49 protein-coding genes (2 of these 49 running past the window's edge) are annotated in these 57,171 nt (G+C 67.0%); 11 read left to right on the top strand and 38 right to left on the bottom strand.

Going from position 1 to position 57,171, the window contains the following annotated elements:
- The 5 genes from GLS40_RS11745 to GLS40_RS11765 all read right to left on the bottom strand — a co-directional run.
- Window positions 1-402 carry the 5' end (the start) of a tartrate dehydrogenase gene (locus GLS40_RS11745; protein WP_160382920.1) on the bottom strand. It extends 642 nt beyond the left edge of the window, so 402 of the gene's 1,044 nt are visible here — the first part of the coding sequence; it begins with the start codon at window positions 400-402; its stop codon lies off the left edge, out of view.
- 14 nt (window positions 403-416) lie between these two features.
- Window positions 417-965 (bottom strand): aldehyde dehydrogenase family protein, encoded by a 549-nt coding sequence (locus GLS40_RS11750; protein WP_160382921.1) that lies wholly within the window; start codon window positions 963-965, stop codon window positions 417-419.
- A gap of 360 nt (window positions 966-1,325) precedes the next feature.
- Window positions 1,326-3,314, bottom strand: coding sequence for a hydantoinase B/oxoprolinase family protein (locus tag GLS40_RS11755; RefSeq protein WP_160382922.1), 1,989 nt, complete (start codon window positions 3,312-3,314; stop codon window positions 1,326-1,328).
- Between the two features lie 3 nt (window positions 3,315-3,317).
- Window positions 3,318-5,360 carry a hydantoinase/oxoprolinase family protein gene (locus tag GLS40_RS11760; RefSeq protein WP_160382923.1) on the bottom strand — a complete coding sequence of 681 codons (2,043 nt, stop codon included), beginning with the start codon at window positions 5,358-5,360 and terminating at the stop codon, window positions 3,318-3,320.
- A 395-nt stretch (window positions 5,361-5,755) separates the two neighbouring features.
- On the bottom strand, window positions 5,756-7,081 hold the full coding sequence (locus tag GLS40_RS11765) for an NAD(P)/FAD-dependent oxidoreductase (RefSeq protein ID WP_160382924.1): 1,326 nt from the start codon (window positions 7,079-7,081) through the stop codon (window positions 5,756-5,758).
- Window positions 7,082-7,243: 162 nt separating this feature from the next.
- Here GLS40_RS11765 and GLS40_RS11770 point away from each other — a divergent pair, with 162 nt between their 5' ends.
- Complete coding sequence (locus tag GLS40_RS11770) at window positions 7,244-7,738, top strand: Lrp/AsnC family transcriptional regulator (RefSeq protein ID WP_160382925.1); 495 nt, start codon at window positions 7,244-7,246, stop codon at window positions 7,736-7,738.
- Window positions 7,739-7,796: 58 nt separating this feature from the next.
- Here GLS40_RS11770 and GLS40_RS11775 read toward each other — a convergent pair whose 3' ends face one another.
- From GLS40_RS11775 to GLS40_RS11820, 10 genes are all read right to left on the bottom strand, one after another.
- On the bottom strand, window positions 7,797-9,461 hold the full coding sequence (locus GLS40_RS11775) for an ABC transporter ATP-binding protein (RefSeq protein ID WP_160382926.1): 1,665 nt from the start codon (window positions 9,459-9,461) through the stop codon (window positions 7,797-7,799).
- Window positions 9,461-10,330: an ABC transporter permease gene (locus tag GLS40_RS11780; protein WP_160382927.1), complete on the bottom strand. Its 870-nt coding sequence runs from the start codon at window positions 10,328-10,330 to the stop codon at window positions 9,461-9,463. The genes GLS40_RS11775 and GLS40_RS11780 overlap by 1 nt, the downstream gene beginning before the upstream one ends.
- Entirely contained in the window at window positions 10,327-11,286 is a 960-nt protein-coding gene (locus GLS40_RS11785; RefSeq protein ID WP_160382928.1) for an ABC transporter permease, read from the bottom strand. Before GLS40_RS11785 ends, GLS40_RS11780 begins: the two co-directional genes overlap by 4 nt.
- Window positions 11,287-11,380: 94 nt before the next feature.
- A complete protein-coding gene (locus GLS40_RS11790; protein ID WP_160382929.1) occupies window positions 11,381-12,991 on the bottom strand; it encodes an ABC transporter substrate-binding protein in 1,611 nt (536 codons plus the stop codon).
- An 81-nt stretch (window positions 12,992-13,072) separates the two neighbouring features.
- Window positions 13,073-13,804 (bottom strand): HAD-IA family hydrolase, encoded by a 732-nt coding sequence (locus GLS40_RS11795; RefSeq protein WP_160382930.1) that lies wholly within the window; start codon window positions 13,802-13,804, stop codon window positions 13,073-13,075.
- Between the two features lie 244 nt (window positions 13,805-14,048).
- Window positions 14,049-14,960 carry a 2-hydroxyacid dehydrogenase gene (locus tag GLS40_RS11800; protein ID WP_160382931.1) on the bottom strand — a complete coding sequence of 304 codons (912 nt, stop codon included), beginning with the start codon at window positions 14,958-14,960 and terminating at the stop codon, window positions 14,049-14,051.
- On the bottom strand, window positions 14,960-16,330 hold the full coding sequence (locus tag GLS40_RS11805) for an aspartate aminotransferase family protein (protein WP_160382932.1): 1,371 nt from the start codon (window positions 16,328-16,330) through the stop codon (window positions 14,960-14,962). Before GLS40_RS11805 ends, GLS40_RS11800 begins: the two co-directional genes overlap by 1 nt.
- A gap of 17 nt (window positions 16,331-16,347) precedes the next feature.
- Window positions 16,348-17,184, bottom strand: a complete 837-nt coding sequence (locus tag GLS40_RS11810; protein ID WP_160382933.1) for a GNAT family N-acetyltransferase — start codon at window positions 17,182-17,184, stop codon at window positions 16,348-16,350.
- Window positions 17,185-17,314: 130 nt separating this feature from the next.
- A complete protein-coding gene (gene argE / locus GLS40_RS11815) occupies window positions 17,315-18,412 on the bottom strand; it encodes an acetylornithine deacetylase (protein ID WP_160382934.1) in 1,098 nt (365 codons plus the stop codon).
- The gene (locus GLS40_RS11820) at window positions 18,412-18,780 is read right to left on the bottom strand and encodes a cupin domain-containing protein (protein ID WP_160382935.1); all 369 of its coding nucleotides are present in this window, start codon (window positions 18,778-18,780) and stop codon (window positions 18,412-18,414) included. Before GLS40_RS11820 ends, argE begins: the two co-directional genes overlap by 1 nt.
- A gap of 207 nt (window positions 18,781-18,987) precedes the next feature.
- Between GLS40_RS11820 and GLS40_RS11825 the strand changes: the two genes are divergently transcribed.
- Together GLS40_RS11825 and GLS40_RS11830 are read left to right on the top strand one after the other, a co-directional pair.
- A complete protein-coding gene (locus GLS40_RS11825) occupies window positions 18,988-19,653 on the top strand; it encodes a haloacid dehalogenase type II (RefSeq protein ID WP_160382936.1) in 666 nt (221 codons plus the stop codon).
- Between the two features lie 25 nt (window positions 19,654-19,678).
- On the top strand, window positions 19,679-20,968 hold the full coding sequence (locus GLS40_RS11830) for an NAD(P)/FAD-dependent oxidoreductase (protein WP_160382937.1): 1,290 nt from the start codon (window positions 19,679-19,681) through the stop codon (window positions 20,966-20,968).
- 38 nt (window positions 20,969-21,006) lie between these two features.
- Here GLS40_RS11830 and GLS40_RS11835 read toward each other — a convergent pair whose 3' ends face one another.
- From GLS40_RS11835 to GLS40_RS11865, 7 genes are all read right to left on the bottom strand, one after another.
- On the bottom strand, window positions 21,007-21,996 hold the full coding sequence (locus tag GLS40_RS11835; RefSeq protein WP_160382938.1) for a GNAT family N-acetyltransferase: 990 nt from the start codon (window positions 21,994-21,996) through the stop codon (window positions 21,007-21,009).
- A gap of 463 nt (window positions 21,997-22,459) precedes the next feature.
- Window positions 22,460-23,578, bottom strand: coding sequence for a Hint domain-containing protein (locus GLS40_RS11840; RefSeq protein WP_328598897.1), 1,119 nt, complete (start codon window positions 23,576-23,578; stop codon window positions 22,460-22,462).
- 411 nt (window positions 23,579-23,989) lie between these two features.
- Window positions 23,990-25,165: an acyl-CoA dehydrogenase family protein gene (locus tag GLS40_RS11845; protein ID WP_160382939.1), complete on the bottom strand. Its 1,176-nt coding sequence runs from the start codon at window positions 25,163-25,165 to the stop codon at window positions 23,990-23,992.
- Window positions 25,166-25,178: 13 nt separating this feature from the next.
- Complete coding sequence (locus GLS40_RS11850; RefSeq protein WP_160382940.1) at window positions 25,179-25,349, bottom strand: Rossmann-fold NAD(P)-binding domain-containing protein; 171 nt, start codon at window positions 25,347-25,349, stop codon at window positions 25,179-25,181.
- Between the two features lie 167 nt (window positions 25,350-25,516).
- Window positions 25,517-26,104, bottom strand: a complete 588-nt coding sequence (gene scpB, locus GLS40_RS11855) for an SMC-Scp complex subunit ScpB (RefSeq protein WP_160382941.1) — start codon at window positions 26,102-26,104, stop codon at window positions 25,517-25,519.
- 3 nt (window positions 26,105-26,107) lie between these two features.
- Window positions 26,108-26,992: a DUF1403 family protein gene (locus GLS40_RS11860; RefSeq protein ID WP_160382942.1), complete on the bottom strand. Its 885-nt coding sequence runs from the start codon at window positions 26,990-26,992 to the stop codon at window positions 26,108-26,110.
- Window positions 26,993-27,327: 335 nt separating this feature from the next.
- The gene (locus tag GLS40_RS11865; RefSeq protein ID WP_160382943.1) at window positions 27,328-27,900 is read right to left on the bottom strand and encodes a TetR/AcrR family transcriptional regulator; all 573 of its coding nucleotides are present in this window, start codon (window positions 27,898-27,900) and stop codon (window positions 27,328-27,330) included.
- A 146-nt stretch (window positions 27,901-28,046) separates the two neighbouring features.
- Here GLS40_RS11865 and GLS40_RS11870 point away from each other — a divergent pair, with 146 nt between their 5' ends.
- The 3 genes from GLS40_RS11870 to GLS40_RS11880 are packed head-to-tail and all read left to right on the top strand — an operon-like array spanning window position 28,047 to window position 31,832.
- Window positions 28,047-28,544, top strand: coding sequence for a (2Fe-2S)-binding protein (locus tag GLS40_RS11870; protein ID WP_160382944.1), 498 nt, complete (start codon window positions 28,047-28,049; stop codon window positions 28,542-28,544).
- Window positions 28,541-29,593, top strand: coding sequence for an FAD binding domain-containing protein (locus tag GLS40_RS11875; protein ID WP_160382945.1), 1,053 nt, complete (start codon window positions 28,541-28,543; stop codon window positions 29,591-29,593). Before GLS40_RS11870 ends, GLS40_RS11875 begins: the two co-directional genes overlap by 4 nt.
- Window positions 29,586-31,832 carry a xanthine dehydrogenase family protein molybdopterin-binding subunit gene (locus GLS40_RS11880; protein ID WP_160382946.1) on the top strand — a complete coding sequence of 749 codons (2,247 nt, stop codon included), beginning with the start codon at window positions 29,586-29,588 and terminating at the stop codon, window positions 31,830-31,832. The genes GLS40_RS11875 and GLS40_RS11880 overlap by 8 nt, the downstream gene beginning before the upstream one ends.
- A gap of 70 nt (window positions 31,833-31,902) precedes the next feature.
- Here GLS40_RS11880 and GLS40_RS11885 read toward each other — a convergent pair whose 3' ends face one another.
- The 3 genes from GLS40_RS11885 to repA all read right to left on the bottom strand — a co-directional run bounded on the left by GLS40_RS11885 (window position 31,903) and on the right by repA (window position 35,396).
- Window positions 31,903-33,027 carry a helix-turn-helix domain-containing protein gene (locus GLS40_RS11885; RefSeq protein WP_160382947.1) on the bottom strand — a complete coding sequence of 375 codons (1,125 nt, stop codon included), beginning with the start codon at window positions 33,025-33,027 and terminating at the stop codon, window positions 31,903-31,905.
- Window positions 33,028-33,262: 235 nt separating this feature from the next.
- The gene (gene repB, locus GLS40_RS11890) at window positions 33,263-34,204 is read right to left on the bottom strand and encodes a plasmid partitioning protein RepB (RefSeq protein WP_160382948.1); all 942 of its coding nucleotides are present in this window, start codon (window positions 34,202-34,204) and stop codon (window positions 33,263-33,265) included.
- A complete protein-coding gene (gene repA / locus GLS40_RS11895) occupies window positions 34,194-35,396 on the bottom strand; it encodes a plasmid partitioning protein RepA (RefSeq protein WP_160382949.1) in 1,203 nt (400 codons plus the stop codon). Before repA ends, repB begins: the two co-directional genes overlap by 11 nt.
- Window positions 35,397-35,948: 552 nt before the next feature.
- Between repA and GLS40_RS11900 the strand changes: the two genes are divergently transcribed.
- Window positions 35,949-38,078: a N,N-dimethylformamidase beta subunit family domain-containing protein gene (locus GLS40_RS11900; RefSeq protein WP_202076102.1), complete on the top strand. Its 2,130-nt coding sequence runs from the start codon at window positions 35,949-35,951 to the stop codon at window positions 38,076-38,078.
- Between the two features lie 33 nt (window positions 38,079-38,111).
- On the opposite strand, the gene GLS40_RS11905 is transcribed toward GLS40_RS11900, so the two are convergent.
- Both GLS40_RS11905 and GLS40_RS11910 read right to left on the bottom strand, forming a co-directional pair.
- Window positions 38,112-39,446, bottom strand: a complete 1,335-nt coding sequence (locus GLS40_RS11905) for an aspartate aminotransferase family protein (RefSeq protein WP_160382950.1) — start codon at window positions 39,444-39,446, stop codon at window positions 38,112-38,114.
- Between the two features lie 112 nt (window positions 39,447-39,558).
- The gene (locus tag GLS40_RS11910) at window positions 39,559-40,362 is read right to left on the bottom strand and encodes an N-acyl homoserine lactonase family protein (protein WP_202076104.1); all 804 of its coding nucleotides are present in this window, start codon (window positions 40,360-40,362) and stop codon (window positions 39,559-39,561) included.
- A gap of 217 nt (window positions 40,363-40,579) precedes the next feature.
- Between GLS40_RS11910 and GLS40_RS11915 the strand changes: the two genes are divergently transcribed.
- Together GLS40_RS11915 and GLS40_RS11920 are read left to right on the top strand one after the other, a co-directional pair.
- The gene (locus GLS40_RS11915) at window positions 40,580-41,344 is read left to right on the top strand and encodes an IclR family transcriptional regulator (protein ID WP_160382952.1); all 765 of its coding nucleotides are present in this window, start codon (window positions 40,580-40,582) and stop codon (window positions 41,342-41,344) included.
- Between the two features lie 43 nt (window positions 41,345-41,387).
- A complete protein-coding gene (locus GLS40_RS11920) occupies window positions 41,388-43,100 on the top strand; it encodes an acyl-CoA dehydrogenase family protein (RefSeq protein WP_160382953.1) in 1,713 nt (570 codons plus the stop codon).
- 12 nt (window positions 43,101-43,112) lie between these two features.
- Here the strand turns inward: GLS40_RS11920 and GLS40_RS11925 are convergent, their stop codons facing one another.
- The 11 genes from GLS40_RS11925 to GLS40_RS11975 form a co-directional block, all read right to left on the bottom strand.
- Window positions 43,113-43,568, bottom strand: a complete 456-nt coding sequence (locus tag GLS40_RS11925; protein ID WP_160382954.1) for a MaoC/PaaZ C-terminal domain-containing protein — start codon at window positions 43,566-43,568, stop codon at window positions 43,113-43,115.
- Entirely contained in the window at window positions 43,565-45,163 is a 1,599-nt protein-coding gene (locus tag GLS40_RS11930) for an AMP-binding protein (RefSeq protein WP_160382955.1), read from the bottom strand. Before GLS40_RS11930 ends, GLS40_RS11925 begins: the two co-directional genes overlap by 4 nt.
- On the bottom strand, window positions 45,163-45,873 hold the full coding sequence (locus tag GLS40_RS11935) for an ABC transporter ATP-binding protein (protein ID WP_160382956.1): 711 nt from the start codon (window positions 45,871-45,873) through the stop codon (window positions 45,163-45,165). The genes GLS40_RS11930 and GLS40_RS11935 overlap by 1 nt, the downstream gene beginning before the upstream one ends.
- Entirely contained in the window at window positions 45,870-46,634 is a 765-nt protein-coding gene (locus GLS40_RS11940; protein ID WP_160382957.1) for an ABC transporter ATP-binding protein, read from the bottom strand. Before GLS40_RS11940 ends, GLS40_RS11935 begins: the two co-directional genes overlap by 4 nt.
- Window positions 46,631-47,506 carry a branched-chain amino acid ABC transporter permease gene (locus tag GLS40_RS11945; RefSeq protein ID WP_160382958.1) on the bottom strand — a complete coding sequence of 292 codons (876 nt, stop codon included), beginning with the start codon at window positions 47,504-47,506 and terminating at the stop codon, window positions 46,631-46,633. The genes GLS40_RS11940 and GLS40_RS11945 overlap by 4 nt, the downstream gene beginning before the upstream one ends.
- A gap of 13 nt (window positions 47,507-47,519) precedes the next feature.
- Window positions 47,520-48,389: a branched-chain amino acid ABC transporter permease gene (locus tag GLS40_RS11950; protein ID WP_160382959.1), complete on the bottom strand. Its 870-nt coding sequence runs from the start codon at window positions 48,387-48,389 to the stop codon at window positions 47,520-47,522.
- A gap of 10 nt (window positions 48,390-48,399) precedes the next feature.
- Window positions 48,400-49,530 carry an ABC transporter substrate-binding protein gene (locus GLS40_RS11955; protein ID WP_160382960.1) on the bottom strand — a complete coding sequence of 377 codons (1,131 nt, stop codon included), beginning with the start codon at window positions 49,528-49,530 and terminating at the stop codon, window positions 48,400-48,402.
- An 80-nt stretch (window positions 49,531-49,610) separates the two neighbouring features.
- The gene (locus tag GLS40_RS11960) at window positions 49,611-50,777 is read right to left on the bottom strand and encodes an acyl-CoA dehydrogenase family protein (protein ID WP_160382961.1); all 1,167 of its coding nucleotides are present in this window, start codon (window positions 50,775-50,777) and stop codon (window positions 49,611-49,613) included.
- Between the two features lie 11 nt (window positions 50,778-50,788).
- Window positions 50,789-52,693, bottom strand: a complete 1,905-nt coding sequence (locus GLS40_RS11965; protein ID WP_202076106.1) for a TRAP transporter permease — start codon at window positions 52,691-52,693, stop codon at window positions 50,789-50,791.
- 78 nt (window positions 52,694-52,771) lie between these two features.
- The gene (locus GLS40_RS11970) at window positions 52,772-53,923 is read right to left on the bottom strand and encodes a TAXI family TRAP transporter solute-binding subunit (RefSeq protein ID WP_160382962.1); all 1,152 of its coding nucleotides are present in this window, start codon (window positions 53,921-53,923) and stop codon (window positions 52,772-52,774) included.
- A 50-nt stretch (window positions 53,924-53,973) separates the two neighbouring features.
- Window positions 53,974-54,747, bottom strand: a complete 774-nt coding sequence (locus tag GLS40_RS11975; protein WP_160382963.1) for an enoyl-CoA hydratase/isomerase family protein — start codon at window positions 54,745-54,747, stop codon at window positions 53,974-53,976.
- Between the two features lie 175 nt (window positions 54,748-54,922).
- Between GLS40_RS11975 and GLS40_RS11980 the strand changes: the two genes are divergently transcribed.
- On the top strand, window positions 54,923-55,693 hold the full coding sequence (locus GLS40_RS11980) for an IclR family transcriptional regulator (RefSeq protein WP_160382964.1): 771 nt from the start codon (window positions 54,923-54,925) through the stop codon (window positions 55,691-55,693).
- Between the two features lie 22 nt (window positions 55,694-55,715).
- On the top strand, window positions 55,716-57,171 hold the 5' portion of the coding sequence (locus tag GLS40_RS11985) for an acetate--CoA ligase family protein (RefSeq protein ID WP_160382965.1). Its footprint extends 656 nt past the window's final position; only the first 1,456 of its 2,112 coding nucleotides appear in the window; it begins with the start codon at window positions 55,716-55,718; its stop codon lies beyond the right edge, outside the window.

Here is a 57,171-nt window from a genome sequence, read left to right on the forward strand (position 1 = left end):
ATATTCGCCTTCGGTGTTCTCGCGGATGCAGAGGATGTCGAAACCCTGCGCCTTCAACGGCCCCTCGACCCCGGCCAGCAGCCGGTGCGGGCGGATGTTGGCATATTGGTCGAACGCCTGGCGGATCGGCAGCAGCAGCCCGTGCAGCGACACCGAGTCAGGCACCGTCGCAGGCCAGCCCACGGCACCAAGGAAGATCGCATCGAAACCGCGCAGCGTCTCGATCCCGTCCGCGGGCATCATCACGCCGTGTTCGAGGTAATAGGCGCAGGACCAGGGAAAGGCGGTCGTCTCGACGGCAAAGCGGCCCCTGGCGGCGGCGCTCAGAACCTCCATCGCGGCACTGGTGACGTCAACGCCGATCCCGTCACCGGGGATGAGGGCAAGGTTATAGGTCTTCATGACAGGTTCCCATTTCACAGATCGATCAATACGAATGTGCTGCGCCGGTTCGCCGGATAGGCCGCGCGACCAAGGTCCTTGCCCGGCCCCGAGGCTTTACGGCCTCCGGTCGGCAGGATGTGATCGCGCGAGCGGCCTTGGCGGCTGACCCGGACGGTGCCGGCCTCAAGCCGCCGCGACTGGCGCAGCGCGCGGCTGGCGTCGCGGGGGCAGAACCCGGCGGCCGGACCATAGGTCGGGTGCGCGGCAGACGCCATGGCCTCCGCCTCGCCGGTGAAGGTGAGCAAGGTGGCGACGGGGCCAAAAATGTCCTCGGTCATCGCCGGATTGTCCCGGATGACACCGGCAACCAGCGCCGGCTGGCCCAAGCCGCCCGCGCGTGCGAAGGGCGCACCGCCGCAAGGAGTCCCTGCCCCCTGCCCGGCGGCGGCCTGCATGGCGGCATCGGCACGGGGGATTGCCCCGATGCGCTGACCGGCGGAGGGCACGATCGCCGCTTTGCCCGCCACATGGCGACCGGCGGGCAAATGGCCCTGGGGCAGCGGGATGTCGGCGCCGGGCATCGGGCTCTCCTGTTGGTTCCTGCCGGCAATCTGCCCGCCCGCGCCCGGCCAAAGCTGCCGAATGCCGGGCTGCGGCAGAATTCTCTGCGGGATGCGACGTGCTGGCAGATTATTCTGCCTCGCACTCCGCAGCCGCGTTCAGCCCTGCGCCGATCGGCGCGGGCCGCCTTGTCCACCGCCAGAAGATGCCCGCCGGGCAGGCTCCGACGATCAGCACACGGGTCATGCGGCCTCTCCGGCTGCACCGGGCCAGAGCCCCGCATCAGGCGCGCTGCGCAGCCGCATCCCCGCGCCGGGCGGCGTTGAACAGGCCCGCAGACCTGCGGGCGGTCTCGGCCAGCCGGACGAGCCGTCCTTCCGTCATTCGGCCGCTTCGGCGTGGCGCGCCGGGCGCGGCAGATCCGGGAAACGCGCGCAGGTCGCCTCGAAGGCCGCCTCCACCGCCGCGGCACCGCTGCCTTCGATCCGGCGAAAGATCTCGGTCTTGGTAAAGAAGCGCCAATGGATCGGCAGCGCGGCGAGGATTTCGGTCAGCCGGTCATAGGCTTCTGCGGTCCAGCGGGCCTCGTAGCCCTCACGCTCGGGTCCGTAGTGGAAGAAGGCCGTTCCCGGGGCTGGCATCGCGGCACGCGCCCTGGCGGTGGCGTCTTCGTCGACCTCGCCATCCGTCAGGATCACGCCATAGTCACGCGCCGCGGCCTCTTTCGAGACATAGCCCCGCGCCACGTCGCGGGCGACGCGCCAGGGCTCGCGCTCCAGCGGGTTGCCGCGCCCGCCGCCGCCTGCCGAGCGGACTTCGAGCACGTCGCCGGGTTGCAGGATCGCGGTGTCCTTGGATCCCATGCGGCGCTCCTCCGGGGTGCCGGGATTCACCACCATGTCGGCGAGCCCCGCGGCCCTGCCCCCGCCCGTGCCCCAGGGGCGAAAGAACGACCGGTCCCGGTTGCGCGCGGTGATGCGGCTGTCGGGGGTGAAGACGCGAAAGGCCATTTCGGTCGCCAGGCCGCCGCGCCAGCGCCCGGCGCCGCCAGTGTCCCGCGCCAGCCCGTATTTGACGAATTCCACCGGCACCTCGGTTTCCGTGATCTCGATCGGCGTGTTCTTGAGATAGGCCGCATCCGCACCCGAGCCGTTGGTGCCGTCGCGATGCGGCATGCCGCCGCCGCCGCCAACCACCGGGTTCACCGCCGCGATCACCGTCTTCTGGGACCGTTCGTCGCGGGTCATCACGTTGACGATGCAGTTGTTGCCAGCCGGCGCGGCGGGCATCCGGTCGGGGATCGCCTGCACGAAGGCACCGAAGATCACCGAACGCAGACGCGCGCAGGTGAGCGAGCGCATGCCGACCGCGGCGGGCGAGACCGGGTTCAGCACCGTGCCTTCGGGCGTGATGCAGGTGAAGGGCCGGGTAAGGCCGGTGTTCAGCAGGATGCGCGGGTTCAGCGTGTAGAGCACGTAATAGACCCCGACGAGCAGGATCGTGTGGCGCGGATCGCCGCCCGAGGGCACGTTGAGCGAGGAGGCCAGCTGCGGGTCGGAGCCGGTGAAATCGAGCACCGCCTCGTCGCCGTGAATACGCAGCGTGAGCTTCAGGCGGCAGGGGTTGGCCTCGTCGCTGTCCTCGTCGGCGTAGTCGGCAAAGACATAGGTCCCGTCGGGGATCTCCGACAGGATCGCGCGGGCCTGCGCCTCGGCCTGCTCCTTCAGCGCGGCGACGCCCGAGAGGAAACCCTGGTGGCCGAAACGCTCGATCATCGCATGCACCTTGCGCTCTCCGGTGCCGAGGGCGCCGACCAGCGCCTTGATGTCGCCCACGTTCAGCGCGGGCTTGCGCACGTTGGTCGACATGATCCGCATGATCTGTTCGTCAAACACCCCTTCGCGGACCAGCTTCATCGGCGGAAAACGGATGCCCTCCTGATGGATTTCGGTCAGCGAGCGCGAGAGCGAGGCAGGCACCGCGCCGCCCATGTCGGTGTTGTGGATATGCCCGCCGGTCCAGGCGACGATCTCGCCTTGCGAAAACACCGGCTTCCAGAGGTGGGTGTCGGGCGCATGGGTGGCGACATGGCCGGAATAGGGATCGTTGGTAAAGGCGACGTCGCCGGGGCGGTACTCTTCCTCGACCAAATTGATCGCGCGCCCGTAGGTGAGGCCCGGATACCAGGTCGCGCCCAGCTCCATCGGCACGGCAAAGGTGTCGCCGCCCCGGTCCATCAGCATGACGGTGAAATCCTGCGTCTCCTTGACGAAGGCGGAATGGGCGGTGCGGTGCAGCGTGTGGGCCATGTTCTCGGCCGCCGCGCGGGCGTGGTTGGCAAGCACCTGAAGGGTCATCTTGTCGAACATGGATCAGGCCTCGAACTGCAGGTGGATGTTGAGATTGCCGTCGACCCGGGCGCGGGCGCCTGCGGGAATGGCAAATGTGGTGTCTTCCTGCGCCACGATGGCGGGACCGTCGAAGGTGGTGCCGGCGGCCAGCGCCACGCGGCTGTGCAGCGGCACCGGGCGCCAGGTGCCGATATGCACCTGCACCTCACGCGTCTCGCCCGCCTCGACATGGGCCAGCTCGGTGAGGTCGGGCTTGGGCCCCGCACCGATGGCCGAGAGACGCAGGTTCACCAACTCGATCCGGCCCTCAGGGTCGTTGAAATCGTAGATGCGGCGGTGCGCGGCGTGAAAGGCTTCGGTCAGCTTGGCAAGATCGGACAGCCAGTCGGGCTCCAGCGCCACCTCGATCTCGTAGCTCTGCCCGGCGTAGCGCATGTCGGCGGACAGCTTCAGCTCGACGGCGCCCGCATGGCCCTGCGCCGCGAGCCAGGCCTTGCCCTCGGCGGCGAGCGCTTGGAAGTGCGCGCGCAACAGCGGCAGGCGCGCCGCGTCCAGATCGGCAAAAACCGTGCGGATGAAGTCGCCCTTGAGGTCGGCCACCAGCCCGCCGAGCGCCGAGACGACGCCGGGACGGCGCGGCGCGATGACACGCGGCATGCCCAGTTCCTTGGCGAGGAAGGCGCCCAGCATCGGGCCGCCGCCGCCAAAGGGCATCAGCGCGAAATCCCGCAGGTCGATCCCGGCGCGGGACGACAGCTTTTCGACCTCCACGAACAGTTCCGAGATCGCGATGTCGAGGATCGCCTGGGCGGTCGCCTCAACCTCGCGGCCAAGCTGCGCGGCCAGGCCCCCCACGGCCTCGCGCGCCAGATCCAGCCGCATGTCGAGCTGGCCATAGGCCATTTCCGAATGGCCCAGCCAGCCGCAGACGACCATCGCGTCGGTGATCGTGGCCCGGGTGCCGCCACGCCCGTAACAGGCCGGTCCGGGGATCGACCCGGCGCTTTCCGGGCCGACGCGCAGCATTCCATGTTCGTCGACCGAGGCGATGGAGCCGCCGCCGATGCCGATCGAACTGACCGAGACCGAGGGGATGTGCAGCGGGAACTCTCCCACCAGCTCATCCGAACCGAACTGGACCTCGCCGTCGATGATCAGCGCGAAATCCGCCGAGGTGCCGCCGATGTCAAGCGTCAGGATACGGCTTTCGCCCGCCTGCCGCGCTAGCCAGGCCGCGCCGATCACACCCGAGGCGGTGCCCGACAGCAGCATCGACACACAGTCGCGGCGGCCCTCGCCGGCGGTCATCACGCCGCCGTTGGACTTGGTCAGCATGGCGCGGGCCGGGACGCCCTGCGCGGTCAGCCGGGCCTCCAGCGCCCCCAGGTAGCCCGAGACGCGCGGATGGACATAACCGTTCAGGATCGCGGTCGAAGTGCGTTCGTACTCGCGGATCACCGGCCAGACCTCGGAGGAGGTAAAGACGAAGAGTTCAGGCGCGATAGTCTCGATTTCCTGCCGGATCGCGGCCTCTTGCGCGCTGTCGCGCCAGGCGTGCAGAAGCGCGACGATGATGCCCTGCGCCCCCGCCGCCCTGGCCTGTGCGACCGCCTCGGCCACTGCGCCCTCGGGCGCATCGGTCCGCCGTCCGTCGGCGCGCATCCGCACCGGCAGGCCAAAGATCATGTCGCGCGGCACCAGCGGATCGGGGCGGTTGCAGAACAGCGAATACATGTCGGGCATGCGCAGGCGGGCCAGTTCGATCACGTCCTCGAACCCGGCGTTGGTGAACATCGCCAGCCTCGCGCCATTGCGCTGGATGACGGTGTTGATACCCACCGTGGTGCCATGCACGAAGCGGCTCACCGCCGCCGGATCCAGCCCCTCGCGCGCGGCCAGCAGGTCCAGCCCGGTGCCAAGCTCGGCCCCCGGATCGTCCGGCGTGGTCAGAACCTTGAGCGAGGCGATTCGCCCCGAACGGGTTTCGAGCGCGCAGAAATCCATGAAGGTGCCGCCGATATCGACACCGATCTTCCAGTCCTCAGCACTCAGTTGGCCATCCATGGGTCATCGCCTTTCGTTCCGCCTGCCCCAGTCGAGCAGAGCAGAGCGCGGCGGTCCAAGTCGAATGACGCCTCATCCTATAAGTCGATCCTATAGTCTGACCAGAATCCGGGGCAAGAGCAGCCCGATCAGCCTGCGCATCAGCCTAGAGGCCCGCGTCACTGCGATGAAGCCACCGGACAGACCGGCCCGCATGCGGCGCTCCATAGGCTATGCTTATGCCATAACCCATTTCCCGTCTTTGACCTTGGGGCCTGTGCCGGATCTCCTTGGCACGACGGAAAGGACCTTTGGTGCAGGGGATCGGGCACGGCGCCGGGTTGATGGGCAGTGCGACGGCGTTCTTTCCTGCGCGTCTGGTCGAGCGCGGCAATGTCACCGTTCGCGGCGTGCGCTCAAAACTTTGCCACCTTGCCCCATTGCGCCATGTCGAACCGGCTGAGGCGATAATGCGCTGTTTCCGTGATCGGCGGGCGGCCGGTCAGCATGTCGGCCACCAGGTGCCCGACCCCCGGACCGATGCCGAAGCCATGCCCCGAAAGCCCCGCCGCCAGGGTCAGGCCAGGCAGGCCGATGGCGCTGTCAATCACCGGCACGCCGTCGGGCGTGCTGTCGATATAGCCCGCCCATTTGGCCTGGACCGGCAGATCGCGCAGCGCCGGCAGCAGCTTGCGGGCGCGGGACAGGGTCTCGCCCACCAGGCGCGGAGAGGGCCTGGGGTCGAGGATGCGCATACGCTCCATCGGGGTTTCGCGGTCCAGCGCCCAGATTTTGCGGGTTTCGAAACCCGCCCGCCAGCCCTGCAGCCCACCCGGAGAAAGCGCGCGCCAGCGTTTGGCGAACATCGGCAGGAAGTGCTTTGCCCCCCGTATCGCCCCCGGCGTGGGGTCGAGATGGCTGCGCCCCGAGATCGCCAGCGTATGGGCCCCGTCGCCGCGCCGGGTGATCGACACGGCCGCAGTGTGCAGCGCCGGTGGCAGCCCCTCGGCGCCGGGCGCCACCGACAGGATCGAACTGCGCACCGCGGCCTGCGGGAAGACGATGCCCGACTGATGCAGGAAGCTCGCCGCCCAGGCCCCGCCGGCCAGCACGACCTGGGTCGTCCGCACGGTGCCCTGTTCGGTGATCACGGCGGACACCGCGCCGCCCGAGGTCTCGATACCCCGGGCCGCGCAATTCTGAATGACCGTTCCGCCGTGCTTGACGACGCCCCTGGCGATGATCGGCGCGGCGCGCATCGGATCGGCGATGCCGTCGCTGGGCGACCAGACGCCGCCCGCCCAGTGCTGCGCCGTGGCTGCGCCGCGCTCGGTGGCCTCTGCCGCGCTCAGCATCCGGGTGTCGACCCCCTCGCCGCGGGCGAAACGGCCCCAGTTGGCCCAGCCTTCGATCTCGGCGGCGTCATTGGACAGGTACAGCAACCCGCAGCGGCGGAATCCCAGATCCTCGCCGATGTCCTCGGCCATCTCTTCCCACAGGTCCAGACTGCGGGTTGCCAGCGGCAGTTCGCGCGCGTCCCGGTTCTGCTGGCGGCACCAGCCCCAGTTGCGGCTCGACTGTTCGGCGCCGATGCGCCCCTTTTCCAGCAGCAGCACCGTCAACCCGGCCCGCGCCAGCCAATAGGCCGCGCTGGTGCCGACGATGCCCGCGCCGATCACAACGCAATCGGCGGTCTGGGGCAGCGCGCTCTGGGTCTCGATATGCAGCAAGGGGGCGGTCATGGTCTTCTCCTGTGGTCCCGCCATCTTTTACGATGTCGCCGCCAGAGGCATCTGCCGGAACACGGACCCGTCACGGCATTTCCTGTCGAATGCCGTTGACTTTGGGATGGCTGCGTCCTTCACAGGATCCACGCGGCACGCGGATTCCGAAGGAAAGGCCCCATGACCAGCAGGTACAAGCTCGACCGGATCGACCTGAAAATTCTTGCCGAGTTGCAGCGCAATGGCCGGATCACCAATGTCGAGCTGGCCGATCTGGTGCATCTGTCGCCCTCGCCCTGCCTGATGCGGGTCAAGAAACTGCAAAAGGCCGGCTATATCAGCGGCTATGCGGCGCAGATCGACATGGCCAAGCTGGGCGAGACGCTGACCGTCTTTACGGAATTCACGCTCAGCAACCACCGCCAGATCGATTTCGCCCGCTTCCAGGAGGCGCTGGAAAAGGTCGAATGCTGCGTCGAATGCCACCTGGTGTCCGGCGGCTACGACTATCTTGCGAAATTTGTGACCGCTTCGATTTCCGATTACCAGACGATCATCGAGGGGCTGATCGACCGCAACGTCGGGATCGACAAGTATTTCAGCTTCGTCGTGATGAAGACGCCGTTTTCCAAGACCCAGATGCCGCTGACCCACCTCTTCGCCGACAAGATCTGAGCCGCTCGCGCAGCGTCTCTATCCGGCGCCTTCGGGTCGATTTCCGCGGGCTGTCGCGTCAGCGGTTGGCGAACTGGGCAACCAGTTCAGGATCCTGTTCCAGCCCCGCCAGCCAGCCGGTGTCGAGCTTGGGAACCGAGGACACCAGCAGCCGCGAATAGGGATGTTCGGCTTCGGTGGACATGCGCGCCGCCGGCAGCGCCTCGACCACCTCGCCCTTGTACATCACCAGCACGTCGTCGCAGATCGCCTCGACCGTGGACAGGTCATGGCTGATGAACATGTAGCTCAGCCCCAGCTCGCGCTGCAGCTCCTTGAGCAGTTCGAGGATCGCGGCGGCCACCACGGTGTCGAGCGCCGAGGTGATCTCGTCGCACAGGATCAGCTCGGGGCTGGCGGCCAGGGCCCGGGCCAGGTTGACCCGCTGCTTCTGCCCGCCGGAGAGCTCTCCCGGCAGCCTGTGGCGCAGGGCGGCGGGAAGCTTGACCATGTCCAGCAGTTCGATGACCCGCGCCTCGCGCGCCGCACCGCGCAGCCCGTCGTAAAAGGTCAGGGGCCGGGCAAGAATGGTGCTGATGGAATGCGCCGGGTTCAGCGCGGTATCGGCCAGCTGGAACACGATCTGGGCGCGGCGCAGTTCCTCTTTCGAGCGGTTGCGCAGGTCAGGGGTCAGCTGGATACCGTCGAGCATGACGGAGCCGCTATAGGCCGGCAGGATTCCGGCGATGGCCCGCGCCAGGGTCGACTTGCCCGAGCCGGACTCGCCGATCACGCCAAGATTGCGGCCCCGCTCCAGCTTGAAACTCACGTCCTTGAGGATCTTGGCATGGGGCACGCCGCCCCTCACCGGCCCGTAGCCCGCGCAGAGATCAGCCACTTCGAGCACCACCTTGGGCTTGGCCGCCTGAAGCGGCAGCCCCTGGGGCTGGTGCGGCACCGGCTCGAAGGCGGCGATAAGCTGCTTGGTATAGGCATGCCTGGGCGCGCTCAGGATCTGATCGGCGCTGCCCACCTCCAGGATTTCCCCGCCCTTGAGCACGATGATCCGGTCGGCGATCTGCGCCACAACGGCAAGGTCGTGACTGACATAGACACCGGCCATGCCACCCTGTTTCATCACCGACTTGAAGACCCGCAGCACCTCGATCTGGGTGGTCACGTCCAGCGCCGTGGTCGGTTCGTCAAAGATCACCAGCTTGGGATCGCCAACCAGCGCCATGGCCGCCGAGAGGCGCTGCAGCTGCCCGCCCGACACCTCGTGCGGATAGCGCTGGCCGATGGTCTCGGCCTCCGGCAGGGCCAGGGCGCGGAACAGGTCCACCGCCTTCTTCTCGGCCTCGGCGCGCGGCATCAGGTCGTGGATGGCCGAGATCTCGGTCACCTGGTCCATGATCCGCTTGGAAGGGTTGAAGGCCGCCGCCGCCGATTGCGGCACATAGGACACCTCGGTCCCGCGCACCCTGGCGCGGGCCCACTCGCTCATGGCGGTGATATCGGATGTGTCCAGGCGGATCGTCCCGCCCTCGATGCTGCAACCGGTGCGGGTGTGCCCCATCAGCGACAGCGCGATGGTGGTCTTGCCCGACCCGGATTCGCCGATCAGCGCGACAATCTCGCCCGGCGCGATGTCAAAACTGACGCCCTTGATGATCTCGACCTTGCGGCCGGCATCGGTGACGGCGCCGATGCGCAGGTCTTTGACAGAGACGAGGGGCATGGTCATCATTCGCTCCTGTCGCGGATCTTGGTGGGCAGGTTGTCGATGAACATGTTCACCGAGATCGTCAGCGAGGCGATGGCGATGGAGGGGAAAATCACCGCCGGCGCGCCAAAGCTCAGCCCCTCGATATTCTCGCGCACCAGCGCGCCCCAGTCGGCATTGGGCGGCTGCACGCCAAGCCCGAGGAAGGACAGGCCCGACAGCACCAGCACGATGAAGACGAAGCGCAGGCCGAGGTCGGCCAGCACCGGGCCAAGGATGTTGGGAAAGATCTCGCGCAGGATCAGGTAGGGCGTGCTTTCGCCCCTGGCACGGGCGACGGTGACAAAATCCATCGTGTTGACGTTCACCGCCAACGCCCGGGCGAACCGGTAAGAGCCGGGCATGTAGATCGCCGTCAGCGTCAGGATCAGCACCGGGATGGACGAGCCGACGGCAGCCACCACGACAAGGCCGAAGAGCAGCGAGGGGATGCCGTTGAACGCATCCAGCAGCCGCGACAGGACCATGTCGAACCAGCCCCCCGCCACGGCGGCCACCATGCCGAGGATCACCCCCAGCGTGCAGGCCAGCGTCACCGCCGCAAGCGCGATGCCCACCGTGTAGCGCGAGCCCATCAGGATGCGCGAGAAGATGTCGCGCCCCAGATAGTCGGTCCCCATCCAGTAGTTGGCGGACATCGGGGTAAAGAAGTCATAGTCGACAATCTGGCCCGGCGGGTAGGGCGCCAGCCAGGGGCCGACCAGCGCGACCAGCGCCCAGAACAGGATGACGACAAGGCCGATGCGGCCGACCCAGTTGAAGCTCCAGCCCGGGCCCCTGGGGGGTGGCGTGGTCAGGGCGGCGGTGGTGTCGGTGTCTTCAGCCATCATCGACGCAGCCTTGGATTGGAGAGCAGGGCGATCACATCCGCCAGCGTGATCAGCGACAGGTAGCTGACGCAGAAGATCATCGCGCAGGACTGGATCAGCGGCAGATCACGGGTGCTTACGGCATCGACCATCAGCTTGGCGACGCCGGGGTAGTTGAAAATCGTCTCGACGATGATCGCCCCGCCGACCAGGTAGCTGAGCGACAGCGCCACGGCATTGGCAATCGGGCCGAGCGCATTCGGCAGGGCGTGGACCAGCACCATGCGCTTGCGCGACGCGCCTTTCAGCAGCGCCATCTCGACATAGGGGGTGTTGATCGTTTCGATCACCGCGGCACGGGTCATCCGGATCATCTGCGCCGAGATCACGCAGGACAGGGTGATCACCGGCATGGCATAGGCCTTGAGTATGGCCGAAAGAGAGCTGACATCGACACCGTAGCTGAGCGCCGGCAGCCAGCCGAGCCAGACGGCGAAGATCAGCACCGCCAGCGTCGCCACCATGAATTCGGGCACCGAGATCACCGAAATGGTCAGCATCGACACGATCCGGTCGAAGACCGAGCCGCGCCACATCGCGGCCCCGATGCCAAGGCTCAGCGCGATCGGAACCGAAACGACGGTGGTGACCCCGGCAAGCTTCAGCGAATTCACCAGCCGTCCCGAGATCAGCTCCACCACTTCGATATTGTTCACGTAGGAGGTGCCCAGATCGCCGCGCGCCAGCCCGATGAGCCAGCCGATGAAGCGGCTGAGCGCCGGTTCGTTCAGCCCCATCGCCTCGCGCAGACCGGCCACCGCTTCGGGCGTGGCGGCCTGGCCCAGCAGGATCTCGGCCACGTCGCCGGGCAGCATCTCGGTCGCGAAGAAGACGGCGAAGGAGACGATGACCAGCGTCAGCAGGGCGATGCCGAGCCGCTGTATCACGAGAAACCATGGCTGAAGCGACTGGGGCAACGGGGCACCTCTTTCCGCTGTTGGCGTGGATCTGCTGTGTGAAGTCTAGAAGACCGGGCCCGCATCTGTCACGCGGGCCCGGCATCCTTTCGGATCAGGCGTCGAGCCAGACGTATTCGGCGAAGGCATAGCCCATCATGCCGCCCAGCGGGTTGGGTTTGAGGCCGCCCAGCTTGGCCGTGAAGGCATCCATGTTGGAGATGTAGACCGGGATCGCGGTGCCGGCTTCGTTGGCCACCATCTCCTGCATCTCCCAATAGATCGCCTTGCGGCGCTCTTCGTCGAGCGCGCCGCGCGCCTCGACCAGCATCGAGTCGAACTTGTCGGACTTGTACTGGCTCTCGTTCCACGGCGCGTCCGAGGTATAGAGCAGCGAGAACAGGATGTCCGGCGTCGGGCGCGGGTTGATGTTGCCGAAATGGACCGGCGCCTTGAGCCAGTAGTTCGACCAGTAGCCGTCGGACGGCACGCGGTCCACCTTGAGGTTCATGCCGATCTCGCTGCCGGCCTGCTGCAGGATGGTGGCCATGTCCACCGAAGCCGTGGCGGCGTCGGAGGCGACAACCGGAATTTCCACGCCCAGAAGCCCGGCCTTGTCAAACAGCGACTTGGCGCGCTCGGGATCGAACTCGCGCGGCTTGATGTTGGGGTTGTGATAGCGGTTCGCGGGCGACACGGGCTGGTCGTTGGCGATTTCGGCAAAGCCGCGGAAGGCGGATTTCTGGATCGCTTCGCGGTTCAGCAGGTATTTCATGCCCTCGACAAAGCCGGCCTTGTCGCCGGGGTTCAGGTCAAGGCGCATGTTCAGGTTGGTGTAGTTGCCCGAGGTGCTGACCAGGGTCGCGACGGAGTCGTTGCCGTCAAGCTGGCGCGAAGAGCGCGGATTGACCGCGGCCGCGTAGTGGATGTCCCCCGAGAGCAGCGCGTTGACCCGGGCATTGTTGTCCGGGATCGCAAAGAATTCGAAGCTGTCGAGATAGGGGCCCTCGGCCTTGAAGTAGTTCGGGTTCTTGGTCGCGACAGAGCGCACGCCCGGCTCGAAGACCTCGCAGATGAAGGCGCCGGTGCCGTTGGCCTTGGAAAAATCCGTGGTGCCGTCGGCGATGATCATGAAGTGGTGCAGCGCCAGGATCGTCGGCAGGTCGGCATTGGGTGCCTGCAGCACGATCTTGGTGGTCAGGTCGTCCACCTTGGAAATCTCGGTCATCTGCTTGGCGATGGAGTTCACCTTGGAGCCGACGGACTCGTCGAGGTGACGTTTCAGCGAGAAGACCACATCGTCCGAGGACAGCGTCTTGCCGTCGTGGAACAGCACGCCGGGCTTCAGCTTCACTTCCCAGGTCTGCGCGTCGTCCGACGAAATGGTGTCGGCCAGTTCCATCTGCACCTGCCCGGCTTCGTCCAGGAAGGTCAGGCGGTTGTAGAAGGCACAGCAGCGCACGTAATCGGTGGAGAGCGACGCCTTGGCCGGATCCAGCGTGTCGGCGGTCGAGGACGACCAGCCGGCCGCCTTGAAGTTCCCGCCCATGACCGGGGTCGCGGCGACGGCGGCCGAAGCGCGCATCAGCAGCGAGCCGCCGGCAGCGGCGGCGATGCCCGAGGACATCAGCATTTTCAGCAGATCCCGGCGCGATGCACCGCGGCGGATCATGTGTTCGACCATCGCGTCGTCGCGTCCGGTCCAGTTGGTGGGGGTCTTTGTCATGTCAGTCTTCCCTGTTGTTATGAGTTGAGTGGTGGGCCCTGGCGGTCTTGCAGCCGCCTCGGGTGGTCTGGTGGGCGGGGCTCACGCGCCAAAGGCGTCGTCGGCCGCTCGGGCCAGGTCGATCAGCGCGTGATAGTGAAAATCGGGGGTGGTGAAGTCTTTCGGCTCGATGGTGCCGCCATAGCCCTGCTGCGCATGGCGGCGCTGGATCCAGGCGTTGGTCATGCCCAGCTGGCGAGAGATACCGATGTCGTGGTGCTGGCTTTGCGCGGTGTGCAGGATGTCGTGCTTGCTGCCGCCGTCGGCGGCGACAAAATCGAAGACCTGCCGGAAATACGCCGGGTCCGGCTTTTCGCAGCCCGTGTCATCGGTGGTGAAGCTCGCCCAGAAGGGGTTGCCCAGCTTGTCGGCATATTTGTCGAAGGCCCAGCGACGGGCATTGGTCATCGCGATCAGCTTGTAGCGCGCCCTGAGCCGGGCCAGCGCCTCGACGCTGTCGGCAAAGGGCCTGGCCTCGCCCACGCTGTCGATCATCAGTTGGCGGTACGCCTCGGTGTCGGGCAGGCCGAAGACCGCGGCAATCATGCTGTAGCAGCGGCCCAGATCGTCGGGGAACAGGCCCGCACCCGGCATGTAGCGGGCTTCGCGATAGATCGAAAGCGCCGACTCGCCGTCGATATCCACGCCCTCTTTCGCGGCGATTGCCGCCAGGCCGTCCTTGATCGCGCCCTCGAAGTCGATCAGCGTGCCGACCACGTCGAAGGTAACGTAGCTGAACGCAGTCAGCGGCTTCACGGCGGCGGTGGTCGACATCCAGGCAGTCCTTTCAGCGGTGCGGCGCGGCAGGGGCGCTCTTCCTGTTGCAGGTACGCAGTCACTGCGTGGCATCGTCTGCTGTACCCGTGGGGCCCTGGCCCCTGTTCGGTTTCGCGGTCCTGATGCCGCAATCTTCCCGCAGAACCCGGCGGTGGAATCTCCGAAAGCGGGTCGGAGAGCGGCATATTCTTCTGTATTCCCCCGCCATCCGGCATTTTCGCGCCGTGACACGGGACCGGTTTCAATAGCCCCGCGACACATCCACGAGGCCGGGCAGCTCTGCCCCCTCGCGGCTGGCGCGCAGCACGTTCAGCGCATGGCGGGCGCCTTCGACAGCGTCGGTCTGGGCCGCCACATGCGGGGTGATCACCAGGCGCGGATCGCTCCAGGCCCAGTGATCGGCGGGCAGCGGCTCGGGCTCGGTCACGTCGAGCATGGCCGAGGCCAGCTGCCCGGTGTCCAGCGCATGGCGCAGCGCCTCCATGTCGAGCTGCGCGCCCCGCCCCGCCTGCACCAGCCGCGCCCCGTGCGGCAGCATGGCAAAGAAGCGCGCATCCATCAGGCCCCGCGTCTCGGCAGTCAGCGGAAGCAGGCAGATCAGAATATCGCTGCGCCCGAGGAAGGCCTCCAGCGCCGCCGCGCCAAAGACCTCGATCCCCGCGACCGGGCGAGCCGAGCGCGACCAGCCCGCAACGTCGAAACCCAGGCCGGTCAGGCTCTTGGCGGCCAGCTGCCCGATCCGACCCAACCCCATGATCCCGACCCGCGTACCGCGTGCCAGCGCCACCGGGCGCACCGTCCAGGCGGCGGCGCGCTGCTGCGCGATATAGGCGGGCATATCGCGGTGCAGCATCAGCGTGGCCATGACCACCCAGTCGCGCACCATCTCCTCGATCCCCGGCGCGAGGGTCCGCACGAGGCTTACGCCCTCGGGCAGCGCGGGCATATGATCGACACCCGCCCCGGTCGAGATCACCGCCTTGAGGTTTGGATAGCGCAGCAGATCCTGCGGCGGCTGCCAGCAGAGGATATGGGTGACCGCGGCGGGGTCGGTGACCGCCGCCTCACCCAGGATCATCTCTTCGCCCGCCGCCTCGAACAGCGGCGCCCAGATCGCGGCGCGTTCGGCCGAGGACAGGAACAGCAGCGCCATCAGCTGAGGGCCGCCCGGATCTCCGGGTCGTCCAGCGTGAGGTCCAGCACCTTGCGCGTGCGTTCGACGATGGCGTCAATCTCGGCCTCGGTACAGCAGAGCGGCGGCGCATAGCCAAAGATGCCCTGGGCAAAGCTGCGAAGGATCAGCCCCTGTTCCCAGGCGCGGTCAAAGAGGCGGGTGGCCGGCTGGACGGAGGCAGGCAGCGGCGTCTTCTTGTCCTTGTCGGTCACCAGTTCGACAGCGGCGAGCATCCCGCGCCCGCGCACATCGCCGACCAGCGGGTGATCGCGCAGCGACTCGAGCCCCGCCATCAGCCGCGCCCCGACCTTGCGGCCATTTTCCAGCAATCCGCCTTCGTAGAGACGCAGCACCTCCAGCGCCACGGCGGCGGATACCGGATGCGCCGAGTAGGTGAAACCGTGGCCCACGGCCTTGGCGCCCGCGCCCTCGGCGATGGTTTCATAGACGTGATCGCGCATGAAGACCGCGCCCATCGGGATATAACCCGAGGTCAGGCCCTTTGCCGTGGTCATCAGATCGGGCACGATGCCGTCGTCCTCGCAGGCGAATAGCGGGCCGGTGCGGCCAAATCCGGTGATCACCTCGTCGGCGACAAACAGGATCTCCATCTCGGCGCAGGCATCGCGCATCGCCTTCATCCAGCCCTTCGGCGGCACCAGCACCCCGCCCGAACCCTGGATCGGCTCGACGTAGAAGGCGGCGACCTTGTCCTCGCCAAGCGACGCGACCTTGGCCCGCAGCTCGGCCACCGAGGCGTCGATGATCTCCTGTTCGGTCCTGGCCGGGTTGCGGTAGATGTAATGCGACGCGATCTTGTGCTGCCACTGGTAGGGCACGCCGAACCCGTCGTGGAACCCGGGCAGCGCGGTCAGCCCCGCGCCCATGGTGGTGGACCCGTGATAGCCCTGCTCGACCGAGATGAACTGGTCGCGGTCCGGCTGGCCCCTGGCATGCCAGTAGTAGCGGATGAAACGGATCGTGCTGTCCACCGCGTCCGACCCGCCAAGGCTGAAATAGATGTGGTTCAGGTCGCCCGGGCTGCGCTCGGCCAGTTCCGCGGCCAGACGGATCGGCGCCTCGGCCCCCAGGTCGAAATAGCCCGTGGCATAGGGCAGTTCGCGCATCTGCGCGGCGGCGGCCTCGATGATGCTGTCATGGCCGTAGCCCGCATTGACGCACCAGAGCCCGGCAAAACCGTCGATCAGCTCGCGCCCCTCGGCATCGGTGACCGTCGCGCCCCTGGCAGAGCGCAACACGCGCACGCCGCGCGCCTCGTGGCCCCGGAAGGACGAGACCGGATGGACAAGGTGCTGGCGGTCCAGCTCGACAAGGGAATTGGTCAGCATGGCGCTCTCCGCAAAGGTCAGCCCAGGGCCTGCGAGGCGAGGGCGAAGGTTGTGTAATCGGTGTCGGGGGCGGCGCGGGCCGCCCGTGTCATCGCGGTGCCGCCGCCCACATGGGCCAGGCCGAGGCTTTCGGCGAAGGGCGCCAGCGCCCAGTCGGGAAGGTCGATGCGCAGGAATTCCCCTGCCGCGCGCGTGGCCCCGGCGGCGATCAGCGCCCGGGCGGTCGCGGCGTCCTGCGCCACCACCGGCCCCAAAACCTTGCCGCGCCCGAAGAGGCGCAACAGTGCAAACCCACGCTCGGCGCGCAGCAGCTCTCCGGTCTTGAGGATGCCCGCAATCAGATCCCTGCGATCCATCCCGCTGGCCGCGTGATCCATCGCGGCAAGTTCGGCCAGATCCGCAGGCGCATTCACCTGCACCGGCTCCTCGGCCTCGGCGGCGCGGGCAATTCCCTGATGCTGGATAATCTCACCCACGACCACAAAGCCCAGCTTTTCATAGAGCGGCAAACCGTCCTCGGTGGCGGTCAGGCGCTGTTCGCGCGGGCTGGCGATGTCGAGCACGGCCTGCATCAGCTTGCGGCCGAGGCCCCGCCCCCGCATCCGCGCGTCGACGATGATCATGTTGATCGCCGCCACCTCGCCAAACAGCGAACAGAGCGCGGTGCCCACGACCTCGTCGCCCTGCAGCGCCACGACGCCCCGCGAGACCGAAAGCGTCAGCCCCCAGTCCTCGGCGCGATGCGGCCAGCCCGCCTCTTGCGACAGGCGCAGGGCGCCCTCGATATGGGCGGGCTCGAAGGGAATGATGTTGATCTCGGGCGCGGCCGCCGCGAGCGGAGAGGCTGGGGTCATCGTTACTCTCTGTTCCTGATCTGGTCAGGGTCAGGCTAGTGCAGGCCGGGCGGCAGGTTCATCCTGATCGGGCGGGCGCACAGCAGTTTCTTGCTACTCCGGCACCGGGCCGCCGCAGGAAATGCCGCGATCAGCACAGACGCCGGCCAAGCGCCAGCACCATCCCGGTCGCGGCGGCAAGCTCGGCCCCGGTCAGGTATTCCTCGGGCTTGTGGGCGCGCGCGATGTCACCCGGCCCGCAGACGATCGCCGGCACGCCAGCCTGCTGGAAAAGCCCTGCCTCGGTCCCGTAGGACACCGCCTGCAGAGGGCCATGCCCCGAGATATCGGCGGCGAGCGTCGCAAGCGGGTGATCCGCCCCAAGCGCCAGCGCCGGGTAGCTCGACAGCCACTCGACCTCAACCCCCGGCAGATCCATCAGCGGCGCGAGCAGCCCTCGCGGGTCGACCCCGTGGATGGCGCGCGCCTCGATGCAGGCCTCGGCGCGGTCGGGGATGATGTTGAGCGCCTGCCCGCCCGCAACGGTGCCGATCTGCACCGTCGACCAGCTTGGCGCAAAACGCGCGTCCTGCGCACCGGACTTGAGCGCATCGGCCAGGGCAACCGTGGCCGCCAGCGCCGGGGCCAGCGCATGGATCGCGTTCCGCCCCAGATCGGGACGCGAGGAATGGCCCGACACGCCCGAGGCGACCAGCCGCAGCGCCGCCTTGCCCTTGTGCGCCAGCACCGGCACCAGCCCCGTGGGTTCGCCCACGATGCAGCCGAGCGGCGCGGCGCAAAGCTCGGGCAGCCGCGCCAGCAGATGTGGGACGCCGCGACAGCCTGCTTCCTCATCATAAGACAGCGCAATATGCACCGGCGCCTTGAGCGGCATCGCCGCCAGTTCCGGCACCGCGGCCAGAACGGCGGCGTCAAAGCCCTTCATGTCGCAGGCCCCGCGCCCGATCAGCCGGTCGCCGTCGCGCCGCAGCACAAAGGGATCGCCCAGCCATTCCGGCTCTTGCGCGGGGACGACGTCGACATGGCCGGACAGGATGTAGCCGGGCCGCGAGGGGTCGCCGATGGTCGCGAACAGGTTTTCACGATCCCCTTCCGGGCCCATCAGCCGGGTGACCCGCGCGCCATGCTCCGCAAGGTAATGCGCGACATAATCCATCAACCCCATGTTCGGCGTCCCGACGACGGTGGGAAAGCCGACCAGCCGTTCGAGGATCTCTGCCGCCCGCATCAAGAGGCGATCACGTAGATCTTGCGCACCGTCTCGAGCGTGGTCCAGGTGCCGGTGAAGCCCGGTTTCAGGACAAAGCTGTCGCCCGCGCCAAAGACATGCGTCTCGCCCCCATCCTCGGCGATTTCGCAACGGCCGGCGAGGATGTGGCAGAACTCGAAGGTTTCCCCCTTGATCGAGATGGTCTTGCCGGGGGTCGCCTCCCAGACACCGGTGCGGATCTGGCCCCATTGGGCGGCCTCGGCCAGCGCGGTGTCGAGCTGCCAGGTCTTGAAGGCGGGCGCGCCCTCGATCAGGCGCTCGGGGGCGGGCACCCCTTCCTCGGGGGCAAAGGCGGGCGCGGCATCAACGGGAACGAGCAGGTTCATCGGGGTCTCCGGGATCGGGCGTGAAAGGTTGGCGGCAGAATGCCCCGCCCTGCCCCGCGCAGGTCACCAAATGCGCCAGTGACACGGCAGACCGTGCCGCCAGCCAAGCGACAAACGCAATTTCATGCGCTGAAAGCGGGAATCGCGGCAGGCGCTGTGGCGGCAGCCGGGCCAAGATACGGGTATCATCCACCCCCGGAGACAGACATGACCTTCCGCCCCAAATTCATCACCTTCGACTGCCACGGCACGATGATCTTTTTCGACATGGCCGGTGCCGCGCGCGATTTCTACGGCGAGCAGCTTGGGGCCGACAAGATCGAGGTCTTCATCCGCGACTTCTCGGCCTATCGTCTGGACGAGGTGCTGGGCGCGTGGAAGCCCTACGCCGAAGTGGTGCACAACGCGCTGGAACGCACCTGCAAGCGCAATGACGTCCCCTTCGACCCCGCGATTGCGGCCCAAATCTATGACCGCGTGCCGACCTGGGGGCCCAACCCGGACGTGCCCACGGGCCTCGCCAGGATCGCGCCGCATATCCCGCTGGTGGCGCTCACCAATTCGATGAACAGCCAGATCCCGCATAATATCGCCAAGCTCGGCGCGCCGATCGCCCATGTCTTCACAGCCGAAAGCGCGCAGGCCTACAAGCCGCGGATGCAGGCCTTTGAATACATGTTCGATCAGCTCGGCTGCGGGCCGGAGGATGTGCTGCATGTCTCCTCCTCCTTCCGCTATGACCTGATGACCGCGCATGATATCGGCATCAAGCACAAGGTCTGGGTCAACCGCGGCCACGAGCCGGCGAACCCCTATTACGGCTATACCGAGATCAAGGACGTCACCGGGCTTCCCGGCGTCGTCGGCCTGTAATCAACGCTGCAACGAAAGCATCGCGATGCAATATCAGTCCTACTGGCATGCGACCTCGACGCCCTTTGCCTCGGCCCAGCCGGGCCCGGTGGAGGGCAAGGTCGACGTGGTCGTGATCGGGGCCGGGTTCACCGGGCTCAACGCCGCCCGCAAGCTGGCCCGCGAAGGGGTCAGCGTCGCGGTGCTGGAGGCCGCCCATGTCGGCGCTGGCGGGTCGGGGCGCAATGGCGGGCACCTCAACAACGGCATGGCGCATGGCTATGGCGAGGCCAAGGCGCATCTGGGCGAGACCCGCGCCAAGGCGCTGTGGCAGGCCTATGACCGCTCGATCGACATGATCGAGGACGTCATCGCCGAGGAAGGCATCGCCTGCAATTTCCGCCGTTCGGGCAAGCTCAAACTTGCGTCCAAAGCCAGCCATGTGGCAGGGCTGCGCGCCGGATTCGAGCTCATCCACCGCGAGGTCGACCCCGACACCCGCTTCCTGGACAAGCACGACCTGGAAAGCGAGATCGGGTCGGACCAGTTCCACGGCGGGATGCTCTACGGCAAGTCGGCGATGATGCATATGGGCCGCTACGTGAACGGCCTGGCCGACGCCGCCCACCGGCACGGCGCGAAGATCTGGGAAGGCGCCCCGGTCACCGGGCGCAGGCGCGAGGGCACCGGCTGGCTGGTCGAGACACCCAGGGGCGCAATCCGGGCCGAACGGGTGATCGCCGCGACCAATGGCTATTCGAACAGCGTCGCAAGGGCGCCTCTGGGCTATTTCCGCAAGCGCATCATCTCTGTCGGCTCTTTCATCGTGGCCACCCGTCCGCTGAGTGCCGAGGAGGTCGCCGCGACCCTGCCCGGCAACCGCACCTATGTCACCTCGATGAACATCGGCAACTATTTCCGCCTGTCACCGGACAACCGGCTGATATTCGGCGGCCGGGCGCGGTTCTCGGCGCGCTCCGATCAAAGCTCGGACGCGAAATCCGGCGTGATTCTGCGCGCGGCGCTGAGCGAGATGTTCCCGCAGCTTGCCGGGGTCGAGCTGGAGTATTGCTGGGGCGGGATGGTCGGCATGACCAAGGACCGATACCCGCGCGCCGGAGAGGCGGACGGCATGCTCTACGCCATGGGTTATTCGGGCCACGGTGCGCAGCTTTCGACCCTGATGGGCCAGGTGCTGGCGGATATGGCACTGGGCCGGACAGACACGAATCCGCTGCATGGGGTCGATTGGCCGACGGTGCCGCTGCATTCCGGCAAGCCCTGGTTCCTGCCGCTGGTCGGGATGTATTTCGGGTTGAAGGACCGGATGTCCTGAGCCGCGGGACGCGGCCCCCTTTTCGATGCGGCGCCGGGTCAGCCCAGTGAATGCATCGCCAGCCCGAATGTCAGCGGCCCGCTCTGCGCGCGGCGCAGGCGGCCAAAACGCATGTCGGTGACCGTGTCGTACACCCCCAGCCCGGCCGCCGAGACGAAGGCCTCGAAGCGGGGACTGTCGATAATCGTGTCGAGGCGCAGGAACGCGCCCTCATGCGCCATGATGAACTCGGCCGCCAGCAGCATCGCGACGCCATCCTGCTCGGCCACCAGCGGGCCGATGACCCGGCCCTTGCCAAAGCGGCGCAGCATCGCATAGCCCTCGATCTCGCCGCCGCGTTCGGCCACGATCACCTCGGAGATGTCCAGCAGCGCATCGAGAACGCGGGCGCGCACCGCGCCATAGGCATGCGCGTCAAGGGCCCGGATCGCCGGCAGATCGCCCTCAGCCATCGGCCGGATCGAAACGCCCTGCACCGGGTCGGGCGGCCGGATCGCCCGCGCCCTGCCCTGATGCTGATAGACCAGCCCGACCGGGGTGAACCCGGCGCTTTCGTACAGACGGTAACCCTCGCGCGTGGCGGAGAGGCGCAGATCGCGCCCGGCCTGATCGCGCATCACCCGGCGCAGCAGCCGCCGCCCGGTGCCCAGGGCCTGCAGCCTTGGCGTGGTCACCATCATGCCCAGCATGGCGTAATCCTCGCCACTGGGAAATCCCATGGCGGTGCCCAGGGGGCGGACGATCTCGTCAAGCGCGATGTAGCCGGTGCCCAGCCCCAGGGCCATTTCAATGTCGGGCGGACGGTGGGGCCAGAAGACACTGACCGTCAACTCATGCACCAGATGCAGCTTGGACAGATCCAGACGCTCGATCCGCGCCTTGAAGAGGTCGACCTGCATCCATTCGGTTTCACTGGTCGTCACGTCGCGACGCATGAAGGCGTGGAAGCGGGACAAGGCCTCCGGTGGCATCAGTTCCGCACTGCCGGGCGGCAGCGCAAGACCTGACGGATCTTCTACGACACACATGCGCTCCTCATTCCATTGCCAGCCCCCGCAGGACCCACTTCTGCATGATTATCCAACGGAATGCATGAAAAGATCTGCCGTATCGCGCGCTCATCCCGAAGTTTCTGCCGTTGTCGCGGCTAGGCTGCACCTCTCGCGGCGCCTGGTCCAAGGATTGTGCGGGGGCCCTGGCCCGCCGGATGCGGGGTTTTCGGCTGCCCCGGGCCGTCCGAGAGAGGCCATCGTGACCCAAGCGTCGCGCAGGCCCGGCCCGAACCGGACATTCGAGGCAGCGCGCCCGAACGTCCGGAGTGCGGCACAAGGCGACCTTTGGCAATATACGTCCGAATGGCGGCTTCTGGCACACGGGTTTGGCTGTCTTCCCAGCTTTCCGACGCCAAATCAGAAGGCGCATCCCCATTGCGGCGCTCTCTGAAGCGATCGGTTCAGTCACTGCCGCCGTACAGCCACAAGGCAGACCGGATCATTCGCATCCGGGAAGAGGAGCCGACCCAAAGGGCGCGGCCCTGCAATGCGCGGTCAGAGGTTGCGCGTTCTTTTTGTGACGAAGTACCATGCTCCGGACCTGGCGCCCCAATACCACCCTACGCGCGTGCAGCGCCGTGTATTCAAGATCAGCCAGCTGCGGGAATATCATCAGGACTTCACCCCGCGCTTCTTCTGACAGGACTTTCAATGCCTGAGGACCGGTGTAAAGGCTTTCGGTCTGGATGCCGTTCGCAAGAACAATCTCGTGCTGGTCGCACAGGAAGTGGTAATATGTCAGGTCACCGATTTCATTGACCACATCAATCCCATTGAGTGAAACCAGTTGCTTTGCCGCGACCAGAACCTCCCGCTCGCCGAACATCTTTTGCACGATCCTTGAATTGACGAGCACGCGGTGTTGCGGGGATACGATCAGGTCGTCAAACGGCCTGCCATCACCCAATGCGCCGGCTTGAATGCGAATGGGACGCAACGAAGGCGTTCGCGTCAGGTCGCCCGCAGTCAAATGGCGCGCACCGATCCATCTGATTTCTTGCGGACCGTGGTCGACAGTCAGGACCGTATCGCCCGGTTTCAGATCTTCAACCGGGGTGTGCGTGCCACGGCCAGTGAGTATCTGTGTTCCGGCGGCAAAACAGATGGCCAGACCGGAATATGCAACGCTTGGTGAGCCGCCCCCATAGGAAATGGAGTAAGTGACAGCGGGATCAATCGGCCCGTCCGCCACAAAGCCAACCACATTGTTGGCCAGCCCCAGAAACCCCGAAGACGTGAAGGCGTATATATTGACCGTATCGCCTGTGTCCGGGTGCGTGAGCGTATAGGAATATTCCGTTTCGCTGGATCCCGACAGGTTGAACAGGTTGCCCGAGAAGGTTGATGTCTGCCCCCCGATTCCAAGAATACCGGTATCGCCGTCCTCAAAATCCGGATCATTGTCGGTGACAGTAATTTTTTCTCCGTCCAGGGCGCCAAATGTTACCGTACCGCCAACGCCGGTGTTTCCAAGCGTCGAATTGGGAAACAAGGTCCCGGGACCGGTGTAGGAGGTGACGCTATCCAACGCGAAGAGATACATTTCATGGTTAGCCACGACGTTTCCTTCCATCAGGTGGGGCGCCGGAAGGGTCCTGACTGGCGCTGGCTCCTACAACGCAACGCTGCCAGCTTGGGGGTTACTGTGCAGGGCTCAACATGGCAGCCCGCAGGATCCGGACCGCACGCAGACATTTCCCTTTGCCCGGGCCCACTCGATTTACGGCCTTTGTCTTAAGGCTTCGTTGCATGGGAACAGACCGAGCTGCCAGATCGCGGGGGGCCTTCGCATTCGGGCAGGGCGTGCCCCGAGCGGTATCCGGACACGGGGCGGGCGTCCGGCGCGCCGCCTCCCTGGCAACCGCGTCGTCCAGGTCGAGGGTCACGGCATCCGCGCCCGAGCCAAGCGCCGTCTCAATCATCCGGCGCGACCTGGCGGGCTCGCAGAGCCGGGATCCTGCTGCCTTGGTCACATCCTCTTTGCGACTTCTTCCAGCATGACCTCCGTCGCGCCGCCGCCGATGCTCTGCACCCGGGCGTCGCGGGACATGCGTTCGATGGTGCTTTCGCGCATGAAGCCCATGCCGCCGTGGAACTGGACGCAATCGTACATGACCTCGTTCACCAGCTCGCCCGCAAGCGCCTTGATCATCGAGACCTCGCGCACCACCTCTTCGCCCGCCGCGGCCCGGGCGGCGGTGGCATAGATGAACTGGCGGCAGGCCTCGACCCGGGCCGACAGCATCGCCAGCCGTTGCCGGATGGCCTGCTTGTCCCAGAGCGGCGCGCCAAAGGCCTTGCGCTCGCGGGTGTAATCGACGGTGAGGTCCAGCGCCGCCTGCGCCTCGCCCATGGCCATGGCGCCGATCACCAGCCGTTCGTTCTGGAAATTCTTCATGATCTCGTAGAACCCGCCGCCCTCGCGGCCCAGCACATTGGCGGCTGGCACGCGGACGTCCTGAAAGCTCAACTCCGCCGTGTCCGAGGACCGCCAGCCATGCTTGTCGAGCGCGCGCGAGACGGTGAAGCCGGGCATGCCCTTTTCCACCAGGAACATGGTGACGGATTGCGAGGGCCGGGCGTCGGGATCGGTCTTGGCCGCGACGCAGTAGACATCCGCCAGCACACCGTTGGTGATAAACATCTTGGCGCCGTTCAGGATGTAGTCGTCCCCATCCTGCCGCGCCCGGGTGGAAATCCCCTTTACGTCCGACCCGGCGCCGGGTTCGGTCACCGCGACGGCGGAAATCGCCTCTCCAGAAATGCAGCGCGGGATCCATTCGGCCCGCTGCGCGTCATTCCCCGCGTTGAAGATATGGACCGAGGCCATGTCGGTATGCACAAGCGCGGTGATGGCCACGCCGGAATAGGTGGAACGCCCCAGTTCCTCGGCCCAGATGACCGTGGCGCGCTGATCCAGGGCCGATCCGCCAAGCGCCTCGGGGTAGCGGATGCCGAAGAAGCCGAGCCCGCCCATTTTCCTGAGCAGCGCACGCGGAGTTTCGCCCGCGGCTTCCCAGGCATCGGCATGGGGTTTGATCTCGGTCTCGACAAAACGCCGGACCTGATCGCGCAGCATCACGAGGCTGTCGTCGAAGAACACCGGGCTGCGACCGGCCGGATCGAAGGGGGAATTGGCTGACATGTCTGTCTCCTGTTCAGATGGCCGGGAGCCCGCCGATGGCGGACATCCTCTGGCCTGTGATCTTCGCCACTGCCGGGCTGGCGGGGAAGGCGGCGAGCTCCGCCAGGTCCTCCGGCTCCATGACGCCCAGTTTTGCCATCGCCTCGGCCTTGGCAAAGAGTTTCGCGGCCAAGGGGTCACCCAACAGCTTGTCACAAAGCGCGGCGTTGCGCACGATCGACGGGGTCAGGCCATTGAGCGGGGTGCCCCGCGCCCCACGCCGCCAGCGCAGTCGACCAATCGTCGCGGTCGTTCCAAAGCGTCACTAACGGGCCGGTTCGTGACACAAATCGCGGCGCGGCAGGTTCCGCATCAACCGCCCGCCAGCCCTGCGTCCTGCGCCTGTTCACTGTCGGGCAGGTCCTCCAGGCTCTCCAGCCCAAAGGCGGCAAGGAACCGGTCGGTTGTCACGAAGGTATAGGGCGCGCCGCGTTTCGGGCTGCGCGGACCGGGGGCGATCAGGCTGCGGGCATGAAGCCGCCCGATCAGATCCCGGCTGATGTCCTTGCCGAATATCTCTCGCAGCCCGTCCCGGGTGATGGGCTGGTGATGGGCAATGGCCGCCAGCACCGCGACATCGAATTCCCTCAGGTCCAGTTCCTGATCCCCGATATCGGCCGCCGCAAGGATCGCGGCGGCATAGGCCGCGCGGGTTCGCAGCAACCAGCCGTCGCCGACCCGCGCGACCTCGAAAGAGCGCCCTTCCAGATCGACAGCCAGATCCGCGACCAGCAGATCGACCGAGACCCCCTGCCCCACGACCAGCGCAAGCGCGTCTCGCGGCACGGGCGTGGCGCTGGCGAACAGCACCGCCTCGACCCGCCGCAGCCATTCGCGCCACCGCAGCTCTGGCGCAAGATCGGCCAGTTCCCGGTCGAATTCGGGGGCTTGCCGCGCCACGGATCAGACCCCGTACAGGCGGAATGTGTCGCGCCCCGTCAGTTCCCGCAGCGCGCCCAGCGTGACCAGCCGGTCGCAGAGCCGCCGGGCCGCGCGGTCGGGCAGAGGCAGGGCCGAAGGCGCCACCGCGTCACGCGACAGGACCATCTCGACCGCGGCCCCGGCCGCCTTGGCGCGCAGCTTGGGCGTGACCTGGCGGAGATGCGCGGCGCGGCGCGCCAGATCGCTCGCCACGCCAACCGCGCGGATCGCCGTGGCCGTGACGGCGGCATGACAGGCGGTGCAGAGCGCCTCTTCCCGCAGGGCCAGGTCGGCGCGCTTCAGCCCCTGCGCCATGAGCGGCATCACATGGTCCCATCCCAGCCCCCGCGCGATCGCGGCATCCGCCAGGATCAGCGCCGGCACATCGTGGCGCGGGTTCGCGGTCAGCACCGCCTCCAGCACCGTGGACGCGCGCGACACAGGGTCCCCTGCCCCGGTGTCGAGATACTCCGCCAGGTGCGCGGGCTCCAGCAGGGGCAGGGCCCGGTGCAGCCCCTTGACCGAGATCGCCCCCCGCACCGCGCGCTGCCAGGACTGGTAGACCTCGCCCGCCGGGCCGGGCAGGTCGCCCGGGCGCAGCAGGTGCAGCGCATCGCGCAGCTCGCCCGCGCGTTCCGAGCGGCCCGAACGCGCGACACAGGCTTCGGCCGCGGTCAGGGCCAGCCTTTCGCGCAGCAGGGCCATCGGGATGTCCCGCGCCGTCAGGACCGCGTTCAGGTGCGCCAGCGCGGCGCCTGACAAAAACGACACATTCCCGGGGGTTTCGCCGTGACGCGCGGTGATCCACGACGGCACGCGTGATAAGCTGTCCGGATCGGGGTCGGGAATGATCTGCTCGGATCTCATGGCCGCAGGATAAATCATCCCGGCGCTTTCAGCCAGAAAATACCGCCAGAAACGCCGCAGGATGCACGCTCTCGTTGCGTCCAATAATTCTCATGTCGTCTGAACGGCACCAGGAACCTGATCGGCCGGTCCATCTGCCGGGCCGGGCCAAAGGCGTCCGCCTCAGAGTCGCCCGGGACACCCTGCCCGATGACACTCCATTACCGATAGCGCCACCCCTTGTCCATCAGGATCGAAAGAGGCGAATATCAGACCCTGTTGTGCCGATTAGCCTCACATCCGGCATCACATGCAGCCGCGCCGGGGCTTGGCCAGCTGGCCGCCCAAGGCGCCGCCTAGGCCCGCAATCCGTCGATGAAGATGTCCAGCAGCCGCAGCACGTTCTCACGCCATCCCGGCCCGGGCTGGCGGGCGTAACATATGGCGTAGATGGTCTGCATCAGGTCGTCCGGGCTGAAACCGGGACGCAGCTGTCCCGCGGCCACGCCCCGGGCGATCACACGGTCCAATGCGGCGCGGATCAGCGCGAACTCGGCGTCATAGGCTTTCCGCGAGTCCTCGGTCATTATGACCGACAAGGCCCCGAGCATGCCCCGCTTGGTTTCGACCATCGACACGTTGGAACGCAGCCACCGGCGCAGCGCCTCGACCGTGTCGTCATCCGCATCCAGCGACTCGGCGATCTCGACGAGGTCCGTCAGGTCACGGCTGAAGACGGCGTTGAACAGGGCCTCGCGCGTGGGAAAATGCCGGTAGAGCGTGCCGATCCCCACCCCGGCCTGCTTGGCCACCGCCTCAAGACTGGCGTTCGGCCCGCCCTTGCCCAGCACGTCCTTGGCCGCCTCGATCAACCGCTCGCGGTTCTTCAACGCGTCGGAGCGCGGCTTCCTCTTCTGCGGATCGGACAAGCCGAAGCCTTTCCCTTGAAAAACGGAGGCACCCTCCGTATAGTAATGAGACGGTGCGAAATTGCGCCTTTCCGAGGATCATACGGAAAACTTCGACCGGGCGCGAGTGCCCATACCCTGCATCACAGCCAACATAGGGAGGACGCATGTCACTCTCACTTAGCCTGACAATCAACGGGGCCGCGCGGGATATTCCGCTCGACGATCCGCGTGTGACACTGCTGGACCTGCTGCGCGAGCGGCTGGCCCTGCCCGGCACCAAGAAGGGGTGCGACCGCGGCCAATGCGGGGCCTGCACGGTCCTGATCGACGGTCACCGGGTCAATGCCTGCCTGACCCTCGCCGCCACGCTCGACGGTGCCAAGATCACCACCATCGAGGGGCTGGCCGATGGCGAGAGCCTGCACCCCGTCCAGAGCGCGTTTATCGAACATGACGGTTTCCAGTGCGGCTATTGCACCCCGGGCCAGATCATGAGCGCCGTCGGCCTGATCGCCGAGGGCCAGGCCGGGGACGATCCCGAACGCATCCGCGAGGGGATGAGCGGCAATATCTGCCGGTGTTCGGCCTATCACGGCATCACGCTGGCGGTTCAGGACGCGACACGCCGGATGGCCACAGCAGAAAAGGACGACGCGGCATGAAGCTATTCGATTTCATCCAGCCCGCCACGATCGACGAGGCGCTGTCGGCCTGGCGGCCCGGCGCGGCATGGCTGGGCGGCGGCACCAACCTGGTCGACCTGATGAAGACCGGGGCGATGCAGCCCGACGCGGTGATCGACATCACCCGCCTGCCCGGCCTCGACCGGATCGAGACGCTGCCCGACGGCTCCACGCGGATCGGCGCGCTGGTCCGCAACGCGACGCTGGCCCATGACCGCGACTTTGCCGCGGCCTATCCGATGGTGGCCGAGGCGCTGCTGTCAGGCGCGTCCGGGCAGTTGCGCAACGTGGCCACGGTGGCCGGGAACCTGCTGCAAAAGACGCGCTGCCCGTTCTTTCAGGAGCCTGCCGCGCTCTGCAACCGGCGCGATCCGGGGGCCGGCTGCGACGCGATGGCCGCGCCCGGCAACAGCGCCATCCTGGGCTGGAGCGATGCCTGCATCGCCACCAACCCGTCGGATTTCACCGTGCCGCTGGTCGCGCTGGAGGCCGTGGCCGAGGTCCGCGGCCCGCAGGGTATGCGCGAGATCGCGGTGGCCGATCTGCAACCCCTGCCCGGCTCCACCCCCGAGCGTGACACCGCCCTGGAACCCGGCGAGCTGATCCTGGCCCTGCGCCTGCCCGCCAGGGCCCGCAGCTTTGCCGCCCATGCGCGCTATCTCAAGGTGCGGGAACGGACGTCATTCGCCTTTGCCCTTGCCTCGGCCGCCGCGGCCCTGCGGATCGAAGGCGGGTTGATCGCCGAGGCGCGCCTGGCCCTCGGCGCCGTTGCCGCCAAGCCCTGGCGGTTGGCCGAGGCCGAGGCGATGATGACCGGCAAGGCCCCCGATGCCGCGCTTTTCGCAGAGGTCGCCGAGGCGGTGTTGGCCATGGCCAACTCTCCCGATGGCCAGAAATGGAAGATCGACCTGGCCCGCAACACCGCCGCCCGCGCCCTGAGCATGGCCGCCGCTGGCACTCCGGCGCGGATCCCCGCGCTGCCCGCATCCCCATTCGGAACCCGGATCGAGGACCCTCAACATGTCTGACACCATATCCCTATCCCGGCGGTTCGGCTCGAATTCCGGCCAGCCCGTCACCCGCCGCGACGGCATCGCCAAGGTCACCGGCAGTGCGACCTTCAGCGCCGACAACCATCCGGACAGCCTGCTCTATGCCGTCTACGCCACCGCCACCATCGCGCGCGGCCGGGTCACCCGGATGGACACCGCCGCTGCCGAGGCGCATCCCGGCATCGTCCTGGTGATGACGCCGCAGAACCGCCCCCCGCTGCAGGGCAATCCCGACGACAAACCGACGTTCTTCTCGCAGCGGATCGAGGTACTGCAGGACGATACGGTGCGCTATGCGGGGCAGCCGGTCGCCCTGGTCGTGGGCGAGACGCTGGAGGCCGCAACCGAAGGCGCCCGCCTGCTGAACCCGCAATATGCGATGGAGAAACCCCGCACCGGGCTGGACGATGCCGCGGCCTATACCTTTGAACCTGCCGGGTTCGGGACCCCGGCCAACACGGTGCATGGCGATGTCGAGGCGGGCCATGCAGCGGCCACCGCCTCGGTCGATGTGTCCTATACGACCTCGGCCATGTACCACAACGCGATGGAGACACATGCCGTTGTCGCCAAGTGGAACGGCGACAAGCTGCATCTGGAACTGCCCAGCCAGGCGCTCACCATGACCTGTCACAGCATGGCGTATTTCTTTGGCATCCCGCCCGAGAATGTCACCCTGTCCAGCCCCTATCTCGGTGGCGGTTTCGGGTCCAAGGCGTTTCCGATCGGGCCCTATGTGCTGGCCGTCCTCGCCGCGCGGACGCTGGACCGCCCGGTCAAGCTGGCCCTGTCCCGCAACCAGATGTTCGGCCCGGTCGGCCATCGCGGCGCGACCCGCCAGCGGCTGAGGCTGGGCATCGACGATCAGGCGGCGCTGACGGTCATCGACCATTCCGGCCTGTCGGAAACCTCGACCTTCGATGACTTCATCGAACCGGCCCCCAATGCCTCGCAGGGGCTCTACAAGGCCGGGGCGCTGCGTTCCACCCACAGCGCGGTGCGCCTCGATATCGGCACGCCCGGTCCGATGCGCGCGCCGGGAGAGGCCTCTGGCTCGGCCGCGCTGGAATGCGCGATGGACGAGATGGCCGAGAAAGCGGGCATCGATCCGCTGGAATTCCGGCTGCTGAACTATGCCGAGATCGAGCCGGGCACGGGCAAGCCCTATTCGTCCAAGGCGCTGCGCGAATGCTACCGGCAGGGCGCCGAACGGTTCGGCTGGGCCGGGCGGCCGCTGCAACCGCGCCAGATGGTCGATGGGGATGGCATGCTTACCGGATGGGGCATGGGCACCGCGCTCTTCCCCTGTCCGATGTTCATGGCCGAGGCCGAGGCGACCCTGCGGCCCGATGGCACGGCGCTGGTGGAAACCTCGGCGGTGGACATGGGGCAGGGGGCCTGGACCTCTCTCGCCCAGATCGCGGCGGACAGCCTTGGCCTGCCGCTGGACAAGGTCGAATTCCGCGCGGGCCATTCCTCGCTGCCCGACGGCGGCGTGGCGGGCGGATCGGGCCACACGGCCACGGCAGGCAGTGCCCTGCACGCGGCCGGCAGCGATGTGATCCGCCAGTTGGGCGAACTGGCGGCGGCCGATCCCGCATCGCCGCTGCACGGGTCGGGCAATGCCGGCTTCGTGGCGCGTGACGGGCTGCTGATGGTCGAAGGCGACGACAGCCGGAGCGAACCCTTTGCAGATATCCTGGCCCGGGCAGGTGGCGTGCCGCTCAAGGGCAGTGGCCGCGGTGTGCGCCCGCCCGAGGCGGCAGAGGCCCATGCCATGCATTCGCACGGCGCGGTCTTTGCCGAGGTCAAGGTCGACTCGGTGCTCTGCCAGATGCGCGTCACGCGGATGGTCGGCGTGTTTGCCGCCGGACGGATCATCAACCCGCGGCTGACGGAAAGCCAGCTGTTGGGCGGCATGATCTGGGGCCTGTCCTTTGCGCTGCACGAAGAGGCCAGGCACGACCCCCGCACCGGGCGCATCGTGAATGCGGACCTCGCCGGATACCATGTGCCGGTGAACGCCGATGTGCACGGGTTCGAGGCCATCACCGTCCACGAAGACGATCCCCATGTGAACGCCCTGGGCATCAAGGGAGTGGGCGAGATCGGTACGGTCGGGTCTGTCGGTGCCATCGCCAATGCGATCTGGCATGCGACAGGCAAGCGCATCCGCCGCTTCCCGATCCGGATCGAGGACCTGCTGACGGCCTGATCCGCCGCCGGACACCCAGCTTTGAACGCCGCCGGTTGCGCTGACCGGCGGCGTTTTTCGTCTGGTCCGGTCATCCCGGCACCGCCTGTGGACCACGGCCAACGGATGCAAACCGCGCCTTTGCCGCGATCCCGGCGAGATAGCGCCCGGGGTTTTCGACTTGTTCGATTTTCATCGCAATGCCGTCCATTGCCACCAGTGCCGGCATCGGGCCGATGGTTGAAACGACCTGCGACAGGGCGGGGGGCTGAATGCCCAACATCGCCCCGAAATCGTAGATAAGGCGCAACAGCCCCTGCTCCGTTCTCGGCGGGTCGGGGAAGAAGGCCGGGACCGTGTTTAACGCGGACCAGCTGATCGGGTGGGTTGCGGTTTTTTTTGTATCTGGATTTTCTGGTTCTTCGTGGCGGACGTTTTGTCCGTCAGAGGCGGGCAATTGGTCTGTCCCGGCGTGTTCTGCACCGGGGGTATCCGGTGCGCTCCCGGCTGTCATGTCCGCCAGCAGCGCGCCCAGGCTGCGGATCAGGTCCCGGGCGGTGGCCAGGGTCAGGCCGACACGGCGCACGGCGTTGCGCGCGGCGTCCAGCGTCTCCAGCATCCGGGGGTCGCGGGCAAGGGCGAGGCAATCCGCCCGCAGCCGCAGGATACGGGCCTTGAGCCCGCGCAGCTCGGCCTGTTCCTGGCGGCGGCGTTCGGCCATCTGCAGCAAGGCCTGTGCGCGTTCCAGCAGCGGCGACAGGTCGATCCCGTAGGCCCCCACGATGCGCCCGCCGCGCTGGAGCGGGAACCGCTTGCCATTGGCGCTGTCACGGCGCCGGATCAGGCCGACCTCTTCCAGCCGCTCCAGGTGCCGCCTGAGCTGCCGGTCGGTGATCCCCTTGGCGCGAAAGCACAGCGTTTCGTTCGCGGCAAAGACGGTGAGCAGCGTCGCGGGTGTGATCGGTGCCTCGGCCCCCGACTTCGGGTCCTTGCAGGGCAGGCAGCTCAGCAGCGCGTCCATGACGACAACCGAGGCCGCGCGCAGGCCCAGATCCCGGGCAACCGTGTTCACTGCCGCCATCAGCGCGCGCCGGGTCACGGGGGCAAAGTGCGGCTGCACCTCTATCGTTCCCATGCCCGCAAAGGGCAGGGGGTGTGGTTCGGCACAGGTGTCCTGTGCCCCGACCGTCACGGCCGCGACCTGTTCAAGATTCATCCGATTTCAGACGGCAAAAATGGACCGTTCACCGAGATCGGTGTTGCAGCGATTCGATTTTGGGGGTACCAATAAAGTGCTAGTAAATCGGGACCCTCTGGAGTGCTTCACCGCCTTCGGGGGGTTTCTTTTTGCGCTTCTGTCTGCCTCCTTGCTGCTCTGTTTTGCCTGTCGTTGTCAGGTTGCCCGTGGACAACCCAATTAAATCAATGGGTTACCTGTTCCATTGAATGCCTCAACTCTCTTTTTCGGCCTGCCAGTCGCGGTAGAGCCGGTCCAGGTTCTCCTCGACATAGGCGATAAAGCCCTTTTCCTTCGCCTCGGCGACCTGGATCGTCAGACGCCGTTCGCGTGCCTTGTACGAGACCGAGCTGCCCCTGACCCGGGGCAGGGGGGCCGCCGGACCACGGGTCGCCTTGGCCATCATCCGCGCGCTCTCGCCCGCCTGCAGGGCGGCGATCAGCGCGCTCAGCCGTGCGGCGGGCGTGCGGTCGCTGGGCAGCATGTCCAGCAGGGCGGCCTCGGCCGGGGCGCCGGGTTCGCGCACCAGGCGCCGCAGTTCCAGCCAGGGCCGCCGGCCCGCGTCATGGGCCGCACCGATGCCGTAGATCACCGCGTCCGGCACGTCGCGCGCCACGCCGATGAGCTTGCTGAGCGTGCCCTTGTCCACCGCCAGCACCTCGCCGATTTCGGCACGGGTGAACCCCTGATCCTCCAGCCGCGTGGCAAAGATCGCCTGTTCGATGAAACTGCGTTCCAGCCGGGCGGAGTTTTCCAGCGCCTGCGAGACAAGCGCCTCGCGCTGGTCCATCTCCTTGATGTAGGCCTTGACCTTGATCCCCAGGGCCCGGCAGGCGGCGATGCGGCGGCGGCCGTAAACCACCTCGTACCGCGGCCCGGCCCCGCGCCTGTAGCGCAGCAGGGCGGGGAGCTGCTGACCCGACACGCGGATCGACTCCACCAGATCCTCCAGCCCCTCGGTGACATCGAAACGGTCGGCGATCTCGGAATCCGCGATCTCGGCGACGTCCACCTCCTGGGCGGATTGCGAGGAGACCTGCGACAGCACGTCGGACATGCTTTTCAGCGATCGCGGCTTGCCCTCGCCGGGCGCCGGGGCGTCGCCGGATTTCGATCCCATCTGGGCCAGGCTCTTCGCCAACAGGTCACGCTTCATCGCTGCCTCCACGGCCCCAGGCGGCCTGGATCATTTCCTCGATATCGTTCGAGAAGCTGACCACCGACTCCAGCGCCCTCTCATAGGTCTTGCGGTTCTTGGACCCGGCCAGGTCGACCTCGAAGATCGTCTTCTGCGACAGGCCTGCCTCGCTTACGGCCGAGGATTTTACGAAAGGTGTACGGATCACGCTGTCGCCCAGCAACTCGCGGATCCATTCGGCCAGGTCGGCCTGGGTGCTGATCGCGGTGTCGAACCGGGTCAGCAGATAGGCGAAATTGTCATAGGCGCTGATGCCGCCGTTGGAGTGCAGCACCTCCAGCACGCCCGAGGCCATCGTCAGGAACTGGCTGGCCGAGGCAAGGTCGACCCTCTCCGGGATGATGGTCATCAGGATCGAGGTCGAGGCGCAGACCGCCGACATCGTCAGATAGCCAAGCTGCGGCGGGCAGTCGATCAGGACGATGTCGTAATCGTCCTCCACCTGCCTCAGCGAGTCGCGGATGCGGTTGAAAAAGACCGGCTGTTCGCCCCGGCTCAGCGCGGTTGGCGTCTCGGTCTCGAACTCCGACAGCAGGATGCCGCCGGGCACCAGGTCGAGGTTGGGGAAATAGGTCTTGCGCAGCACCTCGGTGATCGGGGCGCGCGAGGTGTCGCCATCGTTATAGCGGATCGCATCGTAGAGCGTGCCGCCGTGGCGAAAGTCGATCTCGGGCTGGTAGCCGAAGAAGGTGGTGAGCGAGGCCTGCGGGTCGGCGTCGATCACGCAGACGCGATAGCCGCGCAATGCCAGACGCATGCCCAGCGTGACCGTCGTCGTGGTCTTGCTGCTGCCGCCCTTGAAATTGACGGTCGACCAGATCTGCAGCTTGTCGCCCGGGCGCCGCCCCGGCAGGAACTGAAAGGGGTCCTTGGCGTTCTGTGCCAGGATATTGCGGATTTCCAGCATGTTTTCCGCGGAATAGAGCCGCTTGTTCCCCGGCCCCTGTTCCACCTCGGGAATGCGGCCGTCAAAATGCGCCTTGCGCAGGTATCCATCGCTGACCCGCAGCAATTCGGCCACCTCGGCGGTGGTAAAGCTGCGGAGCGTCTTCTCTTCCTTGGGGGCAAGGAAGAGCTTGGACATATGCTCCAAGGCTTCGGAAAGCCTGTCGGCATCCGCCTTCAACTTGTCGTGCAACACGGGGTGCATGCGCTGGCCTGTCTCGATCCGCCCGTTTCGCGTTACTGACGTGGGACTGCCCTGACCCACCCTGTAGAAACGCGATAGACGTGTTACTTGTTCTTTTCTCGTTACAGGTATGCCGGTTGCCCTGAAAGATCTCAAGAAAAAATGTACTGCCGCCGTTTGCGTGGCCAGGAGGCACTTCACCCATATCGAGTGTGCCGGGTCTTGGGCATCAAAAAAATTAGTCTCTAATACGTTGAATTTACCGCTCAAAATTTTGGCCGAGTTATCCACAGGCTCGCGGTCCCCCGTGTTCTACCCAATCCGGTCTTTCAGGGCCAGTAACGCGATATGGTCGCGGGCGCGGCTCACGGATCCGCGAATTTGCGTGACTACGATTCGACCCGCTCCGGACAGTTCGGACGCTATCGGACCGGTCTGCACCGGTTTCCTGTTACCACAGCGGGATATTGCACGACGCGCTCCACAGTCGTGGCCCGTCTGTCTGCAGGCTTGTAGGCCGGGGCGAAACGTGCAGGCTCTACCAGGCGACATGCGCGTGGGAGGATTGCCAGAATGACAGATCAAAACCGGGCCGTGCCGCCGCTGACCGGATATCTCGACCGCCTGTCGGCCCGACCGGGAGAGCGCATCTGCGTCAAGACCTCGGCCGAGGCAGCAGGGGAGGTTGCCGCCCGGGTGGTGCGCATCTGGAACGCCGACGCCAACCCCGCAGGGATGGGCATCCAGACAGAGGCGGTGCCGGGCCTCGATCTGGGAACATATCCCGGGCGCAGGCAGGTGGCGCAGATGGGCAGCTGGGGCTGGGTGCCCCTGGGCAATGTCCTTGACGCGCCCAAGGTGCACCTGTCCTTCGGCTTTCAGCCCTGGTTGCTGGGCGAAGACGGCGGCACGCTTCTGGCACTTGACACAGGCTGGACCCTGACCGCCCGGACCGACGGGCTGGAACTGGCGAACTGGCGCGAGAGCATCACGCTTGCAATACCGCTGAAGCGCAGGGTCTGGTACCGGGTGGCGCTCTCCTTCGACCTGCGGGCGGCTACCGTTGCGATGTCGGCAGCCTCGTCCGACGGGTTGCAGGCGGCCGAGACCTCGGGCGCGCTGATCTGGGCGCCACAGGCCGCGACGCGGCTCTGTTTCGCGGCGGCTCCGGGGCCGGGCGGCATGAGCGGGCATCTGAACGGGCGCATGGAGGATATCGTCATCCGCGCCCATGCCGCCGACGGCCCCATCCTGGCCAACTGGGATTTCACCAAGGGCATGCAGGGGGTCAGCGTCATCGACTCGGGCCCGCATGGACTGCATGGCCAACTTGTGAACCTGCCGGCCCGCGCCATGCGCGGATCCCGCTGGACGGGGGAGGAAATGGCCTGGCCCCATGCCAGATCGCAATATTCCGCGATCCATTTCCATGAGGACGACCTGCATGATTGCGGCTGGTCCACCGACCTGGAACTGACGATCCCCGACGACATGGCCTCTGGCGTCTACGGTGTCGAACTCACCCAGGGCGAGGTGACCGACACGATCCCCTTCTACGTCCTGCCGCCCAGGGGCAGGACCACGGCCAAGGTCTGTTACCTCGCCTCGACCTTTACCTACATGGCCTATGCCAACCACGCGCGCGACAACCTCGACGAGGCGATGGAGGCGCGGATAGCCGAATGGGGCACCCCGCGCGGGCCGGACAGCTACCCGGGCTTCGGCTTTTCGACCTATAACTTCCACCCCGACGGGTCGGGCCATTGCCTGTCCTCGCGGCTGCGCCCGATCCTGACCATGCGCCCCGGCTTCCTGACCTTCGCGATCCACGAAGGCTCGGGTCTGCGCCATTTCCCGGCGGACGGGCATCTGGTCGAATGGTTCCGGCAAAAGGACATCCCCGTCGACGTGATCACAGATGAGGACCTGCACCGCGAGGGGCTGGGGCTGATCGCGGAATACGACTGCCTCGTGACCGGATCGCACCCCGAATATCACACCCCCGCGACGCTGGACGCGCTCAGGGACTATTCCCGGCAGGGTGGCAATTTCTGCTATCTCGGCGGCAACGGCTTTTACTGGAAGATCGCGGTGAACGACAACCTCCCCGGGGTGATGGAGATCCGCCGGGCCGAGGGCGGCATCCGGGCCTGGGCTGCGGATGCGGGCGAGGCGCATAACATGCTCGATGGCCAGTACGGCGGCATGTGGCGCCGCAACGGGCGCGCGCCGCAACAGGTCGGCGCGGTCGGCTTCTCGTCGCAGGGGCTGTTCGAGGGGTCGGGCTATCGCCTGACCGAAACGGCGCGCGATCCGGCCTATGCCTGGATCTTCGACGGCGTGAGCGAGGACCCGCTGGGCGATTACGGCTTTTCCGGCGGCGGCGCGGCGGGGTTCGAACTGGACCGCGCGGATTTCGAGCTGGGAACGCCCGAGGGCACCGTGGTGCTGGCGCGCAGTTTCGATCACGGTCCGAATTTCGTCTGCGTGCCCGAGGAACTGCTCAGCCACCTCAGGACCGTGACCGGCGAGCCGCCGCGCGACCTAGTCCGGGCCGAGATCGTCTATGCCGAGATGCCGGGCGGCGGGCATATCTTCGCCACCGGCTCGATCACCTTCTGCGGCAGCCTGCCGTGGAACGGGTTCGACAACGGCTGCGCGCGGATGCTGGAAAACGTCGTGCGCCGGTTTATCGGCGGCTGAGGCCGACCCGCCGCCGTTTCCCGGGGTCGGAGGTTACCGCCCGACCTGCGCCAGCCCCGCGTCGACCCCGTCGCCAAGGCGCGCGACAATCGTGTCGATCTGCGCCTCCGTCACGTTGTAGGGCGGGGCGACCAGCAGGTGGTCGCCTCTGATCCCGTCCACCGTCCCGCTGCCGGGATAGACCAGCAGGCCAAGGTCGCGGCAGGCGTCGAAGATGCGGCCCGCCATGCCGTCGGAGGCGGCAAAGGGGGTCTTGTCGTCCCGGTCGGCCACGATCTCGATGGCCTGGAACAGGCCGCGCCCCCGGATGTCGCCGACATTGGGATGATTGCCGAAACGGGATTCCAGCCGCTGGCGCAGCTTTTCCCCCATCGGCGCGACGCGCGCGGCCAGCCCGTCGTCGCGGATCACATCCTGCACGGCCAGCGCCGCGGCACAGGCAACCGGATGCGCCATATAGGTGTGCCCGTTGACAAAGCTGCGCCCGGCATCGGAATAGGCGTCATGCACCGCGGCGGTGCACATGGCGGCGGCGATCGGCTGATAGCCCCCGCCCATCCCCTTGCCGAGGGTCACGATATCGGGGGCCGCGCCGTCTTCCTCGATGGCGAAGAAGGGGCCGCAACGGTTCACGCCGCACATCACCTCGTCGCTGATCATCAGGATGCCGTAACGGTCGCAGATCTCGCGGATGCGGCGGAAATAGCCGGGCACCGGGGGCACCGCGCCGGTGGTCGCGCCCACCACGGTTTCCGCCAGGAAGGCCGAGACGGTGTCGGGGCCAAGGCGCAGGATCTCGGCCTCCAGGCTGTCGGCGGCGCGCAGGCCATAGGCCTCGGGCGTTTCGCCGGGCAGGGCGTGGCGGTATGCGAAACAGGGATCGACCAGCAGCGCCTCGGGCATCATCGGCAGAAAGGGCGTCCGCCGCGCGACATGCCCGCCACGGGCCAGCGCGCCCAGGGTGTTGCCGTGATAGCTCTGCCGCCTTGCGATGACGCGGTGCCGCCCTTCGTCGCCGCGCGCCAGGTGATAGCCGCGTGCCATCTTCACCGCCGTCTCGACCGCCTCGGACCCGCTGCCGACGATAAAGACCTTGTCGAGCGGCAGGGTGGTCGACCGGCAGAGCCGTTCGGCCAGCGCCTCGGCCGGTTCGGATGTGAAGGCGCCGGTATGGGCGTATTCCACGGTGGCCGCCTGTTTGGCGATGGCCTCGACCACGCGCGGATCGCCGTGGCCGATGCAGCTGACCGCCGCACCGCCCGAGCTGTCGATATAGGTCTTGCCCTCGGCGTCGGTGATCTCGATCCCCCTGGCGCGGGTCGCGATGGCGGGGCGTTCGGGCGTGCGGTGGAAGACGTGGGTTGTCATGCGGCTCTCCGGGTCTCGCGGATGGTATCAGACGGGTCGGGCGGGCGACAGGCGGCTCGATGCGGTGGGGCAGGGCGTCTTGGCCCGGGTGTTGGGATCGGAGGGGCCGGTGCTATGAGTCGCGTGCAGCGGGGGTTGCATCCAGCCGCAGGATCCGGCCCGCCAGGTCGGGCGACACGGCCGGGTACAGGTCGGCGATCAGCGGGTCATGGGCCGGGATGATATGGGCCTCGCTGTCGGCCAGCTCGCGGATCAGATCGTGGGCGGCCAGCATCGCGCCAAGGTCGACCGCGATGGCGAAAGGCACGCCGCGGTCGAGCTCTTCGTAGTAATGCAGCGCGTCCGAGGCGAGCACCACCCAGCCCCGGGCGGTGCGAACCCGCAGGACCTCCTGCCCGGCGCAATGGCCGCCAACCCAATGCGCGCTCACCCCGTCGGCAATCCGCAGTTCGCGCCCGTGCAGGTGCAGCCGTCCGCCATGCAGCAGGGTCACCAGCTGGCCGATCTCGTCGGGCTTGTAGGCCTGGCGAAACGTGGCCTTTTCCATCAGCGGGCCGGTGACATAGGCCATCTCCTCGGCCTGCATCAGGAACCGGGCAGTCGGCAGGGCACCCAGGTAGCCCATGTGGTCGTAATGGGCATGGGTCAGCACCACCGTATCGACCGCCGCGGGGTCGACGCCAAGCGCGCGCCAGGCCTCGACCGGACTGATGACCTGCACATTGCCGGTTGCCGCGCCCTTCACCGGGTCCATCCCGGTGTCGACCACGATCACCCTGTCGCCGGAGCGCAGGACCCAGCAGTAGAAATCCATCTGCAGCGGCGCCAGCGGGTCGGCGTCGTTGATGAAGTTCTGGCCGCGTTTGCGGGTTCTGTTCACCGCGTGGCGGATCCCGAAGATCTCCCAGGTCGTCATGCTGCCTCCTGCGGCGGATGTGATCCCTGTGGGCATGGTGACAGCAGTTGCGCCCTCCGGCCAGTGCGGCGGTCGCTTCGCCGCATAGATGGCGAGGCGGGTGCCGCGCCCCGCCGGGGCAGGGGCATGGGGCAGGAGCATGGGGCAGGGGCTATTGCGGAAGTCCAAGATAGGGGATAATAAGTCCACACAGGTGGACTTATGGGGAGGCGCTTGTATGGTCCGGCAAGTTGAAAACGTGCTCCTTGTGCTGGAGTATTTTGCCGAACGGCGCGCGCCTGCCACCGTGGCCGAGATGACCGACCATTTCGGATGGCCGCGCTCTTCGGCCTTCAATATCGTCTCTACCCTTGCCGAACGGGGCTATCTGTACGAACCGCGCGCCAGGGGCGCCTATTACCCGACGCCCCGCTGGCTGACGATGGCCCAGGCGGTGTCCGAGGCGGATCCGGTGCCCGCTGCGCTGACCCGCGTGCTGGACCGGCTGGTGGACGAGACCGGAGAGACCGCGTGGATCGCGCGCGCCAGCGGATTGCATGTGGTGATGCTGGATGTACGCGAAAGCCCGCAGATGCTGCGCTATGTTGCGCGGCCCGGGATGCGGCTGCCGATCCATGTCACCGGCTCGGGCCAGGCGCTGATGGCCCGCATGGCCACCGCCGAGCGCGAGGCCCTGCTGAAACGCATCCGCTATCAGGCCTATAACCGCAATTCGCCGATGGAGGCCGAGACCGTGCGCCAGCAGATCGCCGACTCTGAGGAGCGCGGCTGGTTCATGTCGAATTCGGCCTTTTCGTCCGATCTGGCGGGGGTCGCCCTGCCGATCAGGATCGACGGACATGCCTATGCCGTCACCACGGCGGGCCCCGAAAACCGCTTCGTGCCCCGCATGCCCGAAATCGCAGCGGCCATCCGTGGCGCGGTGGCGGCGGAATGCGGGGCAGGGGCGCTGGACATGACACCACTGAGGGCCGAGGCCTGACACGAGACAACAGGGCCCGCCGGGGCCCGGGAGGAGGAAGCACATGCCCGAGATACACCGCAACATTCCCGACAGCGCCGGGCTGAACGCCTTTTACGCGGATCCGGCGATGCGGCAGCTGCTCAAGGTCTACCTTGACGCCGACACCTTTGCCGCGCTGCTGCCCCATCTCGACCGGATGGGGGCGCTGGCGGGCGGAGAGCTGGAAGAGCTGGCCCTGGCCGCCGACAAGAACCCGCCCGTGCTGCACCTGCGCAACCGCATCGGCGCCGACGACCAGCGGATCGAAAAGCACCCCGCCTATCAGCGGCTGGAGCACTATGCCTTTGGCGAATTCGGGCTGGCCGCCATGTCGCATCGCGGGGGTGTCTTCGGGCGGCCCGACACACTGCCGCCGCTGGCCAAGTATGCGCTGGTCTATCTGTTCGTTCAGGCGGAATTCGGGCTCTGCTGTCCCTTGTCGATGACCGACAGCCTGACGCGCACCCTGGTGAAATTCGGCGACCCCGAACTGGTGGCCGAATATTTCGACCAGCTGACCAGCCAGGACATGGATGTGGCGTTTCAGGGCGCGATGTTCATGACCGAACAGGTGGCGGGTTCCGATGTCGGCGCGATCGAGACGGTGGCCCGGCGCGATGACGACGGGGACTGGCGGCTCTACGGCGACAAGTGGTTCTGCTCCAATCCCGATGCCGATCTGGCGATGGTGCTGGCCCGGCCCGAGGGGGCGGGCGAGGGGACGCGCGCCCTGTCGCTCTTCCTGCTGCCCCGGCGTCTGCCCGACGGCAGCCCGAACGCCTATCGCATCCTGCGGCTCAAGGACAAGCTGGGCACCCGCTCGATGGCCTCGGGCGAGATCGCGCTGGAGGGGGCGGTGGCCCATCTGGTCGGCGATCCCGGGCAGGGGTTCAAGCAGATGACCGACATGATCAACATGTCGCGTCTGGCCAACGGCGTGCGTTCGGCCGGGATGATGCGCCGGTCGGTGGCCGAGGCGCTGTTCATCGCGCGCAACCGCACCGCCTTTGGCCAGCGTCTGGCCGATCTGCCGCTGATGCGCCGCCAGTTGCTCAAGATGCATGTCACGGCGGAACAGGGTCGATCCATGGTGTTTCACACCGCCCGCGTGCTGCAACGCGCCGATGCCGGGGATGCCACGGCGGCCAAGGTGCTGCGCATCCTGACCCCGCTGCTGAAGTTCCGGACCTGCCGCGATGCCCGCAAGGTCGCCGGCGACGCGATGGAGGTGCGCGGCGGCTGCGGCTATATCGAGGAATTCTCGGATGCGCGGGTGCTGCGCGACAGCCATCTCGGCTCGATCTGGGAGGGGACAAGCAATATCGTCGCGCTCGACGTCGCCCGCGCCACCCGGCGCGAGGGTGCGCTGGCCGCCCTGCGCGCGCATCTTGACGCGTTGTCGGACGAGGCGGGCAACATGCTGCCCGGCGGCCTGCGCGAGACGATGACCCGGGCCTGCGCCTATATGGAGGCGGTCGCCGCCGACAAGGCCCGCGAGGGCGAGGTGCGGCAGGCGGCCAGCGCGGTCTACAACGCCGCCTCGGCCGTGATCATGGCCTGGGAAGACGCGCGCATGTCCGGCTCCACCGGCGACCGCGCGCGGCTGGCGGCGATGGTGCTGAAACACAAGCTGCTGCCCGCCGATCCCCTGGCGGGCGGCGACGAGAGCGCCGATGCCGATCTGCTGGACCGCGCGATCCGCGAGGCCGAACCGATGCGCCAGGCGGCGGAATGAGGCGCGCCCGGGTCAGCCGTCGCGGCTGACCCGCACCAGCACGTCGGCGCGGCCCGAATGCGCCGCCCGGCCATGCTGGTTGATCAGTTCGAACTGCCGCCCGATCCGCCCGGTCCTGCCCGATTTGCCCAGGCTCTTGTCCAGGATCGTCAGCTTCAGATGCAGGGTGTCGCCGATATAGACCGGTTCGACAAATTTCCACTCCTGCACGTCCAGAAGGGCAACGGCGCTGTCTTCGAAGATGCCCAGCGTGTGCATCAGCCCCAGGCCCAGCCCGATGCCAAAGGCGCCGTGGATCAGCCGCTGACCGAACCGCGTGCCGCCGGCATATTCGGCGTCGTTGTGGATCGGGTTCCAGTCGCCGGTCAGCATCGAGAACATCGTCAGATCGGTTTCGGTGACGGTGCGGCCCTGGCTGGTGAAAACCTGCCCCGGCGCGAAATCGTCGTAGAACAGCGAATGGCTCATGCGCCCGTCCCGGCCAGCCGTGCCTCGGCCATCTCGCGCAGCTTGGCCTTCTGGATCTTCAGCCCGTTGGCGCTTTCGGTACTGGGGAAGGCATCGACCGTGACGATCATCAGCGGCACCTTGTAATGGGCGAGGCGGCTCTGTGTATGCGCCATCACCCGGTCGGGGTCGGGCGTCATGCCCCCCTCGGCCAGGACAAAGGCGACGGGCCGGGTCTTGCCCTCATGGGTGACGCCCACGACCTGCGCCTTGGCCACGCCGTCGGCGCCTTCGATCACCTCTTCGATTTCCGCCGGGTCGGTCAGGAAGCCCGAGAGGCGGATGAAATCGCCGTTCCGCGCGAGATAGACAAAGCTGCCGTCGCCGCGCAGATAGCCCGCATCGCCCGAGTGGAAATAACCCTCGTCATCCACCGCCTTGGCCGTGGCCGCGGGATTGCGGAAATAGCCCGAGAAATTGGTGGGCGCGCGGATCTCCAGCACGCCGGGTTCGCCATCGGGGCAGAGCGCGCCGGTTTCCGGATGACGCACGCGCAGCGCGGCGGTCTTGCCGGCGGCGGGCAGGCCACCGCCCTGCAGGCGCTTGTCGATGGCCATGTCCAGCGGCTGGATCGAAAACAGCGCGTTGACCTCCGACGCGCCGTAAAGCCCGCAGAGCGGCAGCCCCGCCTCGGCCATCTGGCGCAGCACTCCGCCCAGCCCGGGGGTGAAGGCGCCGAACCCGCAGAGCCGGGCGTGGTCAAAGGCGCTCCGGTCGCTCTGCCACATCAGGCGGAACATCTCGTCAGAGCCGAAGAAATGCGTGATCCCGGCGGATTTTGCGATCTCGATGGCCGGGCCCAGCTTGAAGACCGGCATGACATGGATCGGCGCGCCGCCCGCCAGCGCGCCAAGGGCCGAGTTCAGCCCGAAGACCCCGCAAAAGGGCATGGCGGCCAGGTCGCTTGCGCCCTGCTGGTCGAACCCGTAGGCGCTGGCGCAGTTGTAGGCATGCAGCGACAGGCTGCCCTGGGTGTGCATCACCAGCTTGGGCTTGCTGGTCGTGCCCGAGGTGGTGAAGAGCATCACCGGATCCGTCGGACTGGCCCGCTGCATCGGCAGCGGCTCGACCCCGTCGAGCGTGCAATGTGTCACTGTTACGCCCTGAATCGGCGGCAGGTCTGCGGCGTCGATGGCGGCCAGCGCGGTCAGATCCGGCAGGGTCGCAAAATCCAGCGCGCCGATCATGGCGTGGAAATCCGCATGCCGGTCACCGCTTTCAAAGACCAGCAAGCGCGCGCCGGAACTCGACAGGATGTGATGCAGCTCGGCCGTGCGGTAGCGCGTGTTCACCGCGGCGACGATGGCCCCGATCCGCGCGGCGCCGAACAGGAGCGCAAGCCAGATCACATGGTTCGGCAGCCAGACGGCCACCCGGTCGCCATAGCCCACCCCCTGCGCACGCAGCCAGGCGGCGGCCTGCCCGGTCATCCGGTCGAAATCGGCCACAGAGACCGCACGCCCGCCCTCCTCGACCAACACCGGCCGCCCGTCCCCGGCCGAAGACATGGCCAGCCGCGTGTCGATCATGCCGTCGAATGTGTGATCCTCGGTCATCAGTAAAGCCCCATCAGCTTGTCGTTGTCCGATAGCTCTTCCGGCGCGCCCTCCCAGATCATGCGGCCGGATTTCATCACCACGGCGCGGTCGGAGATCTTCAACGCCTCGCGCACGTTCTGTTCCACCAGCAGGATCGACAGCCCCTCGCGCTGCTGCAGGGCCCGGATCGGCGCCAGCAGGTCCTGGAACAGCTTGGGCGCCAGCCCGATGGAGGGTTCGTCCATCAGCAGGATGCGGGGCCGTGACAGCAGCGCCCGCCCGATCGAGACCATCTGCTGCTGCCCGCCCGACAGGGTCGAGGCCGGGCGGTGCATGAACTCGCGGATCACCGGCAGGATGCCCAGCACCCAGTCCACCCGTTCGGGCCGTTCGGGTTTGGGCACGCGGGCGGCGTGCATGCCCAGGGCAAAGATGTCGGTCACGCTGAGCGAGGGAAAGACGCCGCGCCCCTCGGGCACCAGGGCGATGCCGGTATCGGCCATCTCGCGCGGGGAGCATCCGGTCATGTCCTTGCCGTCGACCAGCACCTGACCGCCGTCGGGCGCGATCAGGCCGAACATGGATTTCAGCAGCGTCGACTTGCCGGCGCCGTTGTGCCCGATCATGCACAGCACCTCGCCCGGGTTCAGCACCACGTCGATGTCGTTGATCACGGGCCGCCCGCCATAGCCGGCCGCCAGCCCCGCGGTTTGCAGAACAGCGCTCATTCCCGGTCTCCGAAATAGATCCTGGCCAGTTCGGGGTCGTTCAGCACGGACTGCGGGTCGCCATCCGCCAGCAGCTTGCCCCGGTCGAGAAAGGCGATCCGGTCCGAAATGCCGATGACGATGTCCAGGTTGTGCTCGATGATGCAGACGGTCACGCCGCCGGCCACGTCCTCGCGCAGGATGGTCAGGAACCGTTCGTAGGAATTCGGATCCAGCCCCGATGCGGGTTCGTCCAGCAGCCACAGCCGCGCACGGGTCGCCATGATCCGGGCCATCGACAGGAACTTGCGTTCCGCATAGGCGAGGTCCAGCGCCCGGGTGTCGCGCTTGTCGGCCAGGCCGGTGCGCTCCAGCACCCGTTCGATCCGATCGCGCCGCTCGGCGCGGGCGCTGCTGCTCATCGGCAGGGGCAGGGCGCCGTATTCGGTGGCGTTCAGCACGTTTTCCCAGACGGTCATCCCGTCGAACAGGCGCAGGTCCTGGTAGGTGCGCATGACCCCGGCGCGGGCGATGCGGTGCGGCTTGATCCCCGCGATGTCGCGGCCCAGCCAGGTCACCTCGCCGCCGTCCCGGGCAAGATTGCCGGTGATCAGGTTGAAGAAGGTCGTCTTGCCCGCGCCGTTGGGCCCGACCAGCGTGGTGACGATGCCCGCGCGCAGGTCCATCGTCACATTGTCCACAGCCTTGACCCCGCCAAAGCTCTTGTCGAGGTTGCGGATCTGCATCAGCGGTTCGCCAAGTTGGGGGGTGGTGCTGCTCATCGGCCCGGCCTCCGCCCCACCAGCCCGCCGGGGCGAAAGATCATCAGCAGCGTCATGCCCAGACCGTAGATGATCTGTTGCAGCGAGCCGATTTCCGTCTGCGGCAGGAATTCGAAATACGAGATCACCGAGGGCAGGATCAGCAGGATCGCCGCGCCCACGATAGGCCCGGCCACGGTGCCGGTGCCGCCGATGATCACAATCGCCATGATCAGGACCGAGGTGTCGAGGGTAAAGCTCTCGACGTTGATGAAGCTGAGGTAGCTGGCGTAAAGCGCCCCCGCCAGAGCCGCCAGCCCGGCCGAGATCACGACCGAGATGGTCTTGATCATCGGGACGTTCTTGCCAAAGGAGGCCGCGGCGCTTTCGCTGTCGCGGATCGCGCGCAGGTTCCGGCCAAAGCTCGACCGGACCAGCGCCGTGGTGAGCAGCACCACCAGCACCAGCACCGCGACCGACAGGATGGCGAACTGGCCGGGGCGAAAGACCTCCCAGCCCAGCACGTCGACCGGGGGGATCGCCAGCACGCCGCCGATGCCGCCGGTGAACCCCTTCCATTCGGAATAGATCGTGACCGACAGCACCTGCAGGCCCAGCGAGGCGGCGACGAAATATTCCCCCCGGACCCTCAGCGCGGGCAGCGCCAGGAACAGCGAGACGGCCCCCGCCGCGACCATCGCCGCCGGGTAGCTGACAAAGATCGAGGGGCTGACATTCTGCGCCACCCAGGACGAGGTATAGGCCCCCAGCCCGAAAAAGACCGCATGGGCCAGCGAATAGATCCCCGCATATCCCATGATGAAGTTCAGCGTGACGGCGAGGATCGAATAGATCGCGATCAGGTTCACGAGGTTGTAGATATAGGCTTCCATCTGGTCCCCTCCCTCAATGCGCCGTTGCCCGGCCCAGCAGGCCCGAGGGTCGGATGATGATGAAGGCGAAGAGGATGGCGAAGGTCACCGCCTCGGTCCATTGCGAGTCCACGATCAGCAGGGCCAGGCTTTCGGCCAGCCCCAGCAGGACACCGGCCAGCATGGTGCCGGAAATCGACCCGATTCCGCCCACGATGGTCGCGGCCAGCGAGATCAGCATGACATGGTGCCCGATGGCCGGGCTCAGCCCCGTGGTGGCCGAGGTGATGATCGCCGCCGGGACCACGATGACCGAACCGATGGCAAAGGCCGCCGCCTGGATGGCGCGCGGGTTCAGCCCGAAGGTGCGCACCAGCTCGGGATTGTCGGCCAGCGCCCTGAGCGCCATGCCGGTATGGGTGCGCCGCAGAAAGAACTGCAGCCCGCCCAGGAAGATCGCGGCGCAGAGGATGGCGATCCAGGCCAGCGGCGAGACATAGACATCCGGGAACATCTCGACGCTGCGCGACAGCGATGTGTTCACCGTCACGTAGCCCCGCCCGAAGATCATGCCGATGACGTTCTGCACCGCGATGCCCACGCCGAAGGACGCGACAAAGACGGTGAAGAACGACCCTTCGTGCCGCTGGATCGGGACATAGACAAGCCGGTCCAGCAGCAGCCCGAAGGCGACCGCGCCAAAGGCCGAGGCCAGGATGGCGGGGATGACCCCCCATCCCGCCCCGAAGGTGGCGTAGAAGAAATAGGCCGCGATGACGAAGGACGCGCCGTGGGCAAAGTGGAAGATCCGCGTCGATCCGAAGATCAGCGAGAACCCCACCGCCGTCAGCGCATAGAGCGCCCCCGTCTGCAGGCCCGTGATGGCCAGTTGGATCGCCAGCATCGGGTGTGCCTCAGCCGCCGATCTGGACCGTGGACAGTGTCACGGTCTTGCCGTCCTTGATCTGCTTGACCTCGATCGGCGACAGCAGCGTGCCGTTGTCCTGGAAGGACACCGTGCCGCCCACCAGGTCGAAGGTCTTCATCTCCAGCCGCTTGGCCAGCAGGTTTTCGCCCGTGACGTCCTTGCCCTCTTGCTCCAGCGCGTGGGCCAGCAGGCCATAGAGCAGGGTGGCGTTGTAGTAGTTCACGTTATAGGCGGTCGGGTCCTTGTCGAACTTGGCCTTGAAATCGGTGACGAAGCGCTTGGTCACAGGGTCGTCGCTGGCGTAATCGACGGCCTGCCCGGTGACCACGATCCCCTCGGATTGCGGCAGGGCCAGCGCGTCGGGGGTGATGTAGCCGGAATAGCTGACGATCTGCGCATCGACGCCGTTGTCGCGCAGCTGCTTCACGATCTGCAGCTGTTGCGCGCCGTAGCTGGCGATATAGACCACATCGGGCTTGGCCGAGCGGACCTTGGCCGCCACGCCGGAAAACTGCTGCGCCGTGACCGGCACCGACAGCACCTCGACCAGCTCGGCATCGGTGCCTTCGAAGGCAGAGCCAAGCTCGCTCTGGATCGCCTGGCCGAAGGGATCGTCGATATAGACAAGGACCATCCGCTTCAGCCCCATCTCGCCGGTCAGGTAGGGCACGACGGCGCGCACCTCAAGGTTCACCAGCGGGATCACGTTCCAGAAATATTCGCCGAGGGCGGCGAGGTCAGGCCCGACGCCGCCGCCGTTTACGGCCACCACGTGATTGCGCTGGCCCAGGGTCGAAATCGCCTTGGACACGCCGGTAAAGGCCGACAGCGTGTAGGGCACGCCGGTCACGTTCACCAGCTTGGTCATGCCCACCACGGCGGGCTGGGGCAGGCCCTGGCTGTCCTCGTAGGCGATGGACATCGGCCCCGACAGCATCCCGTCGGCATTGATATGCTCGACCGCCAGATCCGAGCCCGCCATGAACACGTCGCCATAGACCGCGTTCGGCCCGGACAGCGGGAACAGCGCCCCGATGACGTGATCCTTGGCCATCGCAGGCAGCGCCAAGCCGGTCAGTACGGCAACCGCACCGGCAAATTTTAGTTTGTTCAGCATCTTGTCCTCCTCAGGTGCCCCTTCGCGCCGGGGCGGGCGTCTTGCGCGGGGTCTCCACGCCCCGCGCGGCCTTGTGCGCCTCAGGCGCGGTCGGCAAATTCCTTGACCATCCTCCGCGCGATGATGACCTGCTGGATCTGGCTGGTGCCCTCGTAGATCCGCAGCAGGCGGCAGTCGCGGAACAGTCTCTCGATCGGGTATTCCGCCATGTATCCGGCGCCGCCGTGGATCTGCAGCGCACGGTCGGCGACGCGGAATGCCATCTCGGAGGCGTAGAATTTCGATGACGACGCCATCAGGATCGCCTGCCCCTCGGTGTCGTATTTTTCCGCCGTGGCGCGCACCAGGTGGCGGGCGGCCAGCAGTTCCGCCTGGCTTTCGGCCAGCATGCCCTGCACGAACTGATGTTCGGCAATCGGCACGCCGAACTGCTTGCGATCCAGCGCATAGGCGGTGGCGACGTCCAGCATCCGCTGTGCCGTGCCCACGGCGATGGAGGCGACATGCACCCGGCCCCGGTCCAGCACCTTCATCGCGGTGCGGAACCCCTTGTCCAGATTGCCCGGCCCGCCGATGATCGCGCTTTCCGGCAGGCGCACATCGTCAAAGATCACGTCCGAGGTCTTGGTCCCCCGCTGCCCCAGCTTGCGGTCGGGCTTTGCGACGGTGATCCCGGGCGTATCGGCGGGCAGCAGGAAGGCGGACACCCCGTCGCCGCCGTCACGGTCGGGATTGGTGCGGGCAAAGACGGTGAACACCCCCGCACGCACGGCGTTGGTGATGTAGCGCTTGGTCCCGTTCAGCACGAAATCCGACCCGTCCCGCCGGGCGGTTGTCTTCAGATGCGCGGCATCGGAGCCGATATCCGGCTCTGTCAGGGCGAAACTGGCGATCATCTCGCCGGTGGCGAGGCGGGGCAGGTATTGCGCCTTCTGCTCGGGCGTGCCGTCCATGACGATGCCCTGGCTGCCGATGCCGACATTGGTGCCGATCAGCGACCGGAACGAGACCGAGGCATAGCACAGCGCCTCGATCAGTCTCGATTCCTGCAGGGTCGACAGGCCAAGCCCGTCGTAGTCCTCGGGGATCGACAGGCCGAACAGGCCCATCTCGCGCATCTCCTGCACGATTTCCTCGGGGATCTCGTCCTCTTCCTCCACCCGGGTTTCGGCCGGGATCAGCCGCTCGCGCACGAAACGCTCGACGGTGTCGAGCAGCTGGCGGAAGGTATCGTCGTCGACGGCCACGCGGGATCCTTTCAGGCGGTTGCCGGGCCGCGCAGGCGATGCAGGGCGAAGACCCCTGCCGCCACCACGACGCCGGCAATGTCAGTTAACGGTTCGGGATAGAGCGACAGCAGCGCCGCCACGATCACCACCGCGCGTTCCACCATGTTCAGCCGCCCCGAGAAGTAGAGCCATCCCGACAGCCCCGCCGACAGCAGCAGGACCGAGAAGCCCGCCGTCAGCAGCGCCAGAGCCACCTGCGGCGCGGGGGCCTGCCCGATCAGCGCCGGCTCCAGCACGAAGAAGACCGGCAGGATGAAGAGGATCACGCCAAGGCGCATGGCGGTGAACCCTGTCTTCATCGCATCCGCCTTGCCGACCGAGGCGGCGGTGATCGCGGCCAGCGCGACCGGCGGGGTGATGTAGGACAGCATGCCCCAGTAGAGGATGTAGAGATGGCTTGCCATCGGGTTCAGCCCGGCCTGCACCAGGGCCGGGGCCAGGATGATCGCAAGGAAGACGTAGCAGGCCGAGACGGTCATCCCCATGCCCAGCACGAACGAGGTCAGCGCCCCGTAGAACAGCAGCAGATAGACGTTGCCGTGGGCATATTGCACCAGTTCCCGCGCAAAGGCCGAGCCGACGCCGGTGATCGACAGCGCCCCGACCACCAGGCCGACACCCGCCAGGATGCCGATCAGCTGCGCCAGCGCGGCGCCGGATTCCTCGATGATCCGGGTCACCGCCAGAACGCGCGGGCGGTAAAGCGGGTCGATCAGGCTGCCCACGATCAGGATGCCGGTCGCGTACCAGGGGGCATAGCTTTCCAGCCGCAGCACCAGCAGGACATAGATCAGCACCGCCAGCGCCAGGACGAAGATCCAGCTTTGCCGCAGGACCGACAGGCCGGTGGGGATCTCGTCCTCTTCCGCGCCCTGCAGGTTGTTCTTGGCGGCGTAGCAATCGGCCTGCAGCAGCAGCGCGGCATAGAACAGCAGCGAGGGGATGATCGCCGCCGCGATCACGTCGCCATAGGGCACCGCCAGGAAGGTCGCCATCAGAAAGGCCGCGGCCCCCATGATCGGCGGCATCAAGGTGCCCCCGGTGGAGGCGCAGGCCTCGACCGCGCTGGCATATTGCGGGGAATAGCCGGCCTTTTTCATCGAGGGGATGGTGAAGGTGCCCGTGGTGATGATGTTGGACACCACCGAACCCGACAGCGAGCCGAAGAGCGAGGAGGCCACGATGGCCACCTTGGCCGGTCCGCCCCGGGTGCGGCCCAGCAGTTTCAGGGCCAGCGCCATGAAGAATTCGCCCCCGCCCAGCATCGCCAGAACGACGCCGAAGATGATGTAGCCGATCAGCAGGTCGGCCACGACGCGGAAGGGGATGCCGATGATCGACTCGGTGCCCATGGCATGGCCGGCCACCAGCGAGGCCCAGTTGAACTGGTTGCCCCAGAGCACCCCCGGCATGGAATCCGCCACCATCGGGTACAGGCCGAAGACCGCGCAGACGATGGCGAGGATCCAGCCGGCGCAGCGGCGCACCGCCTCGATCGACAGGACGAACAGGATCGAGGCGCTGACCGTGGGCCAGAACGGGGCGGAATAGGACCAGCCCGCCGTCATGATCTTGCGCGCGATCGAGGCGAAATAGAAACAGATGACCAGCGCCAGGATCGCCATGATCCAGTCGGCAATCCAGAGCGTCAGGGGCCGCTTGTCGCGGTTGCCGGGCATCTTGAGGAAGACCACCGCCAGGAAGGTGCCAAGCAGCGCGTAGTAATACGCCGAGGTGATCGGCCGCATCCCCGGAGAGACAAGGGGCAGCGATTGCACCATCGCCATCGCGATGCCGATGACGGACAGCACGATCACGACGATGCGCGACAGGCGCATCATCGCCCCGGTGTCGGATGCGGTTTCAGTCTGCATGAGGGTCCCCCGGTCGGTCAGAGACCCGTCCCGCGGCAGGGCGGGACGGGCAGGTCGCTTGGGTGGTGTCGGCCCGGATCAGAGGGTCGCGACGATCTCGGCGCGCTTGACGTTCCAGGCGTCGGCCAGCTCTTCGTCCGAGACACCGCTGTTGGCCGACAGGAAATCGGGCCATGCGGCGATCAGGGCCTCGATCTCGGCCACCGAGGCGTCGTTCCAGGCCTGCTGCTCGTCGGTCCACTGGCCGATTTCCTGCAGGTAGCGGATCGCGCCCTCGTGCAGCGGGGCGTCCATCGGCGTGGTGCCGGACATCTTGATGCCCCAGCGTTCCATGATCGGCGCCGCCTTCTCGTAATCCGGATAGCTTTCATCCAGCGCCTTGAGGAAGGCATAGGTCATGTCCGGATCGGCATCGTGCATCACGGTGACCATCGGATATTTGTAGGCCACCACGTCGACCGGATCCTTGCCGGTGACGCCGACCCCGATGTCTTCGCGGAACGGCGAAAAGAGCGGCGCGATCTTGTTCATGTTGGACCAGGCTTCCTTGTCGTTCGGGTCGAACGACAGCCACTTGATCCCGCGCGGGCTGGCCTCCAGCTCGGTCAGGGCGGCCGAGGTCAGGGCCGAACCCGCCGCATCCGCCTGCCCTTGGTTGAGCGAGCGCAGCGTGTCGCCGTAGGAGGGGAATTCGATCACCTCGACATCGTCGCGGGTCAGGCCCTTGGAGGCCAGCATCGTGTCGACCTTGATCGAAACCGAGGGGTTGGCCGCGGCATAGGCGACACGCTTGCCGCGCAGGTCCTCGATCGTCTCGATGCCGCTCTGGGCGGTGACCACGATGCCGAAGCTCGCCGGACGGCCGCAGATCGTGCGCATGTTCTGGGGGCCCCAGTCGGGCGTGGCGAAATCGAAGATGCCGCGTGTGGCGAAATAGAGCTCGTTCGCCAGCCATGCGGTGCTGGCCTGGCCCTGCTTCAGCGGGATGATCCGGCCCACGCCCGAACCCGAGGGCAGCAGCCGCACCCGGGTGCCGTAGTTCTTGATCATCGCATCGGCGATGGCGGTCGCCTCGACATAGCCGGTCGAACCGACGTCATAGGTGCTCCAGATCATCGTGTCGGGCAGGCCGGCGGGCTTGTCCTTGGCCCGCAGCAGCGCGGGGGCCATCGGTGTCGCCGCGGCGGCGCCCATCAGGGCCATCGTCTGGCGTCTGTTCAGTTTCGTCATGGTGGTTCCTCCCTTGGTAATCCCGGTCTCCCTGCCGGGGGATGAGACTTTCAGGTCCCGTTGAACATCGGTTCGCGTTTCTCCAGGAACGCGCGCCGGGCCTCGTCGTGATCACGTGTGGCGAACAGGGCCGCCTGGGCCTCGCGCTCTTCGGCCAGCACGGCGTCGAGGTTGCCGTGATGCCGGGCAATGGTAGGGCGAAGGTGGGCCGCCGGCAAAGGTGCAGATGGCACCAGCGCCGCTGCTTCGGCCAGGGCGGCGTCGAGCAGGTCGCCCTCGGCCAGCACATCGGCCAGACCGATTTCCACCGCTTCGGGGCCGCGGATTTCCCGCCCGGTCTGCATGAGGCGCTGCGCCCGTGCGATGCCGATCCGGCGCGGCAGGGACCACATGCACCCCATGTCGGGCACCAGCCCGACGCGGCCGAAGGAGGCGCAGAACCGCGCGTCCCTGGCGGCCACCACGCTGTCGCAGCAGATCGCCAGCGACAGGCCGCCGCCATAGGCCGCGCCGTCGACCGACGCCACCACCGGTTTGGGCCCCTGGGCGATCAGGCGGATGATGTCATGCAACACCTCCAGCCGTTCCAACGCCACGGGCACCGGCTGGCCCATGCCCTTGATGTCGCCCCCGGCGCAGAAACAGCCGCCCGACCCGGTCAGCACGATTGAGCGCACCTGATTGTCCGCATGGGCGGCCCGGAGCGCATCGCGCAGCGCGGCGCGCATCGGATCGCTCAGGGCGTTGCGCCGCTCGGGCTGCATCATGCGGATCACATGGATGCCACCGCCCCGAGTGGTCAGCGACAGGCAGTCAGATGGCATTCCGGCCTCGTCCAGGACTTGCCGATTCTGCCCGGAGTCTTGCGTCAGGCACTGAATATCCCTCCCTGAAACAGCGGGTTAGCGTGACGGGTCGCATCGGATTGCCTGCCCGAGAGGCCTTGCGCCGTTTGCATCATTCTTTATAAAGAAAAGCATTCGGACAAGAGAAAAATTCATGAAGGCCCCAGAGCCACAGAAATATGTAGGTGCCGTGGAAAACGCCGTCAGGATCCTCCGGCGCCTGGCCCAGGCGGACGAATCCGAAGGCGTGGCCATTGTCGCCCGCGAGACGGGGATGAATGTCTCGACCGCGTTCAACATTCTGAAAACTCTGACAAAAGAGCGCCTCGTCACTTTCGACGCCCAGACCAAGAGCTATGCCATCGGCTTGGGCATACTGGAGCTTGCAGCCCCGATGCTGGGACGCAACCCCACCGACGTGATTCGCCCCATCATGGAACAGATCAGCGCGGACCATTCTGTGCTGGTGGCCCTGTGGACGGTCACGCCGACCGGCCGGATCGTGCTGACCGACCGCGTGGTGCCGACCCGGGTCGTACATGCCGACATGCGCCAGGGCGCGCGCCTGCCGGATCTGGCGGGGGCCATCGGGCGCTGCATCGCCGCCGTGCGCAATCCGGATCGCGAAACCCTGCGCGACGCCTACGGCACCATGCGCTGGCAGCGCGAACCGGGGTTCGATGCCTATTGGAACGACGTCCAGCAGGCGCGGCGGGACGGCTTCGCCTTTGACTTCGGCAACCTGTTCCGGGGGCTGAGCATGGCCGCCGTCGCGATCCGGGATATCGAGGGTGCGCCCCGGCTGGGCCTGTCGGCGATCAGCATTGCCGACCAGATCGACGAGGCGGGGCTGCGTGATGCGGCTCTGGCCCTGCGGGAGGCGGGGCATTTCATCGAGGCGAACATGTTCGGGCGGCGCGACTGACGCCGCACCGGGGGAGGACGACATGACGGATCACGGACCCACGGGGCTGGGGGCCTTTTTCGCGCCACGCTCAATCGCGGTGATCGGCGCTTCGAACGATCCCGGGCGGATCGGCGGGCGGCCGGTGGATTTCTGCAAGGCCGCCGGGTTCGCCGGGCCGATCTACCCGGTCAACCCGACGCGGGACGAGGTGCAGGGCCTGAAGGCCTGGCCGGATATCGAGTCGATTCCGGGCGAGGTGGACCTTGCCGTGATGGCCGTGCCCTCGGCCCGCGCCGCCGAAACGCTGGAGGCCTGCGGGCGCAAGGGCGTCAGGGCGGTGGTGGTCTTCTCGGCCGGATTTTCCGAGGTCGGCGCGGAGGGTGCCGCCGAACAGGCCCGCCTGCTGGAGATCGCGCGGCGCCACGGCATGCGGATGCTGGGGCCGAACTGCCTGGGGTTCTACTCTGCCGCCTCGGGCGCCTGCGCCACCTTTTCGACCGGGCTGGAAGGCGGGATGCCGCGGCCTGGCCGGATCGGCCTGATCACCCAGTCGGGCGCCTATGGCACGCATCTTCTGTCGATGGCCAAGGCACGCCGCCTGGGTGTCGCGGGCTGGGTGTCGACCGGGAACGAGGCCGACGTCTCGGTCGCCGACTGCCTTGATCACATGGTCAATTCCGACGAGGTCGGCGCCATCGGCCTCTATATGGAGGGGGTCAATGACGTCGAAACCCTGATCCGGGCGCTTAAGCGCGCGCGTGAGCTGCGCAAGCCGGTGACCATCATGAAGGTCGGCGCGTCCGAGGTCGGCGCCAGGGCCGTGCAGTCGCACACCGCCTCGCTGGCCGGGTCCGACGCCAGTTTCCAGGCGGTGATCGAACAGTTCGGCGCGGTGCGCGCCCGCACCACCGAAGAGCTGTTCGACTGTCTCTATGCCGCCACGACCGGGCCGATGCCGACCGGCGACAAGCTGGGGATCCTGACCGTTTCGGGCGGTGCCGGGGTGCTGATGGCCGATGCCGCCGAAGCGTTCGGCCTGCAGGTGCCGCCGATGCCCGATGCTTCGGTTGCGAAACTGCTGGAGCGCAATCCCTTTGCCGCGCCCCGCAACCCGGTCGACATCACCGCCCATGCGCTGAACGATTTCGACCTGATCCCGGAATATCTGGCCGAGATGATGCGCGCGGGCGGCTACGATGCCTATGCCGCCTTCTTTACCTCATGGACCGGCTCGCCGGTTCTGGGGCCGCGCCTGCGCAAGGTTCTGCTGGAGACGCTCAAGGGCAGCGACCGGCCCTTTGCGCTGATCGGGCTCTTCGACGAAGAGCAGGCGGTGTCTTATGAAACCGAGGGCGTGCTGACCTTTGCCGACCCCTCGCGCGCGGTGCAGTCGCTGGCCACGATGGCCCGGCTGGCGCGCGGGTTCGATGCGGCCGCGGCGCAGGGAGAGTTGCCCGATGTGGGCGATCCCGTCATTGCCGCGACCGGGATGGGCG

Origin of the sequence: Pseudooceanicola pacificus, assembly GCF_009789075.1 — a bacterium.
GTDB classification, from domain to species: Bacteria; Pseudomonadota; Alphaproteobacteria; order Rhodobacterales; family Rhodobacteraceae; genus Pseudooceanicola; species Pseudooceanicola pacificus.

What these genes read in the sequence shown, in the direction of transcription:
- GLS40_RS11835 (WP_160382938.1), bottom strand. Translation starts at nt 21,996, where the DNA reads ATGTGTGTCGTAGAAGATCCGTCAGGTCTTGCGCTGCCGCCCGGCAGT.
- GLS40_RS11885 (WP_160382947.1), bottom strand. Translation starts at nt 33,027, where the DNA reads ATGAATCTTGAACAGGTCGCGGCCGTGACGGTCGGGGCACAGGACACC.
- GLS40_RS11980 (WP_160382964.1), top strand. Translation starts at nt 54,923, where the DNA reads ATGAAGGCCCCAGAGCCACAGAAATATGTAGGTGCCGTGGAAAACGCC.
- GLS40_RS11950 (WP_160382959.1), bottom strand. Translation starts at nt 48,389, where the DNA reads ATGCTGGCGATCCAACTGGCCATCACGGGCCTGCAGACGGGGGCGCTC.
- GLS40_RS11935 (WP_160382956.1), bottom strand. Translation starts at nt 45,873, where the DNA reads ATGAGCGCTGTTCTGCAAACCGCGGGGCTGGCGGCCGGCTATGGCGGG.
- GLS40_RS11975 (WP_160382963.1), bottom strand. Translation starts at nt 54,747, where the DNA reads ATGCCATCTGACTGCCTGTCGCTGACCACTCGGGGCGGTGGCATCCAT.
- GLS40_RS11860 (WP_160382942.1), bottom strand. Translation starts at nt 26,992, where the DNA reads ATGAGATCCGAGCAGATCATTCCCGACCCCGATCCGGACAGCTTATCA.
- GLS40_RS11900 (WP_202076102.1), top strand. Translation starts at nt 35,949, where the DNA reads ATGACAGATCAAAACCGGGCCGTGCCGCCGCTGACCGGATATCTCGAC.
- GLS40_RS11825 (WP_160382936.1), top strand. Translation starts at nt 18,988, where the DNA reads ATGACCTTCCGCCCCAAATTCATCACCTTCGACTGCCACGGCACGATG.
- GLS40_RS11775 (WP_160382926.1), bottom strand. Translation starts at nt 9,461, where the DNA reads ATGACCATGCCCCTCGTCTCTGTCAAAGACCTGCGCATCGGCGCCGTC.
- GLS40_RS11770 (WP_160382925.1), top strand. Translation starts at nt 7,244, where the DNA reads ATGACCAGCAGGTACAAGCTCGACCGGATCGACCTGAAAATTCTTGCC.
- GLS40_RS11880 (WP_160382946.1), top strand. Translation starts at nt 29,586, where the DNA reads ATGTCTGACACCATATCCCTATCCCGGCGGTTCGGCTCGAATTCCGGC.
- GLS40_RS11830 (WP_160382937.1), top strand. Translation starts at nt 19,679, where the DNA reads ATGCAATATCAGTCCTACTGGCATGCGACCTCGACGCCCTTTGCCTCG.
- GLS40_RS11795 (WP_160382930.1), bottom strand. Translation starts at nt 13,804, where the DNA reads ATGTCGACCACCGCCGCCGTGAAGCCGCTGACTGCGTTCAGCTACGTT.
- argE (WP_160382934.1), bottom strand. Translation starts at nt 18,412, where the DNA reads ATGCGGGCGGCAGAGATCCTCGAACGGCTGGTCGGCTTTCCCACCGTC.
- GLS40_RS11910 (WP_202076104.1), bottom strand. Translation starts at nt 40,362, where the DNA reads ATGACGACCTGGGAGATCTTCGGGATCCGCCACGCGGTGAACAGAACC.
- GLS40_RS11965 (WP_202076106.1), bottom strand. Translation starts at nt 52,693, where the DNA reads ATGCAGACTGAAACCGCATCCGACACCGGGGCGATGATGCGCCTGTCG.
- GLS40_RS11790 (WP_160382929.1), bottom strand. Translation starts at nt 12,991, where the DNA reads ATGACAAAGACCCCCACCAACTGGACCGGACGCGACGACGCGATGGTC.
- GLS40_RS11925 (WP_160382954.1), bottom strand. Translation starts at nt 43,568, where the DNA reads ATGAGCCATTCGCTGTTCTACGACGATTTCGCGCCGGGGCAGGTTTTC.
- GLS40_RS11845 (WP_160382939.1), bottom strand. Translation starts at nt 25,165, where the DNA reads ATGTCAGCCAATTCCCCCTTCGATCCGGCCGGTCGCAGCCCGGTGTTC.
- GLS40_RS11875 (WP_160382945.1), top strand. Translation starts at nt 28,541, where the DNA reads ATGAAGCTATTCGATTTCATCCAGCCCGCCACGATCGACGAGGCGCTG.
- GLS40_RS11810 (WP_160382933.1), bottom strand. Translation starts at nt 17,184, where the DNA reads ATGACCCCAGCCTCTCCGCTCGCGGCGGCCGCGCCCGAGATCAACATC.
- GLS40_RS11780 (WP_160382927.1), bottom strand. Translation starts at nt 10,330, where the DNA reads ATGATGGCTGAAGACACCGACACCACCGCCGCCCTGACCACGCCACCC.
- GLS40_RS11765 (WP_160382924.1), bottom strand. Translation starts at nt 7,081, where the DNA reads ATGACCGCCCCCTTGCTGCATATCGAGACCCAGAGCGCGCTGCCCCAG.
- GLS40_RS11805 (WP_160382932.1), bottom strand. Translation starts at nt 16,330, where the DNA reads ATGCTGACCAATTCCCTTGTCGAGCTGGACCGCCAGCACCTTGTCCAT.
- GLS40_RS11750 (WP_160382921.1), bottom strand. Translation starts at nt 965, where the DNA reads ATGCCCGGCGCCGACATCCCGCTGCCCCAGGGCCATTTGCCCGCCGGT.
- GLS40_RS11920 (WP_160382953.1), top strand. Translation starts at nt 41,388, where the DNA reads ATGCCCGAGATACACCGCAACATTCCCGACAGCGCCGGGCTGAACGCC.
- GLS40_RS11970 (WP_160382962.1), bottom strand. Translation starts at nt 53,923, where the DNA reads ATGACGAAACTGAACAGACGCCAGACGATGGCCCTGATGGGCGCCGCC.
- GLS40_RS11930 (WP_160382955.1), bottom strand. Translation starts at nt 45,163, where the DNA reads ATGACCGAGGATCACACATTCGACGGCATGATCGACACGCGGCTGGCC.
- GLS40_RS11870 (WP_160382944.1), top strand. Translation starts at nt 28,047, where the DNA reads ATGTCACTCTCACTTAGCCTGACAATCAACGGGGCCGCGCGGGATATT.
- GLS40_RS11760 (WP_160382923.1), bottom strand. Translation starts at nt 5,360, where the DNA reads ATGGATGGCCAACTGAGTGCTGAGGACTGGAAGATCGGTGTCGATATC.
- GLS40_RS11820 (WP_160382935.1), bottom strand. Translation starts at nt 18,780, where the DNA reads ATGAACCTGCTCGTTCCCGTTGATGCCGCGCCCGCCTTTGCCCCCGAG.
- repB (WP_160382948.1), bottom strand. Translation starts at nt 34,204, where the DNA reads ATGAAGCGTGACCTGTTGGCGAAGAGCCTGGCCCAGATGGGATCGAAA.
- GLS40_RS11945 (WP_160382958.1), bottom strand. Translation starts at nt 47,506, where the DNA reads ATGGAAGCCTATATCTACAACCTCGTGAACCTGATCGCGATCTATTCG.
- GLS40_RS11915 (WP_160382952.1), top strand. Translation starts at nt 40,580, where the DNA reads ATGGTCCGGCAAGTTGAAAACGTGCTCCTTGTGCTGGAGTATTTTGCC.
- GLS40_RS11755 (WP_160382922.1), bottom strand. Translation starts at nt 3,314, where the DNA reads ATGTTCGACAAGATGACCCTTCAGGTGCTTGCCAACCACGCCCGCGCG.
- GLS40_RS11905 (WP_160382950.1), bottom strand. Translation starts at nt 39,446, where the DNA reads ATGACAACCCACGTCTTCCACCGCACGCCCGAACGCCCCGCCATCGCG.
- GLS40_RS11940 (WP_160382957.1), bottom strand. Translation starts at nt 46,634, where the DNA reads ATGAGCAGCACCACCCCCCAACTTGGCGAACCGCTGATGCAGATCCGC.
- GLS40_RS11955 (WP_160382960.1), bottom strand. Translation starts at nt 49,530, where the DNA reads ATGCTGAACAAACTAAAATTTGCCGGTGCGGTTGCCGTACTGACCGGC.
- repA (WP_160382949.1), bottom strand. Translation starts at nt 35,396, where the DNA reads ATGCACCCCGTGTTGCACGACAAGTTGAAGGCGGATGCCGACAGGCTT.
- GLS40_RS11800 (WP_160382931.1), bottom strand. Translation starts at nt 14,960, where the DNA reads ATGGCGCTGCTGTTCCTGTCCTCGGCCGAACGCGCCGCGATCTGGGCG.